Below are 56,657 nucleotides of genomic sequence, written 5' to 3'. Positions count from 1 at the left end.
GGCCATGGGGTTTCTGCGCATGGGCTCCACCGGTTTTGCCGCCCAGGCCGCCGGGCGCAAGGATGGTGCGGCACTGCGGCAAATTCTGCTGCAAGGTTTGCTGCTGGCGCTGGGCCTGGCAATGCTGCTCGGCACCGTGGGCACTCCCCTGAGCCACCTGGCCCTGGAATGGATGCAGCCCTCGCCCGAACTGAACCAACTGACCCGCGATTTCTTCCACACTCGCCTGTTCGGTCTGCCCGCCGCGCTGGCCAGCTATGCCCTGGTCGGCTGGTTCCTCGGCACACAGAACGCTCGCGCGCCGCTGGCGATTCTGCTGACCACCAACTTGGTGAACATCGCCTTGAACCTGTGGTTTGTGCTGGGTTTGGATTGGGGCGTGGTCGGCTCCGCCCGCGCCTCGGTGATCGCCGAATGGACCGGTGCCCTGCTCGGCCTGGCCCTTACGCAAAAGGCCCTGCGCGCCTACCCAGGGCATATCGCCTGGGCCGCATTGAAACGATGGGAGAGCTGGCGCCCGTTGCTGGCGGTGAACCGCGACATTTTTATCCGCAGCCTGGCGTTGCAGTCGGTGTTTTTCATGATCACCGTGCAAGGCGCACGCCTGGGCGACGCCACCGTGGCGGCCAACGCGCTGCTGCTCAACGGCCTGCTGCTGACCGCCCACGCTTTGGACGGCCTGGCCCACGCCGTCGAAGCGCTGTGCGGCCACGCCATCGGCGCCCGCGACCGGCAATCCCTGCGCCGTTCGCTGGTGGTGGCCGGTGGTTGGTCACTGATCGCCAGCCTTGGATTTGCATTGTTGTTCACCGTCGCCGGCCATCTGTTTATCGCCATGCAGACCGATATCCCCAGCGTGCGCGAAACGGCTGATATCTACCTGCCTTACCTGGCGGTATTGCCGTTGATTGCGGTGTGGAGTTATTTGCTGGATGGGCTGTTTATTGGTGCAACGCGGGCTCGGGAGATGCGCAACGCAATGCTGCTGACGGTGCTGATGGTGTCGCCGTTTGCCTGGGCGTTGCAGGGGCTGGGCAATCACGGCTTGTGGATAACCTTCCTGCTGTTCATGGCGATACGCAGCCTGACGCTGTGGGCGATCGCCTGGCGGCTGAACCGGCAGGAACAATGGATCGGCACCCGTCATTAATCCCCTACCTGTTACTTCTGACAGGTTACAAACCGACGACCCGGGGGTTGAATAGCCAGGGAGGTATCCACCCCCTACCTTCCTGGAGAGTCGAATATGAACATCACAAAACACATAAGCGTTACCGCACTATGGATCGTCACAGCGTGCACCCTGGCAACGATCGCCGGATGCACCGCTGGAGGCCCCAACAGCGTTGAGGGAACCATGCGGGTAAGCAATGCCGGCAGTTCCACTGTAATAGTCAGCCAGCGTTCTGACGTCCATCCCCTCGCGCCGAACGCAACAATCGACCTACCCATCAATAGCTTCGGATTAACCGTAATGCCGGAAGATAGCAACCGCGACAAGATTGACCGATTCAATCTCAAGTTCAATCCCGGCGGCTGTTCGGTCAACTTGTGCGTCGTCGTATATTGACCGTTTACTTATCGCTGCGCAGATGAAAGGTGCCTTGGAACCGGCACTTGACCGCCAACTCCATAAAAAAGGGCCGCAGTGTTAACTGCAGCCCTTGTTAAACGCTGAACCGATATCAGGAAGACAGGTACGAAGACCGCGTCAGCCCCAGACGCAACGCGTCGAGGAACTGGGTACGCTCCGATGCGCTGATCTTGGCGCTGGCGCACTTGTCACGGTAATGCGTCATCAACTCCTCCGGCGACAAATGCACATAGCGCAGCATGTCTTCGATGGTGTCGTGGGTTTCGATCCCGGCGCTGTACACCGAGCCGTCTTCACGCTGGTAGATGTTCACCGAGTCGGTATCGCCGAACAGGTTGTGCATGTCGCCGAGGATTTCCTGGTAGGCGCCGACCAGGAAGATACCCAGCAGGTAGTCCTCGCCTTCGTTCAGGGCATGTACCGGCAGGCTGGTTTCGATGCTCTGTTCGTCGACGTATTGTTTGATCTTGCCGTCGGAGTCGCAGGTCAGGTCTTGCAGCACGGCGCGGCGCAGCGGCTCCTCGTCCAGACGGTGCAGCGGCAAGATCGGCAGCACCTGGCCGATGGCCCAGGTGTCCGGCAGGCTCTGGAACACCGAGAAGTTGCAGATGTACTTGTCGGCCAGCTTGTCGTTGAGTTCGTCCAGCACCTGGCGGTGCGAGCGTTGACGGGCTTTCAACGAGTTATGCAGGCGACGGCACACGGCGAAGTAGCATTGTTCGGCCAGGGCCTTTTCCGCCAGGGTCAGTTTGCCGTCGGCGTACTGGGCGGCCACGTCGCTCATATAGTGGGTGGCGCGCCAGTAGGTTTCGGTGACCATCTCAATGTCGGTCGGGCCCAGCAGATCCACCAGCCATTGCACGGTTTCCGGCAGGCTTTCCTTGTTTTCGATCAGCGGGATTTCGTCGTTGTGTTTTTCGACGTCGGTTACCTGCACCACCAGCATGGCGTGGTGGGCGGTCAGCGAGCGACCGCTTTCGGAGAAGATGTGCGGGTGCGGCAGGCTCTGCGCGTCGCAGAATTCCTTGAGCATGCCCACGACCACGCCGGCGTAGTCGTCCATGTCGTAGTTGATGGAGCTGGCGTTACGCGAGTGGGTGCCGTCGTAATCCACACCCAGGCCACCGCCGACGTCGATGTGATCCACCGGCAAACCGAGGTTGCGCAGCTCGCCGTAGTACCGGATGGCTTCCTTGAAACCGTGCTGGTAGTCCGCCAGGTTGGCGATCTGCGAGCCCATGTGAAAGTGCAGCAGGCGAATGCCCTGGTCCAGCCCGGCGGCGCGGAAGCGCTCGACCACGGAGAGCAGTTGCGCGGCCGACAAACCGAACTTGGACTTCTCGCCACCGGTGTCCGCCCATTTGCTCGACGCCAGGGACGACAAGCGCACGCGCAGGCCAACCTGAGGCTTGACCTTGAGGCTCGCCGCCTCTTCGATCACCAGGCCGACTTCGGATTCTTTTTCGATCACGATAAATACGTTGTGGCCCAACTTCTGGCCCATCAGCGCCAGGCGGATGAACTCACGGTCCTTGTAACCGTTGCAGACGATGGTGCCGCCTTTTGGTGCCAGCGCCAGCACGGCCAGCAGCTCGGGTTTGGAGCCGGCTTCCAGGCCGATGGAGACGTTCTGCGTGGCGATGATGTTTTCGATCACCGCTTCCTGCTGGTTAACCTTGATCGGGTACAGCGCGGTGTACTGGCTCTGATATTCCAAGCGCGCAATGTTAGCGTCGAATGCACCGGTCAGTTGGCGCACGCGGTCTTGCAGGATATCGGGAAAACGCACCAGCAGCGGCAGCGACAGGCCGCTCTTGCGCAACTCGTCGACCTGCTCGTAGAGATCGACGGGCGTGCTGTCGGGACCGTTCGGACGGACTTCAACGCGACCGGCATCATTGATCGCGAAATACCCGGCCCCCCAATGGCGAATCCCGTAAACACTGCGGCTGTCCGCAACTGTCCATTGGCTGCCATCGTCTTTGCGTGTGCGTCGTACGGACATCGAAGTCCCCTATAAATGAAGTCGAAGACACCGCCTCGGGTTCGAGGCCGGCGCAGTCTAAAGAATGAAAATGACGATTTGCCTGTAAGAGAGGTAGACCCCACTCGCAGGACAGAGTTTAGACACAGGTCGGGAAGAGGCTCAGCCGCCGGACTTCTTGGCCTTGTAACCAAGCTTGATCAGCTCGGCCAACAGCAGTTCGACGTGATCGCCCTGAATCTCGATGATCCCGTCTTTCAAGGCGCCACCGGTGCCACAGCGCTTTTTCAGCGTGGTGGCCAGCTCCTTGAGCGGCTCCGCGGCCAACGGCACGCCGGTGATGGTGGTCACCGTCTTGCCGCCACGGCCCTTGCTCTCGCGGCGCACGCGGGCGATACCGTCGCCTTCCGGGATCAGGGTCTGTTTGCAGATGCAGGCGTCCACGGGCTGACGACAGTCCGGGCAGTGGCGACCTGCGTCGGTGGAAAATACCAGGCCACCAAGGGCGGCGAAGGATGCGGCTTTTTTGGCCACCGGCAATCCTCTTGGGAGGACAAAGACTGATCGGCCCTCGTAACGGACGACCGACCGCGAAACCCCACTCAGGCAGGGGCAGCGCTACCGACACGCCAAGGCGGTTCGGGTGAAAAGTCGCGCAGTGTAACGGCAAAAAGCACGCTTGCTAAGAGCCAAATAGCGCCAATTCATGCAAGTTTAGCGACGCAAGGCCAGATAGCGGCGCAGGCCCTCCTGGGCGTCCGGGCAGTAAGGTTTTTTCCTGGCATCGCGCAAGACTTTCCTGATGGGTAGAAAACGCGCCTCCATCACCTCTTCCGGCTGCAACCGCAGGGGCCCATCCCACACGGCGGAGTAGGACTTGCACCAGAGCCGGCTGCCGTCCTGCTCGAAATAGAAATGGTCATGCTCGGTCAACGCCACGCCACTGACTCCGAGTTCCTCCTCCAGCTCGCGGGCCGCCGATTCACCATAAGTCTCACCGGCCGCGACCATCCCACCGGCCGCAGTGTCCCAGAATCCTGGATACAGGGCTTTGCTCAGAGTGCGGCGGTGCACGCAGAGTTCACCGGCGCGGTTGAACAGGAAGATAAAGGTGCAACGGCCGATAAGGCCGCGCTTGCGCAAGTCTGACCTGACCAGATGGCCGAGCAGGTTGTCCTGCTCATCCACCCAACAGATCAGTTCAGCATCGGAGGCCACCCGGTGAGCGGCCTCCCGTGGAGTAACGTCCATCATCAACCCTGATTGAGGAGCTGACGCAAATCGATCACTGCAGCGTTTGCCCGGGAAATGTAATTGGCCATCACCAGCGAATGGTTCGCCAGTACGCCGAAGCCACTGCCGTTAAGAATCATAGGACTCCAAACCGGTTCCTGCGAGGCTTCCAGCTCACGAATGATCTGGCGCACGCTGACCGTGGCGTTCTTCTTGGCCAGTACGTCGGCGAAGTCGACTTCAATCGCACGCAGCAGGTGAGACAAGGCCCAGGCCTGACCACGGGCCTCATAGAACACGTTGTCGATCTGCATCCATGGGGTTTCCACCACTTCTTCATCGACCTGCGGTACTTCACCCGGTGCCAGGGCTTCGGTTTTCAGCGCGGTATTGAGCTTGACCCGGCCGACGCTGGCGGACAGGCGCTGCGACAACGAACCCAGGCGAGTAGCCACATCCCCCAGCCAGTTGTTCAGGTTGTCGGCACGGGCGTAGAACAGGGCGCCGCGCTGGTTGGGGTCGGACAGACGCGCTTCATAACGGCTGAGGGAATTGATCCCTTCCTGGTACTCGGACTCACTGGATGGCAGTACCCAGCTTTTGTTATCGAAATTGAAACGCGGCTCGGCCTTGGCCAGATCGGCGTCTTCGGCGGACTGCGACTGAGAGCGGGCGAAGTCTTTACGCAGAGCGCGGGTCAGGTCCCGCACCTGCACCAGCACGCCGTACTCCCAGCTGGGCATGTTGTCCATCCACAGACCAGGCGGGAAACGATCGTTGGAAATATAACCGCCGGGCTTGTTAAGCAGCGTGCCGACCACGCTCTTGAGGGTTTCGACGGTGGTGAAGCCCACCACCATCTGCTTGCCGTCCTTTTCGGCGGCGATCTGCGCATTTTGCTGCACCGGAAACAGCGCAGGCTCTTCGCTCCAGTACCAACCCAGAGCGCCGGTGACCAGCAGGTACACGCCGAGCAGGCTGAGTACCGCACGGCTCATCAGCAGCGTACGAAAATAGCCGCGGTTGGTTGACTTGGGCTCAGGCACAGGGCCTTTGGCACTGCCTGCACGGTTTTTCCAGTCCAGCATGGCGATATCCTTTCAATCACTTGAGTTCATGCACTTGAATTGATGGCGTGCGTTCAAACACTCCGACCACAACCCTACCCCATCGTGCCCGTCGGCGCGGCGCTTTTATCCAAACTGGCGCACCGGCCGTGTTCGACTATAAAGGATGCACGCTTTTGCACCCACGCGACCAGCCAGTCATTAACTGAATAGCAAAGACACGCAGTTAATTGACGTATGACACTCATCCGCTTGATCAAGAGGTGCTAGCATAGAGCCATCAGTCGCCCTCAGCATGCACCCTCACCAGTAGTCAGGATATGACCGAGCCAGAAGACCCCAGCCGTGAGCGCCTCAAGCAGCACTTTGCCCAGCGGGTAATTCATCAGGCACGTCAAATTCTTGAGATCTGGCAGCGCCTGCAACGCAGCGAATGGTCGAATGCAGACCTCTCCGAGCTCAACGACGCGAACCTGCGCCTGCTGCGCTTTGCCGAGCGTTTCGAACAGCCCGAGCACGGTCAGTTGGCGCACCGTATCGGCGAATCCCTCAGGGCTGTGGATGAAAACCGCGGCCGTCTGAGCAGTCAGTTGATCACTGAGCTCAACCGACTGATGCAGCGCCTGTCGCGCACCGGCCTGCGCCAGGGCGACCAGTTGGAGCAAACCTTACTGCCGCCGATGCGCAAGCCGATCTACGTGATGCTGGCCGATCACGACCGCGCCGAACGCCTGGCCAAGCAATTGGAATTCTTTGGCTTGAGCGCCCAGTCGTTGGACAGCGTGGCGGCGTTTCGCGCGTCGATGGCCGAGCGCCTGCCGTCGGCGATTGTGATGGATGTGGATTTCTGCGGCGCCGGCCTGGGCCTTACGCTCGCCGCCGAAGCCCAGGAAGGCCTGGAGCACAAGCTGCCGCTGCTGTTTTTCAGCCTGCACGAAACCGACACGCCCACGCGCCTGGCCGCCGTACGCGCCGGCGGCCAGGAGTTCCTGACCGGCACGCTGGAAGCGTCCAGCCTGCTGGAAAAGATTGAAGTGCTGACCTGCGTCGCTCAGTACGACCCTTATAAAGTGCTGATTATCGACGACTCGCGGGCCCAGGCCCTGCACACCGAGCGCCTGCTCAACAGTGCCGGTATCGTCACCCGCACATTGATCGAGCCGATCCAGGCCATGGCCGAACTGGCGGACTTCCAGCCTGACCTGATCATCCTCGACATGTACATGCCCGCCTGCACCGGCACCGAGCTGGCCAAGGTGATCCGCCATAACGACCGTTATGTGAGCGTGCCGATCATCTACCTGTCGGCCGAAGATGACCTGGACAAACAACTGGACGCCATGAGTGAGGGCGGCGACGACTTCCTCACCAAACCGATCAAGCCGCGCCACCTGATCACCACCGTGCGCAATCGCGCAGCACGCGCCCGGCACCTCAAGGCGCGAATGGTGCGCGACAGCCTGACCGGCCTGTACAACCACACCCATATCCTGCAACTGCTTGAAGACTGCAGCTTCCGCGCGCGCCGCGAGAACAAGCCGTTGAGCTTTGCGATGCTCGATATCGACCATTTCAAGCGCGTCAATGACAGCCATGGCCACCCGATGGGCGACCGCGTAATCAAGAGTCTGGCGCTGTTTCTCAAGCAACGTTTGCGCAAGACCGACTTTATCGGGCGCTACGGCGGCGAGGAGTTCGCCATCGTGATGCCCGATACCGACCTGGAATCGGCCTGCAAGGTGCTGGATGAAATTCGCGAACGTTTTGCCGAAATCCACTACCCGGCTCAGCCTCAGGATTTGTGGTGCACCTTCAGCGCCGGCCTGGTTGAGCTGTGCGACGGTTCCGACAGCCTGATGATGGCCGCCCAGGCCGACGAGGCGCTGTACCGCGCCAAGGACGGCGGACGCAACCGCGTACAGGCGGCGCGCACATCAAAGCAAAGTGCCATCTTTTCATCGGAATCCACCGACTCCGTCATAACGCTGTAATAGAAACGCAATAACTTCAGGCACTTATCTTTTGCTGCCGGCTGAAACCTCGCATGCGCCTGAAGCTGCTGACCAATCTCAACACCCTCCTGTTAGTGGCCGTGTGCCTGGCCCTCGGGGCGACCCTGTGGTGGTCGCAACGCGCCCTGGAGCGCCCTTATCTGCTGATGGAACGCTACCTGAGCCTGTCGCAGACCTTTCAGAACCAGGCGGCACGCAATATCGAGGACTATCTGGCCAATGGCGATGCGCTGCGTTTGAGCGGCGCCAGCCAAAGCCTGGAAGGGTTGCTGCAACAATTGCACGAACTGCCGGCCGAACTGGCGCAGAGCCTGCGCCCCAGCCTGGTGGAACTGGACGCCTTCAGCAAAACCGACCTGCTTGCCGCCGGCAAGTTGGCTGGCGATCCGCAAGCCTTGTTGGTGCAGGCCGAGCGTGAGCTGGGTGCGAACCTGGAACAGCTGAGCCAGTACGCCACGGGCGTGAACTCGCCGGAAGCTGCACGCTACCTGCCAGCGCTGCTGGCCGCTTCCCAGCACTTGGGCAAACTCTCACTGGCCCGCGACAAACTGGTCAGCAGCGGACGCGCCGAGCTGGCCGAGGATGTGGAGCGCGAACTGGGCCAGATCCGTGGCCAGGCCGACCTGCTGGAACAGTTGCCATTACTGGGTGTGAAAGCCAGCACCGAATCCAACACCGATGATTTCTCCGCGCTGATGGGCCTGGAAAACACCGAAAAAACCGAAGCTCAGGACACCGGCGTCGACCTCAAGCGCGAACTCAACAGCCTGTTGACCCGCTATCCCGCCGAACTCAAGCGCACCCGTACCCAGATCCAGCAGCGCGCCGACCTAGCCGCCGCCACGCACCTGAAAATCAACGCCGTGCAGCAAGCCATTGCCGGGCTGGAGCCGGTGGTGCGCGCGCAGCATGGCAAAATCCAGAGCGAAGTGCGCCTGATGCAAGGCATGATGATTGGCCTGATCCTGCTGATCGCGCTGTTGATCGACACCCTGCAGCGGCGCCTGGCCCGGGTATTGACCAGCCTGGCGCCCGCTCTGTCGACCTGGGCCGAGGGCGACTTCAGCCAGCCGATTGCCCTGGGCAAGACCAACCGCGAACTGCACGATATCGAAGCCTCCCTGAACCGCTTGCGCGCTTATCTGGTGGACCTGGTGGGCACTATTCGCGGGAATGCCGAGGAAGTCGCCGGCAGCAGCCGCACGCTCGCCGAACTGAGCAGCGGCCTGCATGACGGCGCCGAGCGCCAGGCCGGCGACACCGCGCAGATCCGCGATTCCCTGGGTGAACTGGAAGCGACCATTCAGCAAGTGGCCGGCGACGCCAGCCAGGCCGCCGGCGCCAGCCGCAGCGCGGGCCAGGCGGTGGAACAAGGCCAGCGGGTGATCGGCCTGAGCTTGACCGGGCTGCATGCCCTCGTCGGTGAAGTGCAGCAAAACGCGCAGATGATCGAAAAACTCGCTGAAGAATCCGCCACTATCGGCGGCGTACTTACGGTGATCCGCTCGATCGCCGACCAGACCAACCTGCTGGCGCTGAACGCAGCCATCGAAGCCGCCCGCGCCGGTGAAGCCGGACGTGGTTTTGCGGTGGTCGCGGACGAAGTGCGCTCCCTGGCCCAGCGCACCGCCGGCGCCACCGCCGAAATCCAGGGCCTGATCGCCGGTCTGCAAAGCGCCGCTCACCAATCGGTGGAAGGCATGCGCGCCCAGGTCGAGCACGCCGAAGCCACCGCCCAGCAGGCCCAGGCGGCCGACGGCGCACTGGATGAAATCGTCGGCGCGATCCAGACCATTTCCGATACCGCCGTGCGCATCGCCGATGTCACCGCGCAGCAACGTGATGCGGTAAGCGAAATCCGCGATAACAGCGAGAGGATTCATCAGTTGGGTGAGGATAATCTGCTGCGCATCGGCCAGGGCCGCAGCCAGGGCGAGCACCTGCTGGTGCTGGGTGGGCAGCTCAATACCGCCGTACAGGCATTCCGCGTCTAACCGGATCCAGCGTCATATCAATGTGGGAGGGGGCAAGCCCCCTCCCACACTTGATCTCCATAGGGTTCAAGGACGTGTCGCCTATGACCGGATACTGGCCCCCAGTCACAAATTTCGCGCTATCCTCGCTAATCGTGCCGCCTACTGCGTAGAACTGGACAGTCACAAAGGCTTTACGGCATAGTCGCCGGGTTCTGACGTACCCACCTCCATAACAAGGAACAGCCGATGGCGACCTTACTGGTTCTTCACGGACCCAACCTGAACCTGCTTGGCACCCGTGAACCGGGCGTCTACGGGGCAGTGACCCTCGATCAGATCAACCTCGATCTGGAACAGAGAGCCCGTGATGCCGGCCACCATCTGCAATACCTGCAAAGCAATGCCGAGTACGAATTGATTGATCGAATCCATGCCGCGCGCGGCGAAGGCGTGGACTTTATCCTGATCAATCCCGCCGCTTTTACGCACACAAGCGTTGCATTACGTGACGCGCTGCTGGCGGTGAGCATCCCATTCATCGAAGTGCATCTGTCGAACGTGCACAAACGCGAACCTTTCCGCCATCACTCTTACTTCTCCGACGTAGCGGTAGGAGTGATCTGCGGCCTTGGCGCCAGCGGTTACCGACTGGCCCTGGAGGCCGCCCTGGAACAGCTTGAACAACCGGCCAAGCGCCCCTGACCGACCCTTGGGAGTTGATGATTCATGGATATCCGTAAAGTTAAGAAGTTGATCGAACTGCTGGAAGAATCCGGTATCGACGAGCTGGAAATCAAGGAAGGCGAAGAGTCCGTACGGATCAGCCGCCACAGCAAGACCCCGGCTCAACAATTCTATGCCCCGCAGATGCAAGCACCGGCTCCGGCCGCTGCGGCACCAGCCGCTGCACCGGCTGCCCCGGCTGCTCCTGCCGCACCGGCAGCTCCTGTGCTGAACGGTTTCGTGGTCAAGTCGCCAATGGTCGGTACTTTCTACCGCACCCCGGCACCGACCTCGCCAGCCTTCGTTGAAGTGGGCAAGACCGTGAAAGTGGGCGACACCATCTGCATCGTCGAAGCGATGAAAATGATGAACCACATCACCGCTGAAAAAGCCGGCGTGATCGAATCCATCCTGGTAGAAAACGGTCAGCCGGTTGAGTACGACCAGCCGCTGTTCACCATCGTTTGAACCGCGGAGCACCTTCGATGTTGAAACCTGCGAAGAAACTGCAAAAAGTCCTGATCGCCAACCGCGGCGAGATCGCGCTGCGTATCCTGCGCGCCTGTAAGGAAGAGGGCATCAAGACCGTCGCTGTTTACTCGACGGCCGATACCGAACTGATGCACGTGAAACTGGCGGACGAGAGCATCTGCATCGGCCCGCCACTGGCCACGAACTCGTACCTGAAAGTCTCGAACATCATCGCTGCCGCGGAAGTGACCGGCGCTGACGGCATCCATCCAGGCTACGGCTTCCTCGCGGAAAACGCCGATTTCGCCGAACAGGTGGAAAAGTCCGGGTTTGCCTTCATCGGCCCGAAAGCCGAAACCATTCGCCTGATGGGCGACAAGGTATCGGCCAAGGACGCCATGATCGCCGCCGGCGTGCCAACCGTTCCAGGTTCCGATGGCCCATTGCCTGAGGACGAGGAAACCGCACTGCGCATTGGTCGCGAAGTCGGCTACCCGGTGATCATCAAGGCCGCCGGTGGCGGTGGTGGTCGCGGCATGCGCGTGGTGCACAAGGAAGAAGACCTGATCGAAGCGGCCAAGCAGACTCGCTCCGAAGCGGCTGCCTGGTTCGGCAACCCGATGGTCTACCTGGAGAAGTACCTGACCAATCCACGTCACGTGGAAGTGCAGGTATTGTCCGACGGCCAGGGCCACGCCATCCACCTGGGCGACCGCGATTGCTCGCTGCAACGCCGTCACCAGAAGGTATTGGAAGAAGCCCCGGCACCGGGCCTGGACGAGAAAGCACGCCAGGAAGTGCTGGCACGCTGCGTCAAAGCGTGCATCGACATCAACTACCGTGGCGCCGGTACGTTCGAGTTCCTCTATGAAGCAGGTCGTTTCTACTTCATCGAGATGAACACGCGCGTTCAGGTAGAGCACCCGGTGTCGGAAATGGTTACCGGTATCGACATCGTCAAGGAGATGCTCAGCATCGCCGCCGGCAACCCACTGTCCTACACCCAGGACGACGTGAAGTTGCACGGCCACTCCCTGGAGTGCCGAATCAACGCCGAAGACCCGAAAACCTTTATTCCGAGTCCAGGCCTGGTCAAGCATTTCCATGCACCGGGCGGCAACGGCGTTCGCGTCGATTCGCACCTGTACAGCGGCTACAAGGTTCCGTCCAACTACGACTCGCTGATCGGCAAGCTGATCACCTGGGGCGCCACCCGCGATGAGGCCATGGCCCGCATGCGCAACGCTCTGGACGAAATCGTGGTCGACGGGATCAAGACCAACATCCCGCTGCACCGGGACCTGGTCCGCGATGAAGGCTTCTGCGAAGGTGGTGTGAACATTCACTACCTGGAACACAAGCTGGCCAACCAGTAAGTGCTCCACCCAACAAAACCGCCTTCGGGCGGTTTTGTTGTTTGTGGGCCCTCTATTTTGAAAAAGTACACACTCCAAAGGTGGCAGGGGCAGCCCCACATTTGACCGGCGTGCAGTCAGCAGTGTCGTCTTCTGCCCGCCGCTCGCGTAAACTTGCGCGCTTTCGCGACCCCGCCGTCGCACACTCATTATTTTCAAAGGTGCCCGCCATGCCTTGGCTGCAAGTCCGTCTCGCCATCAGCCCAGAACAAGCCGAAACCTACGAAGACGCATTCCTCGAAGTGGGCGCCGTGTCGGTGACCTTCATGGACGCCGAAGACCAGCCGATCTTCGAGCCCGAGCTGAACACCACCCCGCTGTGGTCCCACACCCATTTGCTGGCGCTGTTTGAAGGCGGCACCGAAGCCGCCAGCGTACTGGCCCATCTGGAACTGCTCACCGGCAGCCCGCTGCCGGAGCATCACAGCGAAGTGATCGAAGACCAGGACTGGGAACGCAGCTGGATGGACAACTTCCAGCCCATGCGTTTCGGCCAGCGCCTGTGGATCGTGCCGAGCTGGCACGCGGCCCCGGAGCCGGACGCGGTGAACCTGCTGCTCGACCCGGGCCTGGCCTTCGGCACCGGCACCCACCCCACCACTGCCCTGTGCCTGGAGTGGCTCGACGGCCAGGAGCTGCGCGACAGCAACGTGCTGGACTTCGGCTGCGGCTCGGGCATCCTGGCCATTGCCGCCCTGCTGCTGGGCGCCAAGCAAGCCGTCGGCACCGATATCGACGTGCAGGCGCTGGAAGCGTCGCGCGATAACGCCGGGCGCAACAACATTCCTGAAGGCAAATTCCCGCTTTACCTACCGCAGGATTTGCCCCAGGTGCAGGCCGATGTACTGGTGGCCAATATCCTCGCCGGGCCGCTGGTGTCCCTGGCGCCGCAGCTGTCGAGCCTGGTCAGGTCGGGCGGCCGCCTGGCGCTGTCGGGCATCCTGGCCGAACAGGGTGAGGAAGTCGCCGCCGCTTACGCCCAGGACTTTGACCTGGACCCGATCGCTGAACGCGACGGCTGGGTACGCATCAGCGGTCGTCGGCGCTAGAATGAGCGCTTGCCTGAATCGGATGGCCGCATGACCGACAGTTTCGTCACCCAGTGCCCGCATTGCCAGACCCGCTTTCGCGTCAACCATGCTCAATTGAGCGTGGCCCGCGGCGTGGTTCGCTGCGGCTCGTGCCTGCAAGTGTTCAACGCTGCCCGCCAATTGCTGGAGCAGCGCGCCACCCACGCCCCTGCGCCGACATCCGAAGTACCGACGGTCGCGCAAGCCGCCCCCGAGGCGCCGCGCGCGATCAGCCAGAAGCAGTGGAACGCCGAAGAGCTGGACCTGGACAATCTGGACCTGGACGAAGAACTGGCCAAGCTGGAGCGGCGCGCCCCGCAGCCCGCCCTGCCGGTGAGCGCAGACCGCCGCCAGCCGGGCGACCGTCGGCACAAGGAAGAACCGCTCAGCGCCAGCCGCGATAGCCTCAAGGCCGATGAGGAAAAGTGGGCCGCCAGCCTGTTCAGCGAACCTTCTGAAGCGCGCAGCCAACCCGACGAAGACGAATACGAAGCGAAAAAAACGGCTGCCACCCGAGCACGCACCGAACCGTCGATGTCACCTCACGCCGACGACATCGAAGATGGGCCGCCGCTGGGCACGCCCCGCGACGATGACGAGCTCGACCCACCCTTGACTCCCGTCCTCCACGAAGCCTCCGAGGCGGAGCCCGAAGAGCGCCCTCAACCGCGCCGCAGGCGCACCCGCGCGTCGACCGGTGCCCACGACGACGTGCTCCAGGACCTGGAAGACGACCCGCTGCACCTCTACGCACAAAAACGCCCGTCAAGCCTGGGCCGCCGCCTGGTCTGGATACTGCTGGTACTGATCGCCGCCGCCGGCCTGGTCGGCCAGTACATCGCTTATCAATTCGACGACCTGGCCCGCCAGGACGCTTATCGCCCGTGGTTCCAGCAACTGTGCCCCACATTGGGCTGCACGGTGCCGTCGCGGGTCGATATCGCCCATATCAAGAGCAGCAATCTGGTGGTGCGCAGCCACCCGGAATTCGCCGGGGCGTTGGTGGTGGACGCGATCATCTATAACCGCGCGACCTTCTCCCAGCCCTTCCCGCTGCTGGAGCTGCGTTTCGCCGACCTCAACGGTGGCCTGATCGCCAGTCGTCGGTTCAAGCCCGCCGAATACCTCAGTGGTGAACTGGCCGGCGTTAGCGAAATGCCATCACAGACCCCGATCCACATCTCCCTCGATATCCTTGATCCGGGCAATAAAGCCGTGAATTACAGCCTGAGCTTCCACTCGCCCGAGTAAATCGGCTCGGCCACCGAAACCTGACGGTGGAATATTGACTGCGCGCCGGCCAACCAAACCGGCGGCGATAAAGAAATAACTGTTCAGATTTTATCCAATTCAGCCTTTATCCAGTCATCGAGAGCGGGTATCATGCCAACCCTTTTTCGAACTCTAATGATCCGGCCCCACAACAGGGAAGTCCTATGTCGGCGGTACGCATCGGCCCATATACATTGCAGAACGGCTTGATTCTCGCCCCCATGGCGGGCGTCACCGACCAGCCCTTTCGTCAGCTGTGCAAACGATTGGGCGCCGGGCTGGTCGTGTCGGAAATGGTCACCAGCGACATGAGTCTGTGGAACACCCGCAAGTCGCGGATGCGCATGATCCACGAAGGTGATCCCGAGCCGCGCTCGGTGCAGATCGCCGGGGGTGATGCGCAGATGCTGGCGGATGCGGCCCGAGCCAATGTGGAGCTGGGTGCGCAGATCATCGATATCAACATGGGCTGCCCGGCCAAGAAGGTCTGCAACAAGGCCGCCGGTTCCGCGTTGTTGAAGGATGAGCAGTTGGTTGCCGAGATCCTGCAGGCCGTTGTCGCCGCAGTCGATGTGCCGGTGACCCTGAAGATTCGCACCGGCTGGGACCGGGACAACAAGAACGGCCTGACGGTGGCGAAGATCGCCGAACAGGCAGGCATTACAGCGCTGGCGGTGCATGGCCGCACCCGCGCCGACCTTTACACCGGTGAAGCCGAGTACGACACCATCGCCGCGATCAAGCAGGCGGTGTCGATGCCGGTGTTTGCCAATGGCGACATCGACTCCGCCGAGAAAGCCCGGCGCGTACTTCACGCGACCGGTGCCGATGGCCTGTTGATTGGCCGTGCCGCCCAGGGGCGGCCGTGGATTTTTCGTGAGATCGAGCACTTCCTGCGTACCGGCGAAACCTTGCCGGCACCGGAGCTGATCGAGGTGGAACGCATTCTGCTAGAGCATCTGGCCGCCCTGCACGCCTTCTATGGAGACGTGATGGGAGTACGCATTGCTCGCAAGCATGTCGGCTGGTATCTCGCAACCTTGCCGGGCGCCAAGGAGTTTCGCGCCCACTTCAATCGTTTGGATGATACGGAAGCACAGTGCGCCAACGTTCGTGAGTTCTTCGCCGGACGTTACAAGAGCCTGGTGACAGGGGACGGAGAGGGGGTGGCCGCATGACGATGATGACCGAGACTTTAGTGAGTGGAACAGCACCCGTGAGCGACAACGTCAATTTGAAACAGCACCTCAACACGCCGAGCGAAGAAGGCCAGACCCTTCGCGGGAGTGTCGAGAAGGCGCTGCACAATTATTTCGCCCACCTGGAAGGCGCTTCCGTCACGGACGTCTACAACCTGGTGCTCTCCGAAGTCGAGGCACCCTTGCTCGAAAGCGTGATGAACTACGTCAAGGGCAACCAGACCAAAGCCAGCGAGCTGCTGGGCCTCAACCGTGGGACCCTGCGCAAAAAGCTCAAGCAGTACGATTTGCTGTAAGCATTCAATCCAACCAGAAAGGCGCCCGCGTAAAAACGGTCGCCTTTTTTGCTGACTCCCTTGCTTTTGATGGAAATTGAAATGACCGACCAGACCACCCGCCTGCCGATCCGCCGCGCCTTGATCAGTGTCTCCGACAAGACCGGGATCCTCGAATTTGCCCGGGAGCTGGAAGCCCTGGGTGTGGAAATCCTCTCCACGGGCGGGACCTTCAAACTGCTGCAGGACAACGGCGTGGCCGCAGTGGAAGTGGCGGACTACACCGGATTCGCAGAAATGATGGATGGCCGGGTCAAGACCCTGCACCCGAAAATCCACGGTGGCATCCTCGGCCGTCGCGGCATCGACGACGCCATCATGAGCGAGCACGGTATCAAGCCGATCGACCTGGTGGCCGTTAACCTCTACCCGTTCGAAGCCACCATCAACAAACCAGGCTGCGACTTGCCGACCGCCATCGAAAACATCGATATCGGCGGCCCGACCATGGTCCGCTCGGCCGCCAAGAACCACAAAGACGTGGCCATCGTGGTCAATGCCAGTGACTACGCCCAGGTACTCGAAAGCCTGAAAGCCGGGGGCCTGACCTACGCCCAGCGTTTCGACCTGATGCTCAAGGCGTTCGAACACACCGCCGCCTACGACGGCATGATCGCCAACTACATGGGCACCGTGAACCAGGCCGCCGAAACCCTCAGCACGGAAGGCCGCAGCCAGTTCCCGCGCACCTTCAACAGCCAGTTCATCAAGGCCCAGGAAATGCGCTACGGCGAGAACCCGCACCAGAGCGCGGCGTTCTACGTGGAAGCCAAGCCGGCCGAAGTGGGCATCGCCACCGCGACCCAACTGCAAGGCAAGGAGCTGTCCTACAACAACGTGGCCGACACCGACGCTGCGCTCGAATGCGTCAAGAGCTTCGTCAAGCCGGCCTGCGTCATCGTCAAACACGCCAACCCGTGCGGCGTGGCCGTCAGCCCGGATGCCGAAGGCGGCATTCGCCAGGCCTACGAACTGGCCTACGCCACCGACACCGAGTCGGCCTTCGGCGGCATCATCGCCTTCAACCGTGAACTGGACGCTGAGACCGCCAAGGCCATCGTCGACCGTCAGTTCGTTGAAGTGATCATCGCCCCAAGCGTCAGTGAAGAAGCTCGCGCCATCGTTGCAGCGAAAGCCAATGTGCGCCTGCTGGCCTGCGGCGAGTGGTCGGCTGACCGCGCAGCGGCCTGGGACTACAAGCGTGTCAATGGCGGCCTGCTGGTCCAGAGCCGCGACATCGGCATGATCGGCGCCGACGACCTGAAAGTGGTAACCCGGCGGGCACCGACCGAACAGGAGATCCACGACCTGATCTTCGCCTGGAAAGTGGCCAAGTACGTTAAATCCAACGCCATCGTCTACGCCAAGAACCGCCAGACCATCGGTGTCGGCGCCGGCCAGATGAGCCGTGTGAACTCGGCGCGTATCGCCGCGATCAAGGCTGAACACGCCGGTTTGCAGGTAGCGGGTTCGGTGATGGCTTCCGATGCGTTCTTCCCGTTCCGCGACGGTCTGGACAACGCCGCCAAGGCCGGCGTCACCGCCGTGATCCAGCCGGGCGGCTCGATGCGCGACGCCGAAGTGATTGCCGCGGCCGACGAAGCTGGCATTGCCATGGTCTTCACCGGCATGCGCCACTTCCGCCACTGATCCACTGCGTGAAGTAGCGAGCTTATAGCTGCAAGCGGCAAGTAAGAGTAGACCGGGATCGCTTTTACTTTCGCTTGCAGCCTTATTCATTAGAGGCTGCGCAACGTAGGGTGAGGCAATGCAGATTGCTTTTAACTTGCCGCTTGCAGCTTTTAACTTCCTTTGAAGGAGTCTGACTTGAATGTTTTGATCATCGGCAGCGGCGGCCGTGAACACGCCCTGGCCTGGAAAGTTGCCCAGGACCCTCGCGTCCAGACAGTTTTCGTCGCCCCCGGCAACGCCGGCACCGCTATCGAAGCCAAGTGTGAAAACGTCGCGATCGACGTACTGGCCCTTGAGCAACTGGCCGACTTCGCCGAAAAAAACGTGTCCCTGACCATCGTCGGCCCGGAAGTACCGCTGGTAGCCGGTGTGGTGGACCTGTTCCGCAGCCGTGGCCTGGACTGCTTCGGCCCCACCGCCGGTGCTGCGCAATTGGAAGGTTCGAAAGCCTTTACCAAGGATTTCCTGGCCCGCCACAAGATCCCGACCGCCGATTACCAGAACTTCACCGAGATCGAGCCGGCCCTGGCTTACCTGCGTGAAAAAGGTGCGCCAATCGTGATCAAGGCCGACGGCCTGGCCGCCGGTAAAGGCGTGATCGTCGCGATGACCCTGCAGGAAGCCGAAGACGCCGTGCGCGACATGCTTGCCGGCAACGCCTTCGGGGAGGCGGGTTCGCGTGTCGTCATCGAAGAATTCCTCGACGGCGAAGAAGCCAGCTTCATCGTGATGGTCGACGGCAAGAACGTGCTGCCAATGGCCACCAGCCAGGACCACAAGCGCGTCGGCGACGGCGATACCGGCCCGAATACCGGCGGCATGGGCGCCTACTCCCCGGCACCGGTGGTCACCGCCGACGTGCACCAGCGCGTCATGGACCTGGTGATCTGGCCGACCGTGCGCGGCATGGCCGACGAAGGCAACGTGTACACCGGTTTTCTCTACGCCGGCCTGATGATCGACAAAGCCGGTAACCCCAAAGTCATCGAGTTCAACTGCCGCTTCGGCGACCCGGAAACCCAACCGGTGATGCTGCGCCTGCAATCGAGCCTGGTACTGCTGGTGGAGGCCGCCCTGGCCCAGGCCCTGGACAAGGTTGAAGCTCAGTGGGACCCACGTCCGAGTGTCGGCATTGTGCTGGCGGCCGGCGGCTACCCTGCCGACTACGCTAAGGGCGACGTGATCGAAGGCCTGGACGCGGCGGCTACGCTGGAAGGCAAGGTGTTCCACGCAGGCACGGCGCTCAAGGATGGCCAGGCCGTCACTGCCGGCGGCCGTGTGTTGTGTGCCACCGCCATGGGCGCCAGTGTCGATGCCGCCCAACAGCAGGCGTATAAACTGGCCGCCAGGATCAACTGGAACGGCTGTTTCTACCGCAAGGACATCGGCTACCGCGCCATTGCCCGCGAACGTGGCCAGAACAGCTGAACAGCGACTACCCAGTAGCTATCCGTTCGGTTAGGCAAGGGCCCAAGGCCCTTGCCGTATACAGGCCTGCCGCGCATAGTTAACCCGTGCATCAACCTACGAAGGGATTTCGCCGTGCGCTGGCTCAGGATCGCCATAGGTTTCACTGTCAGTCTGCTGACGCTGCTCTGCCTGCTCCCGGCCCAGGCCGCCGCGCAAGGCAGTGGCTGGGCAGTATTGCTTGATGAACAGGCCGATCTGCAGTTGAGCGACATCCGCTCCTCTCGCTACACCAATCAATTCAGCCCCATCGAACTGGACCGCATTACCGCTGCGGAACCGGACGGTGCGTTGTGGGTGCGTTTCAAGCTGCAACCCGGCAAGCACGAGCAGGTGCTGCGGGTATTCGCCCCGGACCTGTCGCAACTGAGCCTCTACGTGCTCGACGGCGACACCCTGGTGGAACAACAGAACACCGGCACCCGCCAGCCCCAGGCGCAGCGCCCGCTGCCCAGCAGTGACTTCATGCTGCCGCTGCCGCAGAGCCAGAGACCGCTCGAGGTCTACCTGCGCCTGGTTTCGGAACATGAGCTGCGCCCTTACATCACCCTTGAACCGGCCGTACTGGCGGCCGCCGACCAGACCCAGACGCTGATCTACGGCCTGCTGTTCGGCTGCCTGCTGATGCTGATCCTGCACAACCTCACGCGCTTCGCCTACCACCGCTCGCGCAGCAGCCTGTGGCTGGCGGCCTGCGAAACGTTACTGATGCTCAGCCTGGCGCTGCTGCTCAACCTGGTCGGCCCGTGGCTGCCCAATTGGCATGCGATCCAAACCCCTGGCGCCTACCTGGCCCTGCTGCTGACGGCGCCGTGCGGCCTGATGTTTGCCTATCGCTTCTTCATGCCGCTGGGCCCTCACATGCTGAACCGGCTGTTGATGGCCGACATCCTGCTGATCGTGCTGTGCGGCCTGCTGCTGTTGTTCGTCAACACCTTGCCGCTGAATATCATCACCTACGTCCTGGTGGCCCTGGCGGGCCTGAGCATGTTGTTCGTCTCGGCCTACCATTGGCAGCAAGGCTACCGTCCGGCGCGCCTGTTCGTGGCCGGCATGGTGGTTTTCAATATCGGCACCCTGATCATCCTGCCGGCACTGCTGGGCCTGACGATGGTATCGCCCCAGGGCCTGATCGTGACGCTGCTCGCCTTTATCTGCATCAGCGGCCTGCTGATGAGCCTGGCCTTGGGCGAACGTCAGCGTGCCATTGTCGAGGCACGTTTCAGCCTCAGCCGCGACCTGGCCGCCAGCAATGCCGAAATCGCCGCCAAGGCCGAGTTCCTGGCGAAGATCAGCCACGAAATCCGCACACCGATGAACGGCGTACTGGGCATGACCGAACTGCTGCTCGGCACGCCGCTGTCGGTGAAACAGCGCGACTACGTACAAACCATCCACAGTGCGGGCAACGAACTGCTGACGCTGATTAACGAGATTCTCGACATTTCCAAGCTCGAGTCCGGCCAGATCGAACTGGACGACGTGCAGTTCGACCTCAACGCGCTGATCGACGATTGCCTGAGTATCTTCCGCGCCAAGGCCGAGCAGCAGAACGTCGAGCTGATCAGCTTTATCCAGCCCCAGGTACCCCGCGTCATCAGCGGCGATCCGACGCGCCTGCGCCAGGCCATGTTGAGCCTGCTGGAAAACGCCCTGCATAAAACCGATGAAGGCGAAGTGCTGATCGTGGTGGCCCTGGACGACCGCAGCACCAAGCCTCGCCTGCGCATCGCCGTGCAGGACAGCGGCGTACCGATGGATGCCGCCGAGCGTGAAGCCCTGCTGCACAGCGAACTGCACAGCAAGAACTTCCTCTCGGCCACGCGCCTGAGCGGCCACCTGGGGCTGGTGATCGCTCGCCAGCTGATCCTGTTGATGAACGGCGAATTCGGCATCAAGAGCGGCAGCCATCAGGGCAGCACCTTATGGTTGACCCTGCCCCTGGACCCCGAGCGCCTGGAGCACCCGACTTCCGACCTCGACGGCCCGCTCAAAGGCGCCCGCGTGCTGGTGGTGGACGACAACGACACCTGTCGCAAAGTGCTGGTGCAACAATGCTCGGCCTGGGGCCTCAACGTCAGCGCCGTGCCCTCGGGCAAGGAAGCGCTGGCGCTGCTGCGCACCAAGGCGCACTTGCGTGATTACTTCGATGTGGTGCTGCTGGACCAGAACATGCCCGGCATGACCGGCATGCAGTTGGCGGCCAAGATCAAGGAAGACCCGAGCCTGAACCACGACATTCTGTTGATCATGCTCACCGGCATCAGCAATGCGCCCAGCAAGATCATCGCGCGTAACTGCGGGATCAAGCGCATCCTGGCCAAACCGGTGGCCGGCTATACCTTAAAGACGACCCTGGCCGACGAACTGACCCAGCGCAGCAAAGGCAACATTGCGCCGCGCCCCGCCCCCAACGCGCCGGAAGCAGTCACGGTGCCCAGCGACTTCCGCATCCTGGTGGCGGAAGACAACAGCATCTCCACCAAGGTAATTCGCGGCATGCTCGGCAAACTCAACCTCAACCCGGACACCGCCAGCAACGGCGAGGAAGCGCTGGAGGCGATGAAAGCCCAGCGCTATGACCTGGTGTTGATGGACTGCGAAATGCCGATCCTTGATGGCTTCTCAGCCACCCAGCAACTGCGTGCGTGGGAAGTCAGCCACCAACGCATCCGCACGCCGGTGGTGGCGCTCACTGCGCATATCCTCTCGGAGCACAAAGAGCGTGCACGCCAGGCCGGTATGGACGGGCACATGGCCAAGCCGGTGGAGTTGTCGCAGTTGCGCGAGTTGGTGGAGTTCTGGGTGGCGCAGCGCCAACAGCGGCCCGAACACGCCCCGTCCTGACTTGAAATGCAATTGCAATGCGGGAGGGGCTTGCCCCTCCCACATTGCTCTGTGTCGCCTGTTAGACTCTCCCCACTTTTACTGTTGCGAGCCACCCCCATGCTCCACGTGTTATTCAGCGTTTACCTGAAGATGCTGGTGCTCTACAGCCCGTTCTTCGTGTTGTCCTGCTTTATCAGCCTGACCCGTGGTTATTCCAGCAAAGAACGGCGGCGCCTGGCCTGGAAAGTGGCGTTGGCGACCCTGGTTTCCAGCGTATTGCTCTACTTGTTCGGCCGGGTGATTTTCAGTGTGTTCGGTATTACCGTGGACGCGTTTCGCATCGGCGCCGGCAGCGTGTTGTTCATCTCCGCCCTGGGCATGGCCCAGGGCAAGTCGGCGGTGCAGACCGACAACGTGCAGCAGGACGTCACCATTGTGCCGCTGACCATCCCGCTCACCGTCGGCCCCGGCACCATCGGTGCGCTGCTGGTGATGGGCGTCAGCCAGCCGCACTGGGACGACAAACTCACTGCCATCCTCAGCATCGCCCTGGCCAGCCTCACGGTGGGTGTGGTGCTGTATCTGTCCAACCGTATCGAACGCATTCTCGGTGACCAGGGCCTGCAGATTGTCAGCCGCCTCATGGGCCTGTTTGTGTGCGCCCTCGCCGCGCAAATCATCTTCACCGGCGTGCGCGGTTATCTGGTGCCTTAGATCCGGTACTTGGCAATCGCCAAGTGCACCTTGTCGCCGGCGCTCTCGCGCATCAACCGGATGGTTTTTTCGTTGACCACCGAGGTATTCAACACCAGGCAGGTCTGCCCGCTGAAGGCCTCGAACGACGAGCTGTCCCATTCCAGGAACGGCAGCCCCACCTGTTTGCTCGCGCCCTGGGTGCTGTAGGTCACCAGCACCATGGTCAATTCACCGTCCGACTCGGCACAGGACGCCAGGCCAAAATCACCGCCCTGATGCACCATGCTGTTGCGTTTGAACAGCTCGAAAGACGCCGGTTGCTGCTTCAAGGCCTCCAGTGCATCAGCGGCCAGCTTCGGCAGCGCGGCCAGCAGCGGCCCGGACAGCGATGTCGACGCCAGCAACGTGGCGATGAGATTCAGTGCCGCCAGTTGCACCGTCAGGCCCCTGCCGGAACTCGAGACGCGCTCGAAGCGGCTGCGCACCGGCAGCCAGCCCAGGCTGATCATCACCTTGATAAATTCGTCATACCAGGCTTCGCTGCCGCGCTGGATATTCAACACATCGCTGACGTAACTGCTGGCCAGCAGGTAGCTTTTGCGAATGTACTCGCGGTTAAGCCCCGACAGGCCCTCGGCAAACGAAATCACGCCGTTGTTGACCACCGCCGCATTGCTGTCTTCGTCGGTGTCCAACACCTGCGTGACAGGCGCTCCCGGTGCGCCGGGCAGTTTGTAGGCGGCAATCAACTTGCGCCGCTTTGCCGTATTGATCCTTCTGTGATGTCGCTCCATTTCAGTTCTCCACAAGCACCCCACATGGGGCTTGCTTTCACCCTAGTCCAGGGCTCGGCGGCGTTGCCATACGACAAACAACGCTTGCGCACAGCCAGCGCAAAACACTGCCCCGCAATTACGGGGCAGCTCACTGGACGTTCCGGTTTTCGTTGTGCCAAAAAGAAAAAAGCGCCGAAAACACCAGGCGATCACCCAGGGTTTATCGGAGCTTTCATGCAGCCTCAGGCGCCGGGCTTTTCGCCATACCAGCGCGGTGTGTACACCCAGGTACCGCCATCGGCCCGCGCGAATGTGCAGGTGGTGGAAGAGCCGATCAGCACCATGGTGCGCATGTCCACCTGGTCCGGGGTGAGTTGACCCAGAGTGGTGACGCGCAGCGTCTGGCCGGGCCGCCCGATATCGCGACCCAGCACTACCGGCGTCTGCGGCGTACGGTGCAGCGCAACGATTTCCAGGGCGCGGCCCAATTGCCACGGGCGCGACCGCGAGATCGGGTTGTAGAACGCCAGCGCCAGGTCGGCCTGGGAGGCGAGGTCCAGGCGCTTTTCAATGATCGACCACGGCTTGAGGTTGTCCGACAGCGACATCACGCAGAAGTCATGGCCCAGCGGCGCGCCGGCCTGGGCGGCGGTGGCCAGGGACGCAGAGACGCCCGGCAGAATTTCCAGCTCGACCTGATGCCAGGCCGGGTCGCTGGAGTCATGCAACGCCTCGATCACCGCAGCCGCCATGGCGAACACACCCGGGTCGCCGGACGACACCACCACCACCGAACGGCCACTGGCGGCCAATTCGAACGCATGGCGTGCGCGCTGCATTTCTTCACGGTTATCGGTGCAGTGCTGCACTTGGTCGTCACGGAACGGCCCGGCCATGCGCACGTAGGTTTCATAACCCAACACGTCGGTGCAGCGCGCCAATTCAGCCTTGACCGCCGGCACCATCAGCTCGGCCGCACCGGGGCCCAGGCCGATCACGGCGAGACGGCCACGCTGGCGCCCTACCTGGGACAGGTCCAGGGGATGCTCGGCAACCTGAATCACGAGGTCGGCGTCCTGCCGGATGCTGGCGAAACGCAGCGGCACAGCCAGTGCCGATGCCGCTTCATGCAACGTCGCCTCGGCCATGTGCGTTTCGCTGGCTAGCAGGCACGCCAGCGATTGCACGGCAATGCCCGCGTCATGCAACGCAGCACGCACACGCTCGGCCAACTGCGCGCCGGGCTTGCAGGTCACACTCACGTTTTTCGGATAGATCAGCAATTCGTTGGCAACGGCGGCGCGCGCGGCACTGCCCACATGGATCGCCAACCGCGCTTGCGGGTCCTGCGCAAGATTCGCTTGATCCAACCACGGCGCCGCGCCTTCGATACGCACGCTTTGGCCCGCCAGCAAGTCGGACACGAAGCGCTTGCCCAACTCCAGGTCCGCCAGTTCGTAACCTGCGGGTGGGTTGAGCAGGCAGGTGCCGAAGCGCAGCTCACCGCTGGTGGTAATCGCCGCGTCCACGTTCAACGCCGCCGCGATCTCGCGCGCCATGCCGTTGACGCCGCCCAGGCCACCCAGCAGCGGTACCACTGCACTGCCATCCTCCGCCACCGCCAGCACGGCGGGCTCTTCGCCTTTTTCCAGCAGTAACGGCGCCAGGGTGCGGATCACGATACCGGCCGCGCACAAGGCAATCAGCGGCGTGCCTTGCCGGTAAAGCTCGCGCAGTGTGGCGCCGAATTCGTTGTAGGCCTGGTCCGCACCTGCAACGCGCCCCGACAGGCCGTGGATCAGCGCCCCAGGGTAAACCTGCTGGATCCTGCGCGCCGTGGCCAGGCTGCCCTGGCCCAGGATGACAATCGCTGGAGTCATCACCCTTGCCACCGTTCACCGGGCACGATGATCAGCGAGAAGTACGGCGACGACATCGGCTCCACCTGATCCAGCGGCACGATCTTCTGGTTGGCCATGGTGGCGCGCTCCACGTACAGCGCACGCCCGGCCAGGCCGAGTTCTTCGAGTACCTGGCGCACCTTGGGGAAGTTGCGGCCCAGCTTCATGATCACCGCCGCGTCGGCATCGGCCAGGCGACGCTTGAGGTCGTCATGGGGCAACACGCCCGAGAGCACCGACAGGCTCTGGTTGCGATACACCAGCGGCGCGCCAAGTACCGAAGCGCCGCCGAGCATCGAGCACACGCCCGGAATGACCTGCGCTTCGTAGCGCTCGGCCAGACGGTCGTGCAGGTACATATAGGAGCCGTAGAAGAACGGGTCGCCTTCGCAGATCACCGCGACATCGCGGCCGGCTTCCAGGTGCGCGGCCACCTCGACACTGGCGGTGTCGTAGAAATCGCTGATCACCTGCTCGTAGGACAGCGGCGCCGGCAGCGCTTCGGTGGTCACCGGGTACACCAGCGGCATCAGGGTCTGCTGCGCCACCAGGTGGTCTTCGATGATGCCGAAGGCGTTGCCCTTTTTGCCCTTGGCCACGAAGTACGCCACCACCGGCGACTCCCGCAGCAGGCGCAAAGCCTTGACGGTGATCAGCTCCGGGTCGCCGGGGCCGACGCCCAGGCCGAGCAAACGTCCGCGTGCCGGCATTATTCGACCTCCGTGGCGAGTGCATTGACCGCGGCGGCGGCCATGGCGCTGCCGCCCAGGCGGCCTTGCATGATCACAAACGGCACGCCACGGCTGTCGGCCGCGAGCATCGCCTTGGATTCGGCGGCGCCGACGAAACCCACCGGGAAGCCCAGGATCAACGCGGGTTTCGGTGCGCCGGCATCGAGCATTTCCAGCAGGTAGAACAGCGCCGTCGGTGCGTTGCCGATCACTACCACACTGCCCGCCAGATGCGGGCGCCACAGCTCCAGGGCGGCAGCGGAGCGGGTGTTGCCCAACTCTCGCGCCAGCTCGGGAACGCTGTCGTCGCGCAGGGTGCAGATCACGGGGTTGTTGGCCGGCAGGCGCGTGCGGGTCACGCCTTCGGAGACCATCCGCGCATCGCACAGGATCGGCGCGCCGGCGGCCAGCGCATCGCGTCCGGCCTTGCCGGCGCCGTCGGAGAACTGCAGGCCGTCAATGGCATCGACCATGCCGCACGCATGAATCACCCGCACCGCGAGTTTTTCCAGGTCCGCCGGGATCCGCTCCAACCGGGCTTCCGCGCGAATAATGGCGAAGGAGTTGCGATAGATCTCCTGACCGTCGCGGATGTAATCAATCATCGGTGTTGCTCCGTGGACGAGCGCGCAGCACGGCGCCCGCCGCTTCAATGGAAAGGTTGCGCGCGTGCAGCCGGCCGAAACCTGGGTGGGCTGCATCGCGAAAATAGAGGTCGTAGTGGCCGGGGCTCACCGCCAGCAAGGTGACCGGCGCGGTGTGCGCGGCGGCGCAGGAACGTGGGCAGCCGGACAGGTGCGCCTCAACGCCGGGTGCCTGCGCGGCCAGTTGCATGGCGTCGGCCTTGGTGTCGGCCAGGGCTTTGCCGCAGCCGCTGGAACCGGTGCAGGCCACCATGCGGGCCAGCGGTTGATCGGCGCAGCCGAGGAAACCCAATTGCGCCAGGCGTTCGGTCACGGCATGAGGCTTTTCGACATTGGGCAACAGCACGCCTTGCCAGGGGGTGAACCGCAAGGTGCCGTCACCATAGTCGCCGGCCAGTTGTGCGGCGCCCTTGAGCATCGTCGAATCCAGGCGGCCCAAGGGGGCGACGGCGGCGACATAAAACTGATTTTTTTGAGGCTGTGGATAAGTGCCAAGGTGCAACAAGGCGCCGCTGGCTGGGCGTTTGAAGTTGTCGATCGGCAGCAGTGGCAGGCGCAGATGGCTCAGCAGGTGGTCCACACGCACATGGCGCATGCGGGTTTGCTCTGGGGTCGCGAGGTCAAGGAACGCGTCGAGGACGGCCACTACCAACGCGTGCGCTTGGTCCAATCGCACGGCGGCCAGGGGTGCGTCCAGGCCCGGACAACCTGCCAGGCCAAACGCGAGCAACGTCTCGCCCTCGCGCACGAATGCCGATAACCACAGGTCGTGGTGATGTTCGAGCATCGCCAGGGCCTCGCCGCCATCCAGTTGCACGGCGAACTTGGCCGACAGCGCATGAAAGCGCGGATTATTCTCCAGCGTGGCGAGGATCTGCCCGGCCAGTGGGCGGGTGTCGAACAGCATCTGCGGGTCGATACCGGCGCTGGGGCTGAGCATCAGGTTGCGCACGTCGTCACCGGCGGCGTTGCTCGGGCCCAGGCCCGCAGCCAGCAACATCGCGATCAGGGCATCCTGCTCGGCGCCGATCCCGCGAATCTGCAGGTTGGCGCGGTTGGTCGCCTCGATCACCCCGCCGGCATAGGCCTGGGCCGCGTCAGCCACGGCGTGGGCCTGGGCCGCGCTGATCGAACCGCCGGCCAGCTTGATCCGGCAAATGCCGCCATCCAGCGCCTGGACAATACGCAGCAACCCCGGACAAGCCGAGGGGCGCAAGGTGTTCAGGGCGGGCGTTGGGTTCACGGGGCTACCGGTTCACGGGTAAAGGCGCGGTATTATGCCTGCTTTGTCCGGCGGCATGAAAAGCCTGCCCGTCGGATGTCGTTCAAGGAATCAATATGTCGCCCTGGCTGACGGTAGTAGGCATCGGTGAAGACGGCTTCAAGGGGCTGGGCAGGAATGCCCGGCATGCCTTGTTGCGCGCCACGCGGATCATAGGGGGTCAGCGCCAGTTGGACCTGTTGCCGGTGTGCATTCGCGGTGAGCGCCAGTTGTGGCCGAGCCCGTTCTCCCTGGAACCGGTACTGGCGCGGCGCGGTACGCCGGTGTGTGTGCTGGCCAGCGGCGACCCAATGTTCTACGGCGTGGGCGCGAGCCTGGCGCGACAGATCGCGGCTGAAGAGTTGCTGATTGTGCCCGCGCCGTCGTCGGTGTCCCTTGCCGCCGCGCGTTTGGGCTGGCCGTTACAGGACGTGGTGACATTATCGGTAGTGGCGCGGCCCGTCGCGGCCATCAACGCGCATCTGGCCAGTGGGGTGCGCCTGTTAGTGCTGAGTAATGACGGTGGCAGCCCCGCATTGATCGCTGCGGTGTTGACCGAGGCCGGGTTCGGGCCCAGCCGATTGAGCGTGTTTGAACACTTGGGCGGGACGAATGAGCAACGCATCGACGGCCTGGCCGCGGATTGGCAGCACCAGTCGGCTGCGGATCTGAACCTGGTCGCCATCGAGTGCCTGGCGTCTCCCGACACGCCGCGCCTGTCGCGTCTGGCAGGCCTGCCGGATAGCGCCTTCAAGCATGACGGCCAACTGACCAAGCGCGATGTGCGCGCCATGACCCTCGCGCGCCTGGCCCCCATGCCGGGCGAGCTGCTGTGGGATGTGGGCGCGGGCAGCGGTTCCATCGGTATCGAATGGATGCGCACTCATCCCAGTTGCCGGGCCCTGGCGATTGAAGCCGACGCAGGCCGCCAGGACTTGATCGAACACAATCGCGACGCCCTCGGCGTGCCCGGCCTGCACCTGGTACGCGGCACCGCCCCGGACGCCTTGCATGGCCTGCCGACGCCCGACGCCATCTTCATCGGCGGCGGCGTCACCCGCGACGGCGTACTCGACAGCTGCTGGCAACAGCTGCGCCCCGGTGGTCGCTTGGTTGCCAATGCCGTGACCCTGCAAAGCGAAATGACCCTGATGAACTGGCGCGCGGAGCATGGCGGCGAACTGACGCGCATCCACGTGGCCCAGGCGCAGCCGTTGGGCGAGTTCGATACGTGGCGCCAGGCGCTGCCGATCACCTTGCTTGAAGTGACCAAGCCGCTATGAAACGGATTCTGCTGCTGGGCGGCGTGACCGAAGCGCTGGCCATCGCGCGGACCCTGGGGCCGGAGCATATCTACAGCCTGGCGGGCGTGGGACGTGTGCCGACCGACCTCACCTGCCAAGTGCGCGTTGGCGGCTACGGTGGAGCAGAAGGCTTGGCCCGGTTCGTTCGCGCTGAACGGATCAGCCTGATCCTCGACGCGACCCATCCGTATGCGGCGCAGATCAGCCGCAATGCCGCCGAGGCTGCACGGTTGAGTCACATCCCCTGCTGGGCGCTGCGGCGTCCGGCGTGGAAGCCGCAGGCCGGGGATGATTGGCGCGAAGTGAGTGATTGGGCCGAGTTGATCGAAGCATTGAAACCGTTCAAGCGGCCGCTGTTCACCTTGGGTCGCGAACCGTTGCAGCACCTCGACGAAATCCCCGCCGGGCAATTCTGGACACTGCGCGCGCTGGATATGTACCCCGGCAATGAGCGCTGTGAAGTGATCGGCGCACGCGGACCGTTTCTGCTCGAAGATGAACGCGCGTTGTTTGAACGGCGTGGGATTGATGTGCTGATCAGCAAGAACAGTGGCAGCACGGCCACCGAGCCGAAGCTGGAAGTGGCGCGGGAACGGGGGGTGCCGGTGTTGGTTTTGAAGCGGCCGGGGTTGGCGGCGGTGGATCGAGAATTCACAACGGTGTCAGCGCTGCTGCAGGCAATACACACTCGTTGAGCACCACAAACCTAATGTGGGAGGGGGCTTGCCCCCGATGGCGGTGGTTCAGCCAGCAAATCAGCGACTGACACTGTGCTATCGGGGCAAGCCCCCACCTTGTTTGCTGTGGTGCTAGCGGCTTGTGGCTGTCGCCTGCCCGACACCACTGTGCACACGATCTGCCAGTAACTGCGCCAGCTCAATCAACTGCGCAACGCCCAGTAATTCCTCGCGTTTCGTGCCCTCCAGATCAAACGCCAGGTCGCAACTCAGCGCATTGGCCGAGGCGAGTGTTTCGCTGAGGTTGACCAGCAGGTCTTCGGTGCTGATGCCATCGGCCACGGTGAACAGCCGGACGGGGGGATTGGGGGTGGGTTTGATCATTGTGAAGCTCCTTAATCTAAGTGGAGCTGCCATTGATCGCCGCGACGCGATGGGGGTGGCAGCTGTGCGCAGGTTCGCGGACCGGAGATTAAGGAAGCCGGCATACCCGAAGGTATCCCGCGCACAGCCACCATAGCGCCACACAGTAGACGATAAAAAAGCGTCAACTGAAAGGAGGCAATGCTTAATCAATCCGGGCCGCGACGCCCGTCCGCTGCGTTTGCAGCGGTGTACGGAGACTAGAGACCGAGTGTCCTAGGGACAACCTCAAATCCTTGTCGGAAATTTCTGCTTGTACGAATAACCAGCCAAACGGCCAGCGACCAAGATCGTTCCCACGCTCCCGCGTGGGAATGCAGCCCGTGACGCTCTGCGTCACCTGTGCGCAGAGTCGAAACTTGCAGCGCTTGGCGGGACGCGGAGCGTCCCAGGAGGCATTCCCACGCGGAGCGTGGGAACGAGGTTCATCGGCTTCTGAGCGTCGATCGTTCCCACGCTCCCGCGTGGGAATGCAGCCCGTGACGCTCCGCGTCATCTGTGCGCAGTAGTCGAAACTCGCAGCGCTTGGCGGGACGCGGAGCGTCCCAGGAGGCACTCCCACGCAGAGCGTGGGAACGATCACAACTTTGAAAAAAAGGAGTAACTCATGAATGAATTCACTGACTTCGACGTCGCAGAGCACCTAAAAACCCCCGAGGATATGGCCGAATATCTTGAAGCGTGCTTCGAAGAAGATACGGGTGACGGCCTGCTGATCCGTTCAGCACTCAACAACATCGCCCGCGCCCAAGGCATGACCCAAGTAGCCCGCGACGCCGGCCTCGGCAGAGAAAGTCTGTACAAAGCCCTCTCCAGCACTGGCAATCCCGAGTTCGCGACTATCATGAAAGTCATGAAAGCGCTGGGCCTCAAGCTTCACGCCACGGCGATCTGATGGCACTGCGACACCAAACCACACCACGGTTTTTTACTTATCCCCGCCGATCAGGCTAAATACCCGCCTGATCGTTTAACCCTACGGATTGTCCGCCATGGCCCGTCAACGCTTTGCAATTGCCTGGATCGCCTGCCTTGCAGTGCTGTTCAATGCGTTTGCCATGCCGCTGGCCGGAGCGATGCAACAGTCCAAGGACCCCGTACAGCAAATGCTGTGGGGCAGTTTCTGTTCGTCCAATGGCGCCAGCCTGAAGACCATTGCCCTGGGCAAGCTGGAGATTCCGTCGCCGCAGCAGGACGATCACTCCACCATGCAGCATTGCTGGTGTTGCTCGGGCTCACCTTCGTTGGTGGCGTTGCCGGGGCACGCGCCGCGGTTGTACCTCACGCAATTCACTGCATCACAGCACCTGCCACCACCCCAATTGCAAAACCCAACCCCGCGCCAGCAATGGCCGAGCCTCAACCCCCGCGCCTCTCCAACGGTCTGATCTTCTTCGCAAGTGAACTGCGTTTAGAACCGTTCTGGAGAACTGCCATGCTTAAATCTTCCCTGCTTCTGGCCGCGTTGCTGCTGCCGGTGTTCAGTGCTGCCAATGCCGAAGACTACAAGGCCGGCGACTTGTTGGTCAGCGATCCCTGGTCCCAGGAGTTGCCGCCCAACGCGCCCACCGTCGCCGCGTATTTCGTGGTGCATAACACCGCCGAATCGCCGGACCGCCTGCTCAGCGCCGAGACGCCAGTGGCGGAAAAGGCCGAGCTGCATGAGCACGTCATGCAAGGCGCCCTGATGAAAATGCAACAGGTGCGCACCGTGGCCGTACCGGCTAAAGGCGACCTGACTTTCGCCCCGATGGCCTACCACGTGATGTTGCTTGGCCTCAAGGATCGCAGCCTGTTGGCCGATGGCAAACAGTTCCCGCTGACCCTGACCTTCGAAAAGGCAGGCAAGGTCGAGGTGCAAGTGTCAGTGCAGAAAATGCCGCCCATGGCCAGTCACGAGCACCAGCACCCGCAATAGGCTGAAGCTCGATGGGCGCCCCCCGCGCCAGGCTATCTCCACACCGCCGCATGATGCGCGGCAGTTGGATCAGCCTGTTCGCCATGCTGATGATCTTTATCGGTCCGCTGATTTCCCAAGCGATGCCGATGGATCATCACGCCGGTATGTCCATGGAAATGCCCATGGAGATGCCCGCTGACCACGGCGACTCCCATCACCCCAAAGCCCCCGACGAGCATCACGCGCTGTGGGCCAAATGCGGCTATTGCGACCTGCTGTTCAGTTGCCCGGCGCTGCCCGGCAGCGTGTCATTCGTGGCCCTCGGTACCCCGCCGCCGGCCAACGCCCTCACCCCCGCCACGCGCCTGGGCCATGCCCGGCAGAGCATCTTCCCCGGCGCCCGCAGCCGTGCGCCACCCATCGCAACGTAAGCACTTAACCGCGTTACTTCACCCCGGCCGACTTTAGACAGACAGCCGCAGGCTGCTGGCCGTGTTGTTTACGATTGATTGATGGAATTTGTCATGTCCAGGTTTTCTGCTGACTCCCGTTTGGGAAGTACCCCCCTGCTCGCCGCCTTATGCGGTGCACTGCTGGCGCCCCATGTCCATGCCGACGAGCATGAACTGAGCCCTACCGTAATCACCGCGATCGCCCCCAGCTCGCCGCTGACCGTGGTCACCAACCCAAAAGATCCACGCCAACCGGTGCCCGCCAGTGACGGCGGTGACTACCTCAAGACCATTCCCGGCTTCGCCCTGGTGCGCAATGGCGGCACCAATGGCGACCCGGTGCTGCGCGGCATGTTCGGCTCACGCCTGAATATCCTCACCAACGGCAGCATGATGCTCGGTGCCTGCCCCGGCCGTATGGATGCGCCCACCTCCTACATCTCGCCGGAAACCTACGACACTCTCACCGTGATCAAAGGCCCGCAAACCGTACTCTGGGGCCCGGGCGCCTCGGCCGGGACGATCCTGTTCGACCGTGAGCCGGAGCATTTCGGCGAACTGGGCACGCGGCTCAACGCCAGTGTGCTGGCCGGTTCCAACGGGCGCTTCGACAAGGTCGTCGATGCCGCCGCCGGCGGGCCGTTGGGCTACGTGCGAGTGATCGGCAACCAGGCTCACGCCGATGACTACAAGGACGGCAATAACGACACGGTCGCCTCGCGCTATGACAAGTGGAACGGTGACGTTGCGGTGGGTTTCACCCCCGACGCCGACACTTTGCTGGAACTCACCGCCGGCCGTGGCGACGGGCAAGCGCGCTACGCCGGGCGCGGCATGGACGGTTCGCAGTTCCTGCGCGAAAGCCTGGGCCTGCGCTTCGAGAAATCGAATATCGGCGAGGTGCTGGACAAGGTCGAAGCCCAGGTCTACTACAACTACGCCGACCACGTGATGGACAACTACAGCCTGCGCACACCGTCGGGCACCGGGATGATGGCCGGGCCCATGGCCTCCAACGTCGACCGGCGCACCCTAGGCGCCCGCCTCAAGGCCACCTGGCGCTGGGCCGATGTGCAGTTGATCGGCGGCCTGGACGCGCAGACCAACGAACACCGCCAGCGCAGCAGCATGGGCATCGATACTTACAAGAATCTGCCTCGCGAAAAGGACGCCGACTTTCACAACTACGGGGTGTTCGGCGAACTCACCTGGTACGCCGCCGACCGCGATCGCCTGGTCAGCGGCGCGCGCCTGGACCGCGCCTCGGCCAGGGATTTTCGCCAGACCACGGGGTCGGGCATGAGCAAACGGCCCAACCCCACCGCCGATGACACCCGTGCCGACACACTGCCCTCGGGCTTTATGCGCTACGAGCACGACCTGGAGGACAGCCCCACTACTGTCTACGCCGGGCTCGGCCACTCGCAGCGGTTCCCGGATTACTGGGAGCTGTTTTCGCCCAACACCGGCGCGGTCGGCTCGGTGAATGCCTTCGAGGGCGTAAAGCCGGAGAAAACCACCCAGCTCGACGTCGGCGCGCAGTACAAAGCTGACAACCTGGAAGCCTGGGCATCGGGCTACGTCGGCCAGGTGCGCGACTTCATCCTGTTCGATTACAAGCCCGGCATGATGGGCACCACCTCCCAGGCGCGCAATGTGGACGCGCGCATCATGGGCGGCGAACTGGGCGCGGCTTACAAATTGACCCAGCACTGGAAAGCCGATGCGACCCTGGCCTACGCCTGGGGCAAGAACAGCAGCGACGGCAAGGCCCTGCCGCAAATGCCGCCGTTGGATACACGACTGGGCCTCACCTACAGCGAAGACGACTGGAGCGCCGGCGCCCTGTGGCGGGTGGTGGCGGCGCAAAACCGCATCGACCCGAACAAGGGCAACGTGGTCGGCAAGGACTACGACAGGAGCGGCGGTTTCGGCGTGTTCTCTTTGAACGCGGCTTATCGCATCAACAAGAACTTCAAGGTCAGCACTGGCGTCGACAACCTGTTCGGCAAAGCCTACGCCGAGCACCTGAACCTGGCCGGCAACGCCGGGTTCGGCTACCCGGCGAGCGATCCGCAGGCCATCAAGGAGCCGGGGCGCACGCTTTGGACCAAGGTGGACATGAGCTTCTAAAAGCATCGGGGGCAAGCCCCCTCCCACATTTTGGAATGCATTCCAATGTGGGAGGGGGCTTGCCCCCGATGGCGGTGTATCTGACACAAAAAAATCAAAGCCTTTGCGGAGCCCCCAATGACCACTCAAAAAGTTTCCTTCTACAACCTGGCCTGGCGCTGGCACTTCTACGCGGGCCTCTTCGTCGCCCCCTTCATGGTGCTGCTGGCCCTGACCGGCATCATCTACCTGTTCAAACCCCAGCTCGACCCGCTGATGTACGGCGACCTGCTCAAGGTGCAAAGCGCCGAGCACGCGCTGAGTGCCGACGAGCAACTGCAACGCGCTCAAGCCGCCTTTCCCCAGGGCAAGATCAGCAAATACCTACCGCCGGCCACCGCCACCAGCAGCGCACAGTTTGTGATGCACAACGATGGCCGCGAAGTGACGGTGTTTGTCGACCCCTATCGCGGCACCGTGCTCGGCGAGCAGGACGCCCAATACAATCTGCAAGCCATCGCCCGCGCGCTGCATGGTGAATTGATGATCGGCACCACCGGCGATCGCTTGGTAGAACTCGCCGCCGGTTGGGGCGTGATGCTGGTGGTGTCCGGCCTGTACCTGTGGTGGCCGCGCGGCAAGTCTTCAGCCGGCGTGCTGTGGCCACGTCTCGCCAGTCGCGGGCGGCTGTTCTGGCGCGACCTGCATGCGGTGGTCGGCTTTTGGGGCGCGGCATTCTTGCTGGTGATGCTGCTCAGCGGCATGACGTGGACCGGCTTCTGGGGCAAGCAATACGCCGACCTGTGGAACCGCTTCCCGGCAGCGATGTGGAACAGCGTGCCGCAGTCCGATCAGCAAGCACGGGTACTCAACACCGCGACGCAACAGACCGTGCCTTGGGCCATGGAAAACACGCCGATGCCAATGTCCGGCGACCACGCCGAACACATGAACCACGGCGCCATGCACGCCGCCCCCGCAGCGCCGGCCATCAGCCTGCAACAAGTGGTCGACCTGGCCACCGCGCGCCAGGTCGAGCCCGGCTACAGCATCACCTTCCCCACCACCGCCGACGGCGTATTCACCATCGCCGTGTTCGCCGACGACCCGCGCAACGACGCGACCCTGCATGTGGACCAATACACCGGCAAGGTCCTGGCCGACGTACGCTGGGCGCATTACAACCTGGTCGCACGGGCCACCGAGACCGGAGTGATGCTGCACGAAGGCAAGATGTTCGGCTGGGTCAACCAACTGATCGTGCTGCTGATCTGCCTGATGATTCTGCTCAGCGCCGTCAGTGGCGTGGTGATCTGGTGGAAGCGCCGGCCCCAGGGCGGGCTCGGGGTGCCACCGCTGCGTCATGACCTGCCGAGGTGGAAAACCGCGATGGGCATCATGCTGGCGCTGGCGATTATCTTCCCCTTGGTCGGCGCTTCGTTGATTGCGGTGTGGCTGCTGGATCGCCTGGTGCTGTCGCGGTGGTTCGGGCACCCGGGATCGGCGCGCGCATGACGTAGGAAGGGCCGACGCACCAGTGCAGTGCCGGCCCCGCACCACGGCCGGGTTCAGGCGCCGATTCGGTGCAGGGCCTGGCCGCGGACGCGGTGCAGAGCGCCGTATTCACGCCTTGGCCCAAGCGGGCACAGCCCTTGCAATCACCGGAGTATCTGTCCAACAACAACACTTGGGTACTCGGAGATCGCACCATGAAGCGTCGCAGCTTGATCAAGGCTTTCACACTGTCGGCATCCATTGCCGCCATGGGCATGACCTGGACCGTCCAGGCCGCCGAGACCATCAAGGTCGGCATCCTGCACTCGCTGTCCGGCACCATGGCCATCTCTGAAACGTCCCTCAAGGACATGGCGCTGATGACCATCGACGAGATCAACGCCAAGGGCGGCGTGAACGGCAAGATGCTTGAGCCAGTGGTCGTGGACCCGGCGTCGAACTGGCCGCTGTTCGCCGAAAAAGGCCGGCAGTTGCTGACCCAGGATAAAGTCGCCGTGGTGTTCGGCTGCTGGACCTCGGTGTCGCGCAAATCCGTGTTGCCGGTGTTCGAAGAACTTAACGGCCTGCTGTTCTACCCGGTGCAATACGAAGGCGAAGAGATGTCGCCGAACGTGTTCTACACCGGTGCCGCGCCGAACCAGCAGGCGATCCCGGCGGTGGAATACCTGATGAGCGAAGAAGGCGGCGGCGCCAAGCGCTTCTTCCTGCTCGGCACCGACTACGTGTACCCGCGCACCACCAACAAGATCCTGCGTTCGTTCCTGCATTCCAAAGGCGTGGCGGACAAGGACATCGAAGAGGTCTACACCCCGTTCGGCCACGCCGATTACCAGACCATCGTCGCCAACATCAAAAAATTCTCCGCCGGCGGCAAGACCGCAGTGATTTCTACCGTGAACGGCGACTCCAACGTGCCGTTCTACAAAGAGCTGGCCAACCAGGGCCTGAAAGCCACCGAGGTACCCGTGGTGGCGTTCTCCGTGGGCGAAGAAGAACTGCGCGGTATCGACACCAAACCGCTGGTGGGCAACCTCGCCGCCTGGAACTACTTCCAGTCGGTGGAGAACCCGGTGAACCAGAAATTCGTCGCCGACTGGAAAGCCTACGCCAAGAAACACAACCTGCCGGGCGCCGACAAAGCCGTGACCAACGACCCGATGGAAGCCACCTACGTGGGCATCCATATGTGGGCGCAGGCGGCGGAGAAAGCCAAGTCCACCGACGTCGACAAAGTGCGTGAAGCCCTGGCCGGCCAGACCTTCGCCGCGCCGTCGGGCTTTACCCTGACCATGGACAAGACCAACCACCACCTGCACAAGCCGGTGATGATCGGCGAGATCCAGGCCGACGGGCAGTTCTCGGTGGTGTGGCAGACCCAGGAGCCGATCCGCGCGCAGCCGTGGAGCCCGTACATTCCTGGCAATGACAAGAAGCCGGACTATGCGGTGAAGAGCAACTAAGCCCCACCACAGGCCAAATGTGGGAGGGGGCTTGCCCCCCTCCCACACTGTCCCCGCAAGATCAGGACATTTTGTATGCCCACTGCCCTGCACCGTTTCATAGTCACAGTCCTGCTGTTGCTGCCTTTGGCGGCAAACGCTGGCGACGCCGAAGACTTCCTGGCCGCCAACCCGACGCAGCAAGCCAAGCTGTTGCAGGACTGGGCTGCCCAGCCCGACCCGGCGCGCATCGAGTTGGTGGACGCTCTGCAACAAGGCCAACTCACCCTCAATGGCGAAACCAAAACCGTGCGCCTGAACAACCGCCTGCGTGGCTTGATCGACAACGTGCAAGCCAGCCAGCAACTGCTCGCCGCCGACCCCAAGGTGCGCCTGGCTGCGGCACGCACCCTGCAAAAAAGCGCGCAACCTGCGCAACTCAAATTCCTCGACCAGCAGGTCGCCGCCGAGACCAACGAGGATGTGCACACCGCCCTCAGCCTGGCCCTGGCCAACCTGCAATTGGTCGACCCCGATCCGGTAGTGCGCCTGGCCGCCGTGCGCCTGCTCGGCAGCACCGGCGACCCGCTGGCGCGCACGCGCCTCGAAGCGCTGCTGGCGCCGGGCGTCGAAACCGATGCCGGCGTGCACACCGCCGCCGAAACCAGCCTGGCCCAGGTCAAACGCAAACTGATGCTGGGCGAGATCCTCGGCCAGGCCTTCAGCGGCATGTCCCTGGGCTCGATCCTGCTGCTGGCGGCCCTGGGGCTGGCGATCACCTTTGGCCTGCTCGGCGTGATCAACATGGCCCACGGCGAAATGCTGATGCTCGGCGCCTACTCCACCTATGGGGTGCAACTACTGATGCAACGCTACGTGCCCGCGGCCATCGAGTTCTACCCGCTGATCGCGCTGCCGGTGGCGTTTTTTGTCACCGCCGCCATCGGCATGGCGCTGGAGCGCACGGTGATCCGTCACCTGTACGGCCGCCCATTGGAAACCCTGCTGGCTACCTGGGGCATCAGCCTGATGCTGATCCAACTGGTGCGCCTGGTGTTCGGCGCGCAGAACGTTGAAGTGTCCAACCCGCAATGGCTGTCGGGCGGCATCCAGGTACTGCCCAACCTGGTGCTGCCGTACAACCGCATCGTGATCATTGCCTTCGCGCTGTTTGTGGTCGTGCTCACCTGGTTGCTGCTGAACAGGACGCGCCTGGGCCTCAACGTGCGCGCGGTCACCCAGAACCGCAACATGGCCGCCTGCTGCGGCGTGCCCACCGGGCGCGTGGACATGCTCGCATTCGGCCTCGGCTCCGGCATCGCCGGCCTGGGCGGCGTGGCGCTGAGCCAGATCGGCAACGTCGGCCCGGACCTGGGCCAGAGCTACATCATCGACTCGTTCCTGGTGGTGGTGCTCGGCGGTGTCGGCCAGTTGGCCGGCAGCGTCACGGCGGCCTTCGGTTTGGGCATCGCCAACAAGATTCTTGAGCCGCAGATCGGTGCCGTGCTCGGCAAGATCCTGATCCTCGCGCTGATCATTCTGTTTATCCAGAAACGCCCGCAGGGACTCTTCGCACTGAAAGGACGGGTGATCGACTGATGAACCAGCCATTGATGCTCACGGCCACGCAAAAGGCCGGCCCCAAGGTGACGATTGCCGTCGGCGCGCTCATCCTGATCCTGCTGCTGGCCTTACCGTTGTGCTCCCTGCTCGCGCCGGAAAACCCGCTGCACGTTTCGGCCTACACCCTGACATTGGTGGGCAAGATCCTCTGCTATGCGATTGTCGCCCTGGCCCTGGACTTGGTATGGGGCTACGCCGGAATGCTGTCCCTCGGCCACGGGTTGTTTTTTGCCCTGGGCGGTTATGCGATGGGCATGTACCTGATGCGCCAGGCGGCCGGCAGCGAACTGCCGGCGTTCATGACGTTTTTGTCGTGGACCGAATTGCCCTGGTATTGGGCCGGCACCGATCACTTCCTCTGGGCACTGTGCCTGGTGGTGCTGGCGCCGGGGTTGCTGGCGCTGGTGTTCGGCTTCTTTGCCTTCCGCTCGCGAATCAAGGGCGTGTATTTCTCGATCATGACCCAGGCCCTGACCTTTGCCGGGATGCTGTTGTTCTTTCGCAACGAGACCGGGTTTGGCGGCAATAACGGCTTTACCAACTTTCGCAGCATCCTGGGCTTTGGCATCACTGAACCGGGTACCCGCGCCGTGCTGTTCAGCGCCACGGTGTTGCTGTTGGTGGCGAGCCTGTACATCGGTTGGCGCCTGGCGCAAAGCAAGTTCGGCCGTGTGCTGACCGCGCTGCGCGATGCCGAGAACCGCCTGATGTTCTGCGGCTACGACCCGCGTGGTTTCAAGCTGTTTGTATGGGTGCTGAGCGCGGTGTTGTGCGGCTTGGCCGGCGCCTTGTATGTGCCGCAGGTGGGCATCATCAACCCCAGCGAAATGTCGCCGACCAACTCCATCGAAGCCGCCGTGTGGGTGGCCCTGGGCGGGCGCGGCACGCTGATCGGCCCGCTGCTCGGCGCTGGCGTGGTCAACGGCATGAAGAGCTGGTTCACCGTGGCCTTCCCGGAGTACTGGCTGTTCTTCCTCGGGGCGCTGTTCATCATCGTCACCCTGTACCTGCCCAAGGGCGTGATCGGGCTGCTGAAGAAATGAGGAACGTCATGCTTGAACCTATTTTCGATGCGGGCAGTGGCCGCGATGCGATCGGCATCGGCCAGGCCGCCGGCAAGGGCCTGAACACCCGCCATGGCACCATCCTGACCCTGGAAGACATCAGCGTCAGCTTCGACGGTTTCAAGGCGCTCAACGACCTCAACCTGTACATCGGCGTCGGCGAGTTGCGCTGCATCATCGGCCCCAACGGCGCGGGCAAGACCACGCTGATGGACGTGATCACCGGCAAGACCCGGCCCAGCCACGGCAGCGCCTGGTTCGGCGAAACCCTGGACCTGACCGACATGAGCGAAGTGCAGATCGCCCAGGCCGGCATCGGCCGCAAATTCCAGAAACCCACGGTGTTCGAAGCCCTCAGCGTGTTCGAAAACCTGGAGTTGGCGCAGAAGACCGACAAGTCGGTATGGGCCAGCCTGCGAGCACGCCTGAGCGGCGAGCAGAAAGACCGTATCGATGAAGTCCTCGACACCATCCGCCTCAGCGCGTCAGTGCAGCGCTCGGCCGGGCTGCTGTCCCACGGCCAGAAGCAGTTTCTGGAGATCGGCATGCTGCTGATGCAGGACCCGCAATTGTTATTGCTCGACGAACCGGTGGCGGGCATGACCGACGCCGAAACCGAATTCACCGCCGAATTGTTCAAGGGCCTGGCGGGCAAGCATTCGCTGATGGTGGTGGAACACGACATGGGCTTTGTCGGCTCGATTGCCGACCACGTCACCGTGTTGCACCAGGGCAGTGTGCTGGCCGAAGGGTCGCTGGAGCAGGTGCAGGCCGATGAGCGGGTGATCGAGGTGTATTTGGGACGGTGATACATCGGCCAGCTTCGAGCCTAAAGCTTCAAGCGGCAAGTTAAAGCAAAGCAGGCATCCCCCGCTCTTACTTGCAGCTTGAAGCTTGCCGCTTGACGCCAACTAACGGAGTTCGTTGATCGTTCCCACGCTCCGCGTGGGAACGATCATGGGGAGAATTGAACATGCTGCAAGTCGACAAGCTGCACCAGTACTACGGCGGTAGCCACATCCTGCGCGGGCTTTCGTTTTTGATCGTTCCCACGCTCCGCGTGGGAATGCCGCCAGGGACGCTCCGCGTCCCGCTGCCAACGCACGGCTCAAGCCCTGCGCAATGGTGACGCAGAGCGTCACGGGATGCATTCCCACGCGGAGCATGGGAACGATCATGGGGAGAATTGAACATGCTGCAAGTCGACAAGTTGCACCAGTACTACGGCGGTAGCCACATCCTGCGCGGGCTTTCGTTTGACGTGAAGATCGGCGAAGTGACCTGCCTGCTCGGCCGTAACGGCGTGGGCAAGACCACCCTGCTCAAGTGCCTGATGGGCCTGCTGCCGGCCAAAGAAGGCGCGGTGAATTGGGAAGGCAAGCCGATCACCGGCTTCAAGCCGCACCAGCGCGTGCATGCCGGGATCGCCTACGTGCCCCAGGGCCGGGAGATTTTCGGGCGGCTGACGGTGGAGGAAAACCTGCTGATGGGTTTGTCGCGCTTCCCCGGCGCCGAAGCCAAGGAAGTACCGGCGTTTATCTATGAACTGTTCCCGGTGTTGCTGCAGATGAAGCATCGGCGCGGCGGCGACTTGTCCGGCGGCCAGCAGCAACAGTTGGCCATCGGCCGCGCCCTGGCCAGCCGACCGCGCCTGCTGATCCTGGATGAGCCCACCGAAGGCATCCAGCCCTCGGTGATCAAGGAGATCGGCGCGGTCATCAAGAAGCTCGCGGCCCGTGGTGATATGGCGATTCTGCTGGTGGAGCAGTTCTACGACTTTGCCGCCGAGCTGGCTGACCAGTACCTGGTGATGTCCCGGGGTGAAATCGTGCAGCAAGGCCGTGGTGAAAATATGGAAAGCGACGGTGTGCGCGGTCTCGTAACGATCTAATCTGTAGCGTCCTAACGATAAGCACATAAAGATGAACCTGCCCGTTTCCCCTGCCCTGTTCACCCCCAGCTGGCACGCCGCGCTGGAGCTCGGCTATGCGCGCGTGGGCGACACCACGCGCCCTGTGATGCGCCGCCACCTCGGCCCGCTGCGCGTGCAAAAGCATCTGTATGCCGAAGGCCCCGAGGTGTGCCAGCACATCATCGTGCACCCGCCCGGCGGGATTGCCGGCGGGGATCGCCTGGATATAACGGCCCATGTCGCCGCAGGTGCCTGGGCGCAATTGACCAGCCCCGGCGCGGCCAAGTGGTACCGCGCCGGCGGCCCGGCGTATCAGCAACTCGCGCTGACCGTCGAAGCCGGCGCCACCCTCGAGTGGCTGCCCCAGGAAACCATCGTGTTCAGCGCCGCCCAGGCCGAACTCACCACGCGCATCGACCTGCACGGCGATGCCCGCCTGTTCTATTGGGACGTGGTTGCGCTGGGCCGCCCGGCCAGTGGTGAACGTTTCGACCTTGGGCACTTTCAATCGCACCTGGATATCCGCCGCGACGGGCAATTGCTCTGGCACGAACGCCAGCGCATCGTCGGCGGCGATGGGTTGCTGGAATCGCCGATCGGGCTGGATGGGCAACCGGTGTTCGCCACGTTGCTTGTTACCGGCGAAATAACCGCTGAGCTGCTTGAACAATGCCGCTCTCTGCCCAACGCAGTGCGCGGCGACCTGACCCAATTGCCCGGCTTGCTGGTGGCCCGTTGCCTGGCCAGCGAGGCGTTGCTGGCGCGGGGATGGTTGATTGATGTGTGGCGGCTGTTGCGCCCGGCCATATTGGGCCGAGAAGCGGTATCACCGAGAATCTGGAGCACATGAAGATCAAAAATGTGGGAGGGGGCAAGCCCCCTCTCACACTTAATCTCCATTGTATTTACGAATGTATTTCACGACGGACTGAACCATGGACCTGACCCCACGGGAAAAAGACAAACTGCTGATCTTCACCGCCGGCCTGGTGGCCGAACGGCGCCTGGCGCGCGGTGTGAAGCTCAATTACCCGGAAACCATTGCCTACATCTCCGCCGCCTTGATGGAGGGCGCACGCGACGGGCGCACGGTGGCCGACCTGATGCACTACGGCACCACCCTGCTCAGCCGTGAACAGGTGATGGAAGGCATCCCGGAGATGATCCCGGATATCCAGGTGGAAGCCACCTTCCCGGACGGCACCAAGTTGGTCACCGTTCACCAACCGATAGCCTGAGGCCCAGCCATGATTCGTGATGCAACCGAAAAGGACCTTCCCGCCATTCGCGATATCTACAACGACGCGGTGCGCAACACCACGGCTATCTGGAATGAACAGCCGGTGGACCTGGCCAACCGCCTGGCGTGGTTCAACGCGCGCCAGGCCCTGGGTTATCCGATCCTGGTGGCGGTGGAAAACGATGAAGTCACCGGCTACGCCTCGTTCGGCGATTGGCGGCCATTCGAGGGCTTTCGCTACAGCGTCGAGCATTCGGTGTATGTGCGTCATGACCAGCGCGGCAAAGGCCTCGGCCCACGCCTGATGCAAGCGCTGATCGAACGGGCGCGCAGTGCCGGTAAGTACGTGATGGTCGCGGCCATCGAAAGCGGCAACCAGTCCTCGATCCGCCTGCATGAGCGCCTGGGTTTCGTCACCACCGGGCAAATGCCGCAGGTGGGCATCAAGTTCGGTCGCTGGCTGGACCTGACCTTTATGCAACTGGCCCTGAACCCCGGCGCCGAACCGCCCAAGGAGTGAGACCGATGAATGCTGCGCAACTGCGTCGAGTCAACGCGGAGAGTTTCGCCCATTACCGCCAGGGCTTGAGTGACCTGCTGCTGGACGCCGTCAGGCATGGCGCGTCGGTGGGCTTCATGGCCGATTTCGACGATGCCCAGGCGCGCGCCTACCTGAACGGCGTGCAGGCGAGTATCCAGGAGGGCAGCCTGCTGCTCTGGGTGGTGGTGCGCGAAGAGCAGGTGATCGCCAGTGTGCAGTTGGCGTTGTGCCAGAAAGCCAACGGTCTCAACCGCGCCGAAGTGCAGAAGTTGCTGGTGCACAGCAGCGCGCGCCGCCACGGCCTGGGCCAGCAACTGATGCACGCCCTGGAACTCGCCGCGCGCCAGCACAAACGCGGGCTGCTGTACCTGGACACCGAAGCCGGCTCCGGTGCCGAAGCCTTCTACCAGGCGCTGCGCTACACCAAGATCGGTGAACTGCCCGATTACTGCCAAAGCCCGGACGGGCGCTACAGCCCGACCGCCATCTACTTCAAGACCCTGGGGCAACCTGCATGATTCCTGGTGAATTTCAGATCCAGCCCGGCGAGATCGAACTCAACGTCGGCCGCCGCACCGTCACCCTGAGCGTGGCCAACAGCGGCGACCGGCCGATCCAGGTGGGTTCGCACTACCATTTTTTCGAGACCAACGACGCGCTGACGTTTGATCGTGCCGCCAGCCGTGGCATGCGCCTGAATATTCCGGCGGGCACGGCGGTGCGGTTCGAACCGGGGCAGAGCCGTGAGGTCGAGCTGGTGGATCTGGCCGGCGGGCGGCGGGTATTCGGGTTTGCCGGGCGGATCATGGGCGACCTCGACTGATCGCTCCCACGCTCCGCGTGGGATGCCGCCATGGACGCTCCGCGTCCGCTCTTACCATCGTGACGCAGAGCGTCACAGGATGCATTCCCACGCAAAGCGTGGGAACGATCGAGGACACACACATGAAGATTTCCAGACAAGCCTACGCCGACATGTACGGCCCCACCGTCGGCGATAAGGTCCGCCTGGCCGACACCGAGCTGTTCGTCGAAGTCGAGCAGGACTTCACTGTTTATGGCGAAGAAGTGAAATTCGGCGGCGGCAAGGTGATCCGCGACGGCCAGGGCCAGAGCCAGTTGCTCGCCGCCGAGGTGGTCGACACGCTGATCACCAACGCGCTGATCATCGACCACTGGGGCATCGTCAAAGCCGATGTGGGCCTCAAGAACGGGCGCATTCATGCGATCGGCAAGGCCGGCAACCCGGACATTCAACCCGGCGTGACCATGGCCATCGGCGCCAGCACCGAAGTGATCGCCGGCGAAGGCATGATCCTCACCGCCGGCGGTATCGACTCCCATGTGCATTTCATCTGCCCGCAACAGATCGAAGAGGCCCTGACCAGCGGCGTCACCACCATGATCGGCGGCGGTACCGGGCCGGCCACCGGCACCAACGCCACCACCTGCACCTCAGGCCCGTGGCACCTGGCGCGCATGCTGCAGGCCAGCGATTCGTTCCCGATGAACATCGGCTTTACCGGCAAAGGCAACGCCAGCCTGCCGGGGCCGCTGATCGAACAGGTCAAGGCCGGCGCCGTCGGTTTGAAGCTGCATGAAGACTGGGGCACCACCCCGGCGAGCATCGACAACTGCCTGAGCGTGGCGGACGACTACGACGTGCAGGTAGCGATCCACAGCGACACCCTCAACGAGTCCGGCTTTGTCGAAACCACCCTCGCCGCGCTCAAGGGCCGCACCATCCACACCTACCACACCGAAGGCGCCGGCGGCGGCCACGCGCCGGACATTATCAAGGCCTGCGGTTTCCCTAACGTGCTGCCCAGCTCCACCAACCCGACGCGGCCGTTCACGCGCAACACCATCGACGAACACCTGGACATGTTGATGGTCTGCCATCACCTGGACCCCAGCATCGCCGAAGATGTGGCTTTCGCCGAAAGCCGCATCCGCCGCGAAACCATCGCCGCCGAAGACATCCTGCACGACCTCGGCGCGTTCTCGATGATCAGCTCCGACAGCCAGGCCATGGGGCGTGTCGGCGAAGTCATCACTCGCACCTGGCAGACCGCCGACAAGATGAAGAAACAGCGCGGCGCCCTGCCCGGCGACGGCGTGGGTAACGACAATTTCCGCGCCAAACGCTATATCGCCAAGTACACCATCAACCCGGCGATCACCCACGGCATCAGCCATGAGGTGGGCTCCATCGAGGTCGGCAAATGGGCCGACCTGGTGCTGTGGCGCCCGGCATTCTTTGGTATCAAGCCGACGCTGATCCTCAAGGGCGGCGCCATTGCCTCCAGCCTGATGGGCGACGCCAACGCTTCGATCCCCACGCCGCAGCCGGTGCATTACCGCCCGATGTTCGCCAGCTTCGGCGGTTCGTTGCACGCCACCAGCCTGACATTTATCAGCCAGGCGGCCCTGGACGAAGGCCTGCCCGAAGCGCTGGGTTTGAAGAAACGCATCGGCGTGGTCAAGGGCTGCCGTGATGTGCAGAAAACCGACCTGATCCACAACGATTACCTGCCGGCCATCGAAGTGGATCCGCAGACTTACCAGGTCAAGGCGGACGGGCAACTGCTCTGGTGCGAACCGGCGGACGTGCTGCCGATGGCCCAGCGTTATTTTCTGTTCTGACCGTTCATCGGCATTCACCTGCAGGGCCAGTGAATGAAGCACGCGTATGGCGCTACGATGCGCCACGCGCTTTCACCGTTCTGGAAACCTGGCCATGCGTTTATCCGAATTCATCGTGTTACACGCCGAGCAGATCGTTGATGAATGGGAGCTTTTCGCCCAGACCCTGACCCCCGCCGCCGACACCCTCAACCGCACACAATTGCGCGACCACGCCCATTCGATCCTGCTGGCCGCCGCCCGTGACATGAACACCCGCCAAAGCGCCAGCGAACAAGCCGCCAAGGCCAAGGGCGCAGGCCCGGAGAACACCCCCAGCCTGGACCAGGCCGCCGCCAGCCATGGCGAACTGCGCCACACCGTGGGCTTTGACCTGGTGCAGATGACTTCCGAGTTCCGGCATTTGCGCGCGTGCGTGATCCGCCTGTGGGTCGACAGCGTGCACACCCCGCAACGAGCAGACCTGCAGGACATGATCCGCTTCAATGAAGCCATCGACGAAGCCCTGGCCGAATCCACCGCCGCTTACGCCGAACAGGTGGCGCGCTCGCGGGACATCTTTCTGGCGATTCTTGGCCACGACCTGCGCGCGCCGCTGCAGGCAGTGAACATGTCGACCGAGATGCTGCTGCGCAAGGCACAGTTGGACAGCCAGGGGGTGAGCCTGTTGGGCAATATCCGCAACGGCGCGCGTCACATGGGCGCGATGGTCAGCGACTTGCTGGAGTTCGTGCGCAGCCGTCTGGGCAGCAGCCTGCCCATCGAGCCCAAACCCATGAACCTGGCGGACGCGGCGCGCGAGGCCATTGCCGAGGCGTGCGCAGGTCGCCCGGAATGCAACCCGGCCCTGATCATCCATGGGGACACCCACGGCCAATGGGACCGTGGACGCATCGACCAGCTCCTGCAGAACCTGATCGGCAACGCCTTGCAGCATGGCGCCAACAGCCAGGCGGTAACCCTGACCCTCAAGGGCCTGGCCGACGGCGTGGAGCTGCGCATGCACAACTATGGCGCGCCGATTCCGGAAGCGGCCTTGGGCACGGTATTCGACCCACTGGTGCGCAGCGTCCACGAGGAACCGGGAAGCACCTCCACCAGCCTCGGGTTGGGGTTGTTTATCGTCAAGGAAGTGGTGCTGGCCCATCGGGGCAGCATCGAAGTAACGTCCAGCGAGGCGGACGGCACCACCTTCACGGTGGTGCTGCCGCGCTCGCTGTAACGGCCTCGCGTCGGGGCGGGCTTAGAAGTTTTCGCGCGGGTTGAAGTTGGCTTTCCTGGCCAGTTCCTGCCACAGCGCGATGGTTTCGTCGTCGGCCTGCTTGGGCATCACGGCCTTGAGCTGCACATACAGGAACCCGCGTTGCCCGGCCTTGTTCAGCAAGCCGTGGCCCTTGGCGCGCATGCGCTGACCGTTCTGGCTGCCCGCCGGCACCTTGAGGTTGATCTTGCCGGTCAAGGTCGGCACCGCGACTTCGGTGCCCAACGCCAGCTCCCACGGCGCCAGCGGCAGGTTGATGATCAGGTTTTCGCCATCCACTTCGAATTTGGGGTGCGGCGCAAACTTGACGATCAGGTACAGGTCGCCATTGGGCCCACCGCCGATGCCCGGCGCGCCCTGCCCCTTGAGGCGGATACGCTCGCCGTCGGTCACACCGGCGGGGATCTTCACGTTCAGGCTCTTGGTGGTGTTGCTGACATGCCGGCCCGAGGCGTCGTATTGCGGCACCTGGAAGCTGATCTGCTTGGACTCGGTGGACAGCGTCTCCTCAAGGAACACCGAGAGTTGCATCTCCACATCCTGGCCCTTGCGCCCGGCGGAACGGCGCTGGCCGCCACCAAAGGCGTCGCCGCGCGCGCCGAAGATCGAACTGAAAAAGTCCGAAAAGTCGCCCGCGTCCTGGCCACCGCCAAAGCCGCCGCGGCTCTGCCAGCCCGGCGGCCCCTGGAACGGCTGACCATGCTGGCCGTACTTGCGCAGCTCGTCGTACTCGGCGCGCTTGTCCGCGCTTTTGAGCGCTTCATAGGCTTCGGACGCGTCCTTGAACTTGGCTTCGGCGTCTTTTTCCTTGCTCACATCGGGGTGGTACTTGCGAGCCAGCTTGCGATAGGCGGTCTTGATTTCCTTGTCATCGGCCGTCGGCTCGACACCCAGAATCTTGTAGTAGTCTTTGAAATCCATCGGCGGTTCACCATCCTTTAATCGAGATCGCACAGCCTGGGGCACAAGGTGCGCTGCTCTGCACTTGTTGAGTCTTGTGGCCTGGGGGTGCGTCAAAGTGTTATCGGCGCTAGCCGTATGCAACAGATGTGGGGGCAAATCGGTGACTTTCAAGCATGATTTAACGGATGGTCGGCCTACGCATCCGTCCGCGACTGGCATACACTGCGCGGCCGTTTTCCGACCGGAACCCGATAGACATGAAAAACCCATCCCCGGCCCGTGCCTGCGGCATCGACTTTGGCACGTCCAACTCCACCGTCGGCTGGATCCGCCCGGGCGCGCAGACACTTATTGCGCTGGAGGACGACAAAATCACGCTGCCGTCGGTGGTGTTCTTCAACTTCGAGGAGCGCCGCCCGGTGTACGGTCGCCTGGCGCTGCACGAGTACCTGGAAAACTACGAAGGCCGCTTGATGCGCTCGCTCAAGAGCCTGCTGGGCTCCAAGCTGATCAAGCACGACACCAGCGTGTTGGGCACGGCGATGCCTTTCACCGACCTGCTGGCGCTGTTTATCGGCCAACTCAAGAGCCGCGCCGAAGCCAACGCCGGCCGCGAGTTCGAAGAAGTGGTGCTGGGCCGTCCGGTGTTCTTTGTCGATGACGACCCGATGGCCGACCAGGAAGCGGAAAATACCCTGGTCGACGTAGCGCGCAAGATCGGCTTCAAGGACATCTCGTTCCAGTACGAACCGATTGCCGCGGCCTTCGACTACGAGTCCACCATCGAAAAGGAAGAGCTGGTGCTGATCGTCGACATCGGCGGCGGTACTTCGGACTTCTCGCTGGTGCGCCTGTCGCCGGACCGTCGGCACAACGACAACCGCCACGATGACATCCTCGCCACCGGCGGCGTACACATCGGCGGTACCGACTTCGACAAGCAACTGTCGCTGGCCGGCATGATGCCGCTGTTCGGCTACGGCAGCCGCATGAAGAGCGGCGCCTACATGCCCACCAGCCACCACATGAACCTGGCGACCTGGCACACCATCAACTCGGTGTACTCGCAGAAATCCCAGCTGGCCCTGGGCAGCATGCGCTACGACATCGAAGACACCGGTGGCATCGACCGCCTGTTCAAGCTGATCGAACAGCGCGCCGGGCACTGGTTGGCGATGGAAGTGGAAGAAACCAAGATCCAGCTGACCCACGACGACAATCGCCATGTGCCGCTCGACCGCATCGAGCGCGGCTTGAGCGTGGACCTGAGCCGCACCTTGTTCGAGTCAGCCATCGACGGCCTGCTCGAACGCGTACGTGGCAGCGTGACTCAACTGCTCAACGATGCCTCGGTCAGCGTGGCGCAGGTAGACACCGTGTTCTTCACCGGCGGCTCCAGCGGCATCCCGGCGCTGCGCCACAGCATCTCGGCGATGCTGCCGAATGCGCGGCATGTGGAAGGGAATATCTTCGGCAGTATCGGCAGCGGGTTGGCGATTGAGGCGAGTAAGCGCTACGGTTGCTGAGTTTCACCTGAAATACCGTGGTGAGTTCATCGGGGGCAAGCCCCCTCCCACATTTTGATTTGTGAACGCATTCAAAGGTGGGAGGGGGCTTGCCCTCGATGGCGTCAGCCCAGACAACACAAAGCCTAAACCATCCCTCCCAGCTTCAACTCACTCTTCAAATACGCATAGTAAATCGGCCCCGCCACCACCCCCGGCAAACCGAATGCCGCTTCAAACACCAGCATCGCCAGCAGTAATTCCCACGACTTGGCACTGATCTGCCCACCCACGATGCGGGCGTTGAGGAAGTACTCGACCTTGTGAATCACGATCAGATAGCCCAGCGCCGCCACGGCCACCCAGATCGACAGCGACAGCGCGACGATGGTGATCAAGGTGTTGGACATCAGGTTGCCGATCACCGGCAGCAGGCCAAGCAGGAAGGTCAGCACGATGAGGGTTTTGGTCAGCGGCAGATGGATGCCACACAACGGCAGCACCACGGCCAGGAACACGGCGGTGAAGGCGGTGTTGAGCGCGGCGATCTTGATTTGTGCGAAGACGATGTTGCGAAACGCCTGGACCAGCAGGTGCAGGCGGTCGAACAGCGCCGCGGCCAGGGGCTTGCGCTTGGTCAGGTCAGGGATGCGCTGCAGCGCGATGATCGCGCCGAGCACCATGCCGATCAGCAGCGTCACGAACATATGCGCCGCGTCTTTGCCCACCAGTTGCAGTTCGCTCAGGTGCTTGCTCAGCCAGTCGCCGATGGCCACACGGAACTCGGCGGCGCTGGCGGGCAGGTAGGCGTCGAGAAACGGCGGCAATTGGCCGCGCGCGCGGTCGACCACGCCCATGAACTTGTCGAGGGAGGCGCCAGGATTTTCCGCCTCGTGGAGCAGGAAGCTGATAGCACCGGCAAAGATCAGGGCCAGCACGCTGACGATTACAGTGCCCAGCAAGGCTACCGCCAGCCAGCGCGCGCGTCGGCCTTCGATCAGCCGTTGCAGTTGAGGGGTGAGCATGTTGACCAGCTCGTAAACCAACAGGCCGGCCAGCAGGCTGGGTAGCAATTTGAGCGGCAATACCAGCAGCAATCCGCCAAAAATAATGATGTAGCTGGCCAGCAACAACATATGACGCTGAGAAAACGTTGGCATACAGCCTCAAAACGAACGGCGTTAAAGGATGGGCAGTCTGCCAGCCTTGAGGGAATCAAGCGAGTGGGTAGGTTGTGAATGTGCTGGGAGGAGGCTCGCCACCTCCCACACCTGATCGCCTGCGCGGTCAGCCTTTGAGGCAGCTGCTCATGAAGGTCTTGCGCGCGTCCCCGGTCAGCGCCTTGGTTTTCGCCGACGCGTTGCAATCCTTCATTTTTTGCTGCTGCGGCGTCAGCGTCTTCGCATCATTGGCGGCCGGAGCCGACAAGCAGGTTTTCATGAACGCCTTGCGCTCGTCGCCCTTGAGCGTCTTGGTGGTGGCTTCGGCGTTACAGGTGGTCATCTTGGTTTGCTGGGCGGTGGCGGCAAAGCCCTGGGAGCACAACAGCAGGCCCATCATCAACAACGGTATACGCAGCATCTTCATGGAGTTTTCTCCCTGTTACCGGGCCGGGGGGCGCGGTCTTTCGAGAGTGTAGTCAAACCCTGTTACACCTTCCTGCGCAGAGAGAGGATAATCCCCGCTCATTCATCCATGCGGCGCTGTCATGCAATACGCTTATCCCCTGCTGGCCATCTTCATCTGGGCCGGCAATACCGTGGTCAACAAACTGGCCGTGGGTTCGATCTTCCCTGCCGAAATCGGCTTCTACCGCTGGCTGCTCGCGGCGCTGCTGTTTACCCCGTTCATGCTCAAGCCGGTGCTCGCTCATTGGGCGACCATCCGGCCCAACCTGGGCAAGGTCTGCATCCTCGGCGTGCTGGGCATGGCGGTGTACCAGAGCCTGGCGTACTACGCAGCATCCCTGACCAGTGCCACCAACATGGGCATCATTCTGTCGCTGATGCCGTTGATGGCGTTGACCGCCGCCATTATCAGCCTCGGCCAGCGCCTGACCTTTGGCGCGCTCACGGGGGCGATGCTGTCGTTTGCCGGGGTGGCGGTAGTGGTGTCGGCCGGCAGCCTCGGCGCGCTGCTGCAACACGGGGTCAACCTGGGTGACGCGATGATGCTGGTGGCCACCCTGGCCTACGCGGTCTACAGCACCCTGCTGAAAAAATGGCAACTGCGCCTGCCGCCGCTGGTGCTGCTGTACCTGCAGATCCTGGTGGCAGTGGTGGTGCTGTTCCCGCTGTACTTGTTGTCGGCGAAGGCCGGCCTGGGCTGGGCAAATATTCCGCTGGTGCTGTACGCGTGCCTGCTGGCGTCCATGCTTGCGCCACTGGCCTGGATGCATTCGGTGAAAACTCTCGGACCGAGTCGCACCACGCTGTTTTTCAACCTGCTGCCGTTGATCACCGCGCTGATCGCGGCGGTGGTGCTCAAGGAGGAACTGGCGCTGTATCACCTGGTGGGCGGGTTGCTGACCCTGGGCGGGGTGATTCTGTCGGAGCGCTGGACCACACCGGTGCGTCGACCCGCTTAAACCCCGGCGTCCTTCAAGCGTCGTGCGTGTTCGACAAATAGGCGGATCGGCTCGGCGCCCTTGCCCACCAGGCCCAGGGACTGATTGACGATGTCGAAGTGGTCCAGCGCAAAGTCGTCGCCGATCACCACACCCAGGTGTGAACTGTAGCGCCCGACCATGCCGTCGCATTGGCCCTTCTCGCGTAGGAAGCTGCGGGCGAACAGCCGGCAACTGCGGTGGGTACCATCCAGCAGGTTGCGCCCACGGTCAGTCTTGCCCGGCTGCAAGGTGCCGGACCACGAGTAGTAGCGCACGCCATTGACCTCCTCGGCGCCCTGCCCGCCCCAGCTGTCGGGTAAACCCTGAGGATAGTGACGATTGAACAGCGCCACGCCGGCGCTGGTCAGGGACTGGTGCGAGGCCCGCAGGTCCGCCTTGAAGCGCGGGCCGCGATAGCCGGTTTCCAGCAGGCCCATCATCCAGGCAACCAGGTGAAACACTGCGCTGACCAACCGCCCTTTGACGCTGTCGGTGGGGTAATGCGTGTGGAAATGGTCCGCCAGCTCCGAGCCGTGATTGGGCCCGGCCACCGACGTGACCGACGCCACCCATTCCGGCCGTATGGCCGCCGCGTAGCGTGCGGTGAGCGCACCCTGGCTGTGGCCGATCAGGTTGACCTTGTCGGCCCCGGTTTCGCGACGGATTCGCTCGATCTGCAGCAGCAACTGCTCGCCGCGCACCTCGCTGGAATCCAGCGGCGCCACCTGCACCGGGAATACCACCGCCCCGCCCGCCTGCAGCGCCGGGACGATGCCGTACCAGTAAGGGAAGAACCCGATACGCACGAAGCCCAGCATGCCGGGCACCAGCACCAGTGGATAACGTGTAGCCAACGACTTCGGCATGAAGCGAACATCCTCGAAAACCGCGTGATGCCTTGCAGACTAGCCCAGCCGCAAGTCTGCCTCATGACGTCGCGGGCAAATCCGATAAAACTTTTTGCCCGGCCCGGTACTCACAACTTGGAGCGATCACACCGACAGAGCGTGACGTAACCCGGATTAGCCCCAGGAGATTGAGATGACTGAAGCAAACTTGACCGACGTTGCGACCCTGCGCAGCCGCGCCCGCCAGAACGTCGAAAACGGTGCCGTAACCCAGGGCTATGACGCCGACCGCGAAGAAATCATTCGCCTGCTCAACGCCTCACTGGCCACTGAACTGGTGTGCGTGCTGCGCTACAAGCGCCACTACTTCATGGCCAGCGGCGTCAAAGCCGCCGTCGCCGCGCAGGAATTCCTCGAGCACGCCACCCAGGAAGCCGAGCACGCCGACAAACTTGCCGAGCGCATCGTGCAATTGGGCGGCGAGCCGGAGTTCAACCCCGACCTGCTGTCGAAGAACTCCCATGCTCAATATGTAGCCGGCAACACGCTTAAAGAAATGGTCTACGAAGACCTGGTGGCCGAGCGGATCGCGGTGGACAGCTACCGCGAGATCATCCAGTACATCGGCGACAAAGACCCGACCACCCGCCGCATCTTCGAAGAAATCCTGGCCCAGGAAGAAGAACACGCGGACGATATGGCGGACATTCTCGAAAGCCTGTAATTCGAAGCATAAAAAAGAGGGGGAGCCGGTTAACCGGCTCCCCCTCTTTTTTACTTGCTATGACCATTACTCAGTCAGAAACCATGACAAGGCCATTCCGGCGAAGGAAGACATAGTGAGCAGGAAGGGCAGGACCATCCATAGTTTGAGCCTTTTCGGCATACGCCTTACGTCCTCGGTAAGCACCAAGTGGCGCCATTGAAAAACCTTTGGGATGAGGATAACGATCGCGATAACGAAGAGACGTTTCAGTTTCCCTCCAAACAGACCGAACCCAAATCTGTATTTGACCGTCACTATAAATGTGCTGAGTTTTAAATAGTCCTCGGCTTCTTCAAGTTTTGTATAGATGGCATAAATACATATGGGGTAACTCAACATCATAATAATGGCCGATATCATCCCAAGGGGCTCAAGCGTCATTCGCTACCCCCTGAAGTCTCATAAAGACTCGTACCAACCTGTTCTCCATACTTGTTTCCTAGCGAGCCTCCGGCTGCACCTACAATAATCCCGCCAACAACTGCACAGCCTAGCGCTCCTGCTCCGGCGGTAGGGGTGCCAAAGACTACTGCACAGGCGACCATTCCGACAGCAGCACCAACCTCTGCGCCGAACGCTGCCCCACCAACCCCGAACGCCAGTTTTCCTCCCTCTACAAACTTCGCCCGCGTACATTCCTGTTCGCGTCCGGTGGAACATGCCTCCGTTATTTCCAACGCGGTCACTCCGACATCCAGCGCGATCCCAATATACGTTCCTTTTTTCAACATCTCTGAAGCCTTGGCTACGCGCTTGACCGTCTCCTCATACCCACGAATTTCTCCGTGATGCCAATAGCTCTTACTGGAAATACCCAGCATTTTTTTAATAGAGCCCTCATTTTTCAACCCCGTACCAAAACGCGCCATACCAGAGAGCTGAAGATCCAGCCTCGCAAATAGCGTCCTGCGATTAGCCAGAAACTCACTCCTCGCCCCCCATAGTCCCGTTCTTCAAGTACTGCTTATGCAACTCGTCGATGTCCTTAAGGGTCTTTTCGATTTGCGCCAAGTGCTTGCTCCATGCACCGGTGCCGCTTCCGATGGTGAGCGAGGCGTGGGACATGATTGCCTGTAGCTGATCGTAGTTTTTGATCAAAAACTGATCAGCAGCAGAATGCGCCAGCAACGCCTGTTTTATGTTCTGCGCTGAGCGCATCAGTTGCGCTTCTTCAGCAGTGCAAGACGCCGTGCGCGCATCAGGAATAATCACCAACTGCCCTGGCAGTACCACGACATTGCGGATGTGGTGGTTGACGGTGTCGAACTTTGTTTGCGCATGGGGATTAAGAGAAAGGCTGAGCTTGAGCAGTGGATAAGGCTGCGGTCGCTCATTGATAAATGCGTAGGCTCCCTGCAAGGATTACACCTCCAAGTGACTGTGGCGGCCAACTATAGGAAGGCAACCCAGGAGACGTAAGGGGAATCAGGGGCGGTTTTAGCGCTTCAGAAATGAGCTACACAAGTCCAGGATCATACTGACGGCGCCGTGATAAAAGAGGCGGCCCAAGGGTCAAATGCCAGTCAGTTAAGGAGGAACACTGTAACTGTGGTGAGCGGGCTTGCCCCGC

At 62.4% G+C, this 56,657-nt stretch carries 54 protein-coding genes and 2 pseudogenes (1 of these 56 running past the window's edge); 39 read left to right on the top strand and 17 right to left on the bottom strand.

Translation table 11 applies throughout. The features are described 5' to 3' along the window. Both QRN10_RS23030 and QRN10_RS23025 read left to right on the top strand, forming a co-directional pair. A protein-coding gene (locus QRN10_RS23030) for an MATE family efflux transporter (RefSeq protein WP_253510264.1) crosses the window boundary here: on the top strand, positions 1-1,150 show its 3' portion. The gene continues 197 nt to the left of window position 1, outside the view; 1,150 of the gene's 1,347 nt are visible here — the last part of the coding sequence; its start codon lies off the left edge, out of view; its stop codon occupies positions 1,148-1,150. A gap of 96 nt (positions 1,151-1,246) precedes the next feature. After that, positions 1,247-1,570 carry a hypothetical protein gene (locus QRN10_RS23025; protein ID WP_253510262.1) on the top strand — a complete coding sequence of 108 codons (324 nt, stop codon included), beginning with the start codon at positions 1,247-1,249 and terminating at the stop codon, positions 1,568-1,570. A gap of 115 nt (positions 1,571-1,685) precedes the next feature. Here the strand turns inward: QRN10_RS23025 and speA are convergent, their stop codons facing one another. From speA to QRN10_RS23005, 4 genes are all read right to left on the bottom strand, one after another. Further along, the gene (speA, locus tag QRN10_RS23020; protein WP_181080880.1) at positions 1,686-3,599 is read right to left on the bottom strand and encodes an arginine decarboxylase; all 1,914 of its coding nucleotides are present in this window, start codon (positions 3,597-3,599) and stop codon (positions 1,686-1,688) included. A gap of 141 nt (positions 3,600-3,740) precedes the next feature. Beyond that, on the bottom strand, positions 3,741-4,112 hold the full coding sequence (locus tag QRN10_RS23015) for a translation initiation factor Sui1 (protein WP_181080881.1): 372 nt from the start codon (positions 4,110-4,112) through the stop codon (positions 3,741-3,743). Positions 4,113-4,292: 180 nt separating this feature from the next. After that, entirely contained in the window at positions 4,293-4,829 is a 537-nt protein-coding gene (locus QRN10_RS23010) for an NUDIX hydrolase (protein WP_285429244.1), read from the bottom strand. A gap of 2 nt (positions 4,830-4,831) precedes the next feature. Next, positions 4,832-5,809: a DUF2333 family protein gene (locus tag QRN10_RS23005; protein ID WP_370694758.1), complete on the bottom strand. Its 978-nt coding sequence runs from the start codon at positions 5,807-5,809 to the stop codon at positions 4,832-4,834. Between the two features lie 389 nt (positions 5,810-6,198). Between QRN10_RS23005 and QRN10_RS23000 the strand changes: the two genes are divergently transcribed. From QRN10_RS23000 to tspR, 13 genes and pseudogenes are all read left to right on the top strand, one after another. Then, on the top strand, positions 6,199-7,869 hold the full coding sequence (locus QRN10_RS23000; RefSeq protein WP_181080884.1) for a response regulator: 1,671 nt from the start codon (positions 6,199-6,201) through the stop codon (positions 7,867-7,869). A gap of 1,499 nt (positions 7,870-9,368) precedes the next feature. After that, positions 9,369-9,884, top strand: a pseudogene (locus QRN10_RS25425) (methyl-accepting chemotaxis protein); the annotation flags it as partial. A 228-nt stretch (positions 9,885-10,112) separates the two neighbouring features. Continuing rightward, a complete protein-coding gene (gene aroQ / locus QRN10_RS22990; protein ID WP_034095685.1) occupies positions 10,113-10,568 on the top strand; it encodes a type II 3-dehydroquinate dehydratase in 456 nt (151 codons plus the stop codon). Between the two features lie 24 nt (positions 10,569-10,592). Beyond that, positions 10,593-11,057 carry an acetyl-CoA carboxylase biotin carboxyl carrier protein gene (accB, locus tag QRN10_RS22985; protein WP_181080886.1) on the top strand — a complete coding sequence of 155 codons (465 nt, stop codon included), beginning with the start codon at positions 10,593-10,595 and terminating at the stop codon, positions 11,055-11,057. Between the two features lie 17 nt (positions 11,058-11,074). Beyond that, positions 11,075-12,436: an acetyl-CoA carboxylase biotin carboxylase subunit gene (accC, locus tag QRN10_RS22980; protein WP_181080887.1), complete on the top strand. Its 1,362-nt coding sequence runs from the start codon at positions 11,075-11,077 to the stop codon at positions 12,434-12,436. Positions 12,437-12,645: 209 nt separating this feature from the next. Further along, positions 12,646-13,524 (top strand): 50S ribosomal protein L11 methyltransferase, encoded by an 879-nt coding sequence (prmA, locus tag QRN10_RS22975; protein WP_181080888.1) that lies wholly within the window; start codon positions 12,646-12,648, stop codon positions 13,522-13,524. Positions 13,525-13,554: 30 nt separating this feature from the next. Beyond that, positions 13,555-14,796, top strand: a complete 1,242-nt coding sequence (locus QRN10_RS22970) for a DUF3426 domain-containing protein (protein WP_285429223.1) — start codon at positions 13,555-13,557, stop codon at positions 14,794-14,796. Between the two features lie 185 nt (positions 14,797-14,981). Continuing rightward, positions 14,982-15,995 (top strand): tRNA dihydrouridine synthase DusB, encoded by a 1,014-nt coding sequence (gene dusB, locus QRN10_RS22965; RefSeq protein WP_034136704.1) that lies wholly within the window; start codon positions 14,982-14,984, stop codon positions 15,993-15,995. Further along, positions 15,992-16,312 (top strand): DNA-binding transcriptional regulator Fis, encoded by a 321-nt coding sequence (fis, locus tag QRN10_RS22960; protein WP_003221275.1) that lies wholly within the window; start codon positions 15,992-15,994, stop codon positions 16,310-16,312. The genes dusB and fis overlap by 4 nt, the downstream gene beginning before the upstream one ends. Positions 16,313-16,393: 81 nt before the next feature. Further along, the gene (gene purH / locus QRN10_RS22955) at positions 16,394-18,001 is read left to right on the top strand and encodes a bifunctional phosphoribosylaminoimidazolecarboxamide formyltransferase/IMP cyclohydrolase (RefSeq protein WP_181080891.1); all 1,608 of its coding nucleotides are present in this window, start codon (positions 16,394-16,396) and stop codon (positions 17,999-18,001) included. A gap of 177 nt (positions 18,002-18,178) precedes the next feature. After that, the gene (gene purD, locus QRN10_RS22950) at positions 18,179-19,471 is read left to right on the top strand and encodes a phosphoribosylamine--glycine ligase (RefSeq protein WP_285429222.1); all 1,293 of its coding nucleotides are present in this window, start codon (positions 18,179-18,181) and stop codon (positions 19,469-19,471) included. Positions 19,472-19,585: 114 nt separating this feature from the next. Continuing rightward, complete coding sequence (locus QRN10_RS22945) at positions 19,586-22,357, top strand: hybrid sensor histidine kinase/response regulator (protein WP_285429221.1); 2,772 nt, start codon at positions 19,586-19,588, stop codon at positions 22,355-22,357. A 99-nt stretch (positions 22,358-22,456) separates the two neighbouring features. After that, positions 22,457-23,053: a type III secretion system genes modulator TspR gene (gene tspR / locus QRN10_RS22940; protein ID WP_003171467.1), complete on the top strand. Its 597-nt coding sequence runs from the start codon at positions 22,457-22,459 to the stop codon at positions 23,051-23,053. Here tspR and QRN10_RS22935 read toward each other — a convergent pair. The 5 genes from QRN10_RS22935 to cobG form a co-directional block, all read right to left on the bottom strand. Next, complete coding sequence (locus QRN10_RS22935; RefSeq protein WP_181080894.1) at positions 23,050-23,829, bottom strand: hypothetical protein; 780 nt, start codon at positions 23,827-23,829, stop codon at positions 23,050-23,052. The two genes, tspR and QRN10_RS22935, sit on opposite strands and share 4 nt — an antisense overlap. Before the next feature lie 224 nt (positions 23,830-24,053). Further along, complete coding sequence (cobJ, locus tag QRN10_RS22930) at positions 24,054-25,691, bottom strand: precorrin-3B C(17)-methyltransferase (protein WP_285429220.1); 1,638 nt, start codon at positions 25,689-25,691, stop codon at positions 24,054-24,056. Next, positions 25,691-26,422, bottom strand: a complete 732-nt coding sequence (locus QRN10_RS22925; RefSeq protein ID WP_285429219.1) for a precorrin-2 C(20)-methyltransferase — start codon at positions 26,420-26,422, stop codon at positions 25,691-25,693. The genes cobJ and QRN10_RS22925 overlap by 1 nt, the downstream gene beginning before the upstream one ends. Beyond that, on the bottom strand, positions 26,422-27,048 hold the full coding sequence (locus QRN10_RS22920) for a precorrin-8X methylmutase (RefSeq protein WP_253510248.1): 627 nt from the start codon (positions 27,046-27,048) through the stop codon (positions 26,422-26,424). Before QRN10_RS22920 ends, QRN10_RS22925 begins: the two co-directional genes overlap by 1 nt. Then, the gene (gene cobG, locus QRN10_RS22915; protein WP_285429218.1) at positions 27,041-28,330 is read right to left on the bottom strand and encodes a precorrin-3B synthase; all 1,290 of its coding nucleotides are present in this window, start codon (positions 28,328-28,330) and stop codon (positions 27,041-27,043) included. Before cobG ends, QRN10_RS22920 begins: the two co-directional genes overlap by 8 nt. Before the next feature lie 95 nt (positions 28,331-28,425). Here cobG and cbiE point away from each other — a divergent pair, with 95 nt between their 5' ends. Both cbiE and QRN10_RS22905 read left to right on the top strand, forming a co-directional pair. Next, positions 28,426-29,631, top strand: coding sequence for a precorrin-6y C5,15-methyltransferase (decarboxylating) subunit CbiE (gene cbiE, locus QRN10_RS22910; RefSeq protein WP_285429217.1), 1,206 nt, complete (start codon positions 28,426-28,428; stop codon positions 29,629-29,631). Next, on the top strand, positions 29,628-30,347 hold the full coding sequence (locus QRN10_RS22905) for a cobalt-precorrin-6A reductase (protein WP_285429216.1): 720 nt from the start codon (positions 29,628-29,630) through the stop codon (positions 30,345-30,347). Before cbiE ends, QRN10_RS22905 begins: the two co-directional genes overlap by 4 nt. Before the next feature lie 114 nt (positions 30,348-30,461). Here QRN10_RS22905 and QRN10_RS22900 read toward each other — a convergent pair whose 3' ends face one another. Continuing rightward, complete coding sequence (locus QRN10_RS22900; protein ID WP_285429215.1) at positions 30,462-30,713, bottom strand: DUF6124 family protein; 252 nt, start codon at positions 30,711-30,713, stop codon at positions 30,462-30,464. 646 nt (positions 30,714-31,359) lie between these two features. On the opposite strand from QRN10_RS22900, the gene QRN10_RS22895 reads away from it, so the two are divergent. The 19 genes and pseudogenes from QRN10_RS22895 (at position 31,360) to QRN10_RS22810 (ending at position 48,418) form a co-directional block, all read left to right on the top strand. After that, positions 31,360-31,647 (top strand): addiction module antidote protein, encoded by a 288-nt coding sequence (locus QRN10_RS22895; RefSeq protein ID WP_253510240.1) that lies wholly within the window; start codon positions 31,360-31,362, stop codon positions 31,645-31,647. A 97-nt stretch (positions 31,648-31,744) separates the two neighbouring features. Next, a complete protein-coding gene (locus QRN10_RS22890) occupies positions 31,745-32,140 on the top strand; it encodes a DUF2946 domain-containing protein (RefSeq protein ID WP_285429214.1) in 396 nt (131 codons plus the stop codon). 47 nt (positions 32,141-32,187) lie between these two features. Then, entirely contained in the window at positions 32,188-32,670 is a 483-nt protein-coding gene (locus QRN10_RS22885; protein WP_253510236.1) for a copper chaperone PCu(A)C, read from the top strand. A gap of 11 nt (positions 32,671-32,681) precedes the next feature. Continuing rightward, entirely contained in the window at positions 32,682-33,083 is a 402-nt protein-coding gene (locus tag QRN10_RS22880) for a DUF2946 domain-containing protein (RefSeq protein WP_181080906.1), read from the top strand. Positions 33,084-33,176: 93 nt separating this feature from the next. Continuing rightward, positions 33,177-35,237, top strand: coding sequence for a TonB-dependent copper receptor (locus QRN10_RS22875; RefSeq protein WP_285429213.1), 2,061 nt, complete (start codon positions 33,177-33,179; stop codon positions 35,235-35,237). A 117-nt stretch (positions 35,238-35,354) separates the two neighbouring features. Continuing rightward, positions 35,355-36,731: a PepSY-associated TM helix domain-containing protein gene (locus QRN10_RS22870; RefSeq protein ID WP_285429212.1), complete on the top strand. Its 1,377-nt coding sequence runs from the start codon at positions 35,355-35,357 to the stop codon at positions 36,729-36,731. A 194-nt stretch (positions 36,732-36,925) separates the two neighbouring features. Further along, entirely contained in the window at positions 36,926-38,191 is a 1,266-nt protein-coding gene (gene urtA / locus QRN10_RS22865; RefSeq protein WP_181080909.1) for an urea ABC transporter substrate-binding protein, read from the top strand. Positions 38,192-38,266: 75 nt separating this feature from the next. Next, the gene (gene urtB, locus QRN10_RS22860) at positions 38,267-39,769 is read left to right on the top strand and encodes an urea ABC transporter permease subunit UrtB (RefSeq protein WP_285429211.1); all 1,503 of its coding nucleotides are present in this window, start codon (positions 38,267-38,269) and stop codon (positions 39,767-39,769) included. Next, positions 39,769-40,836 carry an urea ABC transporter permease subunit UrtC gene (urtC, locus tag QRN10_RS22855; protein WP_253510228.1) on the top strand — a complete coding sequence of 356 codons (1,068 nt, stop codon included), beginning with the start codon at positions 39,769-39,771 and terminating at the stop codon, positions 40,834-40,836. The genes urtB and urtC overlap by 1 nt, the downstream gene beginning before the upstream one ends. Further along, a complete protein-coding gene (gene urtD, locus QRN10_RS22850) occupies positions 40,833-41,666 on the top strand; it encodes an urea ABC transporter ATP-binding protein UrtD (protein ID WP_285429210.1) in 834 nt (277 codons plus the stop codon). The genes urtC and urtD overlap by 4 nt, the downstream gene beginning before the upstream one ends. A gap of 164 nt (positions 41,667-41,830) precedes the next feature. Beyond that, a pseudogene (locus QRN10_RS25420) lies at positions 41,831-41,896 on the top strand (hypothetical protein); the annotation flags it as partial. A gap of 153 nt (positions 41,897-42,049) precedes the next feature. Then, a complete protein-coding gene (urtE, locus tag QRN10_RS22845) occupies positions 42,050-42,748 on the top strand; it encodes an urea ABC transporter ATP-binding subunit UrtE (RefSeq protein WP_253510224.1) in 699 nt (232 codons plus the stop codon). Between the two features lie 31 nt (positions 42,749-42,779). Beyond that, entirely contained in the window at positions 42,780-43,619 is an 840-nt protein-coding gene (locus tag QRN10_RS22840) for an urease accessory protein UreD (RefSeq protein WP_181080420.1), read from the top strand. A gap of 85 nt (positions 43,620-43,704) precedes the next feature. Further along, positions 43,705-44,007 carry an urease subunit gamma gene (gene ureA / locus QRN10_RS22835; RefSeq protein WP_003171437.1) on the top strand — a complete coding sequence of 101 codons (303 nt, stop codon included), beginning with the start codon at positions 43,705-43,707 and terminating at the stop codon, positions 44,005-44,007. Between the two features lie 9 nt (positions 44,008-44,016). Continuing rightward, a complete protein-coding gene (locus QRN10_RS22830; RefSeq protein ID WP_181080421.1) occupies positions 44,017-44,529 on the top strand; it encodes a GNAT family N-acetyltransferase in 513 nt (170 codons plus the stop codon). A gap of 5 nt (positions 44,530-44,534) precedes the next feature. After that, positions 44,535-45,068 carry a GNAT family N-acetyltransferase gene (locus QRN10_RS22825; RefSeq protein ID WP_253510222.1) on the top strand — a complete coding sequence of 178 codons (534 nt, stop codon included), beginning with the start codon at positions 44,535-44,537 and terminating at the stop codon, positions 45,066-45,068. Then, positions 45,065-45,373, top strand: a complete 309-nt coding sequence (locus QRN10_RS22820) for an urease subunit beta (protein WP_181080423.1) — start codon at positions 45,065-45,067, stop codon at positions 45,371-45,373. The genes QRN10_RS22825 and QRN10_RS22820 overlap by 4 nt, the downstream gene beginning before the upstream one ends. 122 nt (positions 45,374-45,495) lie before the next feature. After that, positions 45,496-47,196, top strand: coding sequence for an urease subunit alpha (ureC, locus tag QRN10_RS22815; RefSeq protein WP_285429209.1), 1,701 nt, complete (start codon positions 45,496-45,498; stop codon positions 47,194-47,196). A gap of 94 nt (positions 47,197-47,290) precedes the next feature. Next, positions 47,291-48,418 carry a sensor histidine kinase gene (locus QRN10_RS22810; protein ID WP_181080425.1) on the top strand — a complete coding sequence of 376 codons (1,128 nt, stop codon included), beginning with the start codon at positions 47,291-47,293 and terminating at the stop codon, positions 48,416-48,418. 21 nt (positions 48,419-48,439) lie between these two features. Here QRN10_RS22810 and QRN10_RS22805 read toward each other — a convergent pair whose 3' ends face one another. Further along, positions 48,440-49,378, bottom strand: coding sequence for a DnaJ C-terminal domain-containing protein (locus QRN10_RS22805; RefSeq protein ID WP_181080426.1), 939 nt, complete (start codon positions 49,376-49,378; stop codon positions 48,440-48,442). 239 nt (positions 49,379-49,617) lie between these two features. Here QRN10_RS22805 and QRN10_RS22800 point away from each other — a divergent pair, with 239 nt between their 5' ends. Next, entirely contained in the window at positions 49,618-50,886 is a 1,269-nt protein-coding gene (locus QRN10_RS22800; RefSeq protein ID WP_253510214.1) for an Hsp70 family protein, read from the top strand. 125 nt (positions 50,887-51,011) lie between these two features. Here QRN10_RS22800 and QRN10_RS22795 read toward each other — a convergent pair whose 3' ends face one another. Beyond that, on the bottom strand, positions 51,012-52,025 hold the full coding sequence (locus QRN10_RS22795; RefSeq protein ID WP_181080429.1) for an AI-2E family transporter: 1,014 nt from the start codon (positions 52,023-52,025) through the stop codon (positions 51,012-51,014). A gap of 127 nt (positions 52,026-52,152) precedes the next feature. Continuing rightward, positions 52,153-52,452, bottom strand: a complete 300-nt coding sequence (locus tag QRN10_RS22790) for a PsiF family protein (RefSeq protein ID WP_181080430.1) — start codon at positions 52,450-52,452, stop codon at positions 52,153-52,155. Between the two features lie 121 nt (positions 52,453-52,573). Between QRN10_RS22790 and QRN10_RS22785 the strand changes: the two genes are divergently transcribed. Then, positions 52,574-53,452, top strand: a complete 879-nt coding sequence (locus tag QRN10_RS22785; RefSeq protein ID WP_181080431.1) for a DMT family transporter — start codon at positions 52,574-52,576, stop codon at positions 53,450-53,452. On the opposite strand, the gene QRN10_RS22780 is transcribed toward QRN10_RS22785, so the two are convergent. Continuing rightward, the gene (locus tag QRN10_RS22780; protein WP_285429208.1) at positions 53,449-54,339 is read right to left on the bottom strand and encodes an esterase/lipase family protein; all 891 of its coding nucleotides are present in this window, start codon (positions 54,337-54,339) and stop codon (positions 53,449-53,451) included. The genes QRN10_RS22785 and QRN10_RS22780 overlap by 4 nt on opposite strands. A 175-nt stretch (positions 54,340-54,514) precedes the next feature. Between QRN10_RS22780 and QRN10_RS22775 the strand changes: the two genes are divergently transcribed. Continuing rightward, a complete protein-coding gene (locus tag QRN10_RS22775) occupies positions 54,515-55,045 on the top strand; it encodes a ferritin-like domain-containing protein (RefSeq protein ID WP_181080433.1) in 531 nt (176 codons plus the stop codon). Between the two features lie 66 nt (positions 55,046-55,111). Here the strand turns inward: QRN10_RS22775 and QRN10_RS22770 are convergent, their stop codons facing one another. From QRN10_RS22770 to QRN10_RS22760, 3 genes are read right to left on the bottom strand one after another with little or no spacing between them, the layout of a single operon-like run. Beyond that, positions 55,112-55,468, bottom strand: a complete 357-nt coding sequence (locus QRN10_RS22770; protein WP_285429207.1) for a hypothetical protein — start codon at positions 55,466-55,468, stop codon at positions 55,112-55,114. Continuing rightward, positions 55,465-55,956 carry a hypothetical protein gene (locus QRN10_RS22765; protein ID WP_285429206.1) on the bottom strand — a complete coding sequence of 164 codons (492 nt, stop codon included), beginning with the start codon at positions 55,954-55,956 and terminating at the stop codon, positions 55,465-55,467. Before QRN10_RS22765 ends, QRN10_RS22770 begins: the two co-directional genes overlap by 4 nt. Before the next feature lie 55 nt (positions 55,957-56,011). Next, the gene (locus tag QRN10_RS22760) at positions 56,012-56,446 is read right to left on the bottom strand and encodes a hypothetical protein (RefSeq protein ID WP_285429205.1); all 435 of its coding nucleotides are present in this window, start codon (positions 56,444-56,446) and stop codon (positions 56,012-56,014) included. Between the last annotated feature and the right edge of the window lie 211 nt (positions 56,447-56,657).

The sequence above is a fragment of the Pseudomonas sp. lyk4-R2A-8 genome (genome assembly GCF_030209095.1).
Lineage (GTDB): Bacteria > Pseudomonadota > Gammaproteobacteria > Pseudomonadales > Pseudomonadaceae > Aquipseudomonas > Aquipseudomonas quebecensis.
The sequence above is the reverse complement of the archived record's forward strand: the minus strand, read 5'-3'. Positions and strand labels throughout refer to the sequence as shown.

What these genes read in the sequence shown, in the direction of transcription:
- speA (WP_181080880.1), bottom strand. Translation starts at nt 3,599, where the DNA reads ATGTCCGTACGACGCACACGCAAAGACGATGGCAGCCAATGGACAGTT.
- QRN10_RS22970 (WP_285429223.1), top strand. Translation starts at nt 13,555, where the DNA reads ATGACCGACAGTTTCGTCACCCAGTGCCCGCATTGCCAGACCCGCTTT.
- QRN10_RS22920 (WP_253510248.1), bottom strand. Translation starts at nt 27,048, where the DNA reads ATGATTGATTACATCCGCGACGGTCAGGAGATCTATCGCAACTCCTTC.
- QRN10_RS22905 (WP_285429216.1), top strand. Translation starts at nt 29,628, where the DNA reads ATGAAACGGATTCTGCTGCTGGGCGGCGTGACCGAAGCGCTGGCCATC.
- QRN10_RS22870 (WP_285429212.1), top strand. Translation starts at nt 35,355, where the DNA reads ATGACCACTCAAAAAGTTTCCTTCTACAACCTGGCCTGGCGCTGGCAC.
- QRN10_RS22780 (WP_285429208.1), bottom strand. Translation starts at nt 54,339, where the DNA reads ATGCCGAAGTCGTTGGCTACACGTTATCCACTGGTGCTGGTGCCCGGC.
- QRN10_RS22770 (WP_285429207.1), bottom strand. Translation starts at nt 55,468, where the DNA reads ATGACGCTTGAGCCCCTTGGGATGATATCGGCCATTATTATGATGTTG.
- QRN10_RS22895 (WP_253510240.1), top strand. Translation starts at nt 31,360, where the DNA reads ATGAATGAATTCACTGACTTCGACGTCGCAGAGCACCTAAAAACCCCC.
- urtE (WP_253510224.1), top strand. Translation starts at nt 42,050, where the DNA reads ATGCTGCAAGTCGACAAGTTGCACCAGTACTACGGCGGTAGCCACATC.
- QRN10_RS22875 (WP_285429213.1), top strand. Translation starts at nt 33,177, where the DNA reads ATGTCCAGGTTTTCTGCTGACTCCCGTTTGGGAAGTACCCCCCTGCTC.
- QRN10_RS22935 (WP_181080894.1), bottom strand. Translation starts at nt 23,829, where the DNA reads ATGGAGCGACATCACAGAAGGATCAATACGGCAAAGCGGCGCAAGTTG.
- QRN10_RS23000 (WP_181080884.1), top strand. Translation starts at nt 6,199, where the DNA reads ATGACCGAGCCAGAAGACCCCAGCCGTGAGCGCCTCAAGCAGCACTTT.
- QRN10_RS22765 (WP_285429206.1), bottom strand. Translation starts at nt 55,956, where the DNA reads ATGGCGCGTTTTGGTACGGGGTTGAAAAATGAGGGCTCTATTAAAAAA.
- QRN10_RS22900 (WP_285429215.1), bottom strand. Translation starts at nt 30,713, where the DNA reads ATGATCAAACCCACCCCCAATCCCCCCGTCCGGCTGTTCACCGTGGCC.
- urtA (WP_181080909.1), top strand. Translation starts at nt 36,926, where the DNA reads ATGAAGCGTCGCAGCTTGATCAAGGCTTTCACACTGTCGGCATCCATT.
- ureC (WP_285429209.1), top strand. Translation starts at nt 45,496, where the DNA reads ATGAAGATTTCCAGACAAGCCTACGCCGACATGTACGGCCCCACCGTC.
- QRN10_RS23025 (WP_253510262.1), top strand. Translation starts at nt 1,247, where the DNA reads ATGAACATCACAAAACACATAAGCGTTACCGCACTATGGATCGTCACA.
- QRN10_RS22800 (WP_253510214.1), top strand. Translation starts at nt 49,618, where the DNA reads ATGAAAAACCCATCCCCGGCCCGTGCCTGCGGCATCGACTTTGGCACG.
- tspR (WP_003171467.1), top strand. Translation starts at nt 22,457, where the DNA reads ATGCTCCACGTGTTATTCAGCGTTTACCTGAAGATGCTGGTGCTCTAC.
- QRN10_RS22825 (WP_253510222.1), top strand. Translation starts at nt 44,535, where the DNA reads ATGAATGCTGCGCAACTGCGTCGAGTCAACGCGGAGAGTTTCGCCCAT.
- dusB (WP_034136704.1), top strand. Translation starts at nt 14,982, where the DNA reads ATGTCGGCGGTACGCATCGGCCCATATACATTGCAGAACGGCTTGATT.
- fis (WP_003221275.1), top strand. Translation starts at nt 15,992, where the DNA reads ATGACGATGATGACCGAGACTTTAGTGAGTGGAACAGCACCCGTGAGC.
- aroQ (WP_034095685.1), top strand. Translation starts at nt 10,113, where the DNA reads ATGGCGACCTTACTGGTTCTTCACGGACCCAACCTGAACCTGCTTGGC.
- urtB (WP_285429211.1), top strand. Translation starts at nt 38,267, where the DNA reads ATGCCCACTGCCCTGCACCGTTTCATAGTCACAGTCCTGCTGTTGCTG.
- QRN10_RS22775 (WP_181080433.1), top strand. Translation starts at nt 54,515, where the DNA reads ATGACTGAAGCAAACTTGACCGACGTTGCGACCCTGCGCAGCCGCGCC.
- QRN10_RS22880 (WP_181080906.1), top strand. Translation starts at nt 32,682, where the DNA reads ATGGGCGCCCCCCGCGCCAGGCTATCTCCACACCGCCGCATGATGCGC.
- QRN10_RS22820 (WP_181080423.1), top strand. Translation starts at nt 45,065, where the DNA reads ATGATTCCTGGTGAATTTCAGATCCAGCCCGGCGAGATCGAACTCAAC.
- urtD (WP_285429210.1), top strand. Translation starts at nt 40,833, where the DNA reads ATGAGGAACGTCATGCTTGAACCTATTTTCGATGCGGGCAGTGGCCGC.
- QRN10_RS22810 (WP_181080425.1), top strand. Translation starts at nt 47,291, where the DNA reads ATGCGTTTATCCGAATTCATCGTGTTACACGCCGAGCAGATCGTTGAT.
- QRN10_RS22830 (WP_181080421.1), top strand. Translation starts at nt 44,017, where the DNA reads ATGATTCGTGATGCAACCGAAAAGGACCTTCCCGCCATTCGCGATATC.
- cobJ (WP_285429220.1), bottom strand. Translation starts at nt 25,691, where the DNA reads ATGACTCCAGCGATTGTCATCCTGGGCCAGGGCAGCCTGGCCACGGCG.
- prmA (WP_181080888.1), top strand. Translation starts at nt 12,646, where the DNA reads ATGCCTTGGCTGCAAGTCCGTCTCGCCATCAGCCCAGAACAAGCCGAA.
- QRN10_RS22805 (WP_181080426.1), bottom strand. Translation starts at nt 49,378, where the DNA reads ATGGATTTCAAAGACTACTACAAGATTCTGGGTGTCGAGCCGACGGCC.
- QRN10_RS22925 (WP_285429219.1), bottom strand. Translation starts at nt 26,422, where the DNA reads ATGCCGGCACGCGGACGTTTGCTCGGCCTGGGCGTCGGCCCCGGCGAC.
- accB (WP_181080886.1), top strand. Translation starts at nt 10,593, where the DNA reads ATGGATATCCGTAAAGTTAAGAAGTTGATCGAACTGCTGGAAGAATCC.
- QRN10_RS22890 (WP_285429214.1), top strand. Translation starts at nt 31,745, where the DNA reads ATGGCCCGTCAACGCTTTGCAATTGCCTGGATCGCCTGCCTTGCAGTG.
- QRN10_RS22885 (WP_253510236.1), top strand. Translation starts at nt 32,188, where the DNA reads ATGCTTAAATCTTCCCTGCTTCTGGCCGCGTTGCTGCTGCCGGTGTTC.
- QRN10_RS23005 (WP_370694758.1), bottom strand. Translation starts at nt 5,809, where the DNA reads ATGAGCCGTGCGGTACTCAGCCTGCTCGGCGTGTACCTGCTGGTCACC.
- purH (WP_181080891.1), top strand. Translation starts at nt 16,394, where the DNA reads ATGACCGACCAGACCACCCGCCTGCCGATCCGCCGCGCCTTGATCAGT.
- QRN10_RS22790 (WP_181080430.1), bottom strand. Translation starts at nt 52,452, where the DNA reads ATGAAGATGCTGCGTATACCGTTGTTGATGATGGGCCTGCTGTTGTGC.
- ureA (WP_003171437.1), top strand. Translation starts at nt 43,705, where the DNA reads ATGGACCTGACCCCACGGGAAAAAGACAAACTGCTGATCTTCACCGCC.
- QRN10_RS22785 (WP_181080431.1), top strand. Translation starts at nt 52,574, where the DNA reads ATGCAATACGCTTATCCCCTGCTGGCCATCTTCATCTGGGCCGGCAAT.
- QRN10_RS22840 (WP_181080420.1), top strand. Translation starts at nt 42,780, where the DNA reads ATGAACCTGCCCGTTTCCCCTGCCCTGTTCACCCCCAGCTGGCACGCC.
- accC (WP_181080887.1), top strand. Translation starts at nt 11,075, where the DNA reads ATGTTGAAACCTGCGAAGAAACTGCAAAAAGTCCTGATCGCCAACCGC.
- QRN10_RS22795 (WP_181080429.1), bottom strand. Translation starts at nt 52,025, where the DNA reads ATGCCAACGTTTTCTCAGCGTCATATGTTGTTGCTGGCCAGCTACATC.
- cbiE (WP_285429217.1), top strand. Translation starts at nt 28,426, where the DNA reads ATGTCGCCCTGGCTGACGGTAGTAGGCATCGGTGAAGACGGCTTCAAG.
- urtC (WP_253510228.1), top strand. Translation starts at nt 39,769, where the DNA reads ATGAACCAGCCATTGATGCTCACGGCCACGCAAAAGGCCGGCCCCAAG.
- QRN10_RS23010 (WP_285429244.1), bottom strand. Translation starts at nt 4,829, where the DNA reads ATGGACGTTACTCCACGGGAGGCCGCTCACCGGGTGGCCTCCGATGCT.